The organism is Companilactobacillus allii (assembly GCF_001971585.1).
Taxonomy (GTDB): domain Bacteria; phylum Bacillota; class Bacilli; order Lactobacillales; family Lactobacillaceae; genus Companilactobacillus; species Companilactobacillus allii.
Map to the genome: position 1 here is coordinate 1,211,104 of NZ_CP019323.1, position 57,671 is coordinate 1,268,774.

Here is a 57,671-nt window from a genome sequence, read left to right on the forward strand (position 1 = left end):
CACACGTTTTCACTGCAAGTTTGAGTAGAAAAATTGTTCTGTCGCACTCTCTTTTTATTTATTAATTTTACTTTGAACCTGTTTATCAAAGGCATACATGAAAAAGTAATTAGATTTATATTTGCTCTTGTTTACGATTTTTAATGCGTCAGTCCAGTCAGCGTAACTGATGGGCTTAACTGGATTATCTTTGTGTATTATATAATAAGCTTTAAACATCGGATCATTAGAAGTGTCATTAGACCAGATATAATCAGTGTTTTTATACGAAGGTATGTAATACGTCTTACGATTTGCGGTTGTCTGAAATCCGGAATAGTTTATAGCAATATTGAAGGTATTGCCGTAATCATTTGCAATATAATCAAATTTTAATCCGACGGCGATCAAGGCAATGGTGATAATAGGGAAGAGATATTTTTGATAGGCATCTAGTAAGATATCCAGATTGATTGCTACTAGTGCAGTACCAAAAGCGTAGGCTGCAAAGATACATCTTGAACCAAATGGAGAGATGACTATAAAGGGAACAACAGAAACTACACCAGATAGGATCAATCCAATATTTGTGATGGCTTGTTTTTTATTGCTTAAGCGATATGAGAAAAATGCTGCCACTAATGCTGCAATAATAATTATTCCAAAGCCGATAATGATATGAGAAGCTGAAAAATAGTTCTGGAAATAAGTTAAAAGGGTATCTTCCGTACCATTGACGTGTCGATAAGCGTCACTACCAATTAGGATTTTTAGGTAGGCTCCATTGATGAACATTAAGATAGCGCCTAAAAAGTTACCACCCATAATCACATAAATGATTTTTTTGAATGAAGCACTGAATCTTTTTCTGAATAATAACCAAACGAGTAAGATATTGAAGCAATTTAGTAAGGTAATATGTTCGGCAAAAAATTGAGCAAATAGTGCAGCAAAGAAAATCAGAAGTGTCGATGTTCTTAGGTATTTGCTATTTTTATTATCGATATTTTTAACGACTAAATATAATAGAAATAATGGGAAAACCACACTAGGTACGTAGTTAGCAAATCCTGAGTGCCAACCCCAAATTTGTCTGAAGATCAACTTTGGTGCTAGTAGGAACATTAATGTTGTGATTCCGGCTGAAATCAATCCAATATTATTAGTAGGACGGATCTCTTCACGTATTTTTTGAATTAAATAAATAATCAATGTTGGGAAAGTTCCGTAAGCTAGAAACGCGATGAACTTGAATTTCATCATGGAGATTATCAATAGATCTCCCAGGTATCTACCATCGTAATATGTGAAATTACCACTCTGGAAGTATTGTCTACCCCAGCCACTCCACCAGTTTAAGTCATCTCCAACCATAGGCATCCAATAACCAATCAAGGCAAAAATCAAGAAAATAATAACATAAAAGCTCAATCTAACAGTTCTTTTCATAGTGTCCATCCTTGCATATTTTAACTAAATACTATTATCAACATCATAGCTGTTAATTTGAACTCAAGCAATAATTGTTTTATTGATATGCATCATATTAATAATTGAATAATTTTATTCGTATGTTAGAATACTATTGCAAACGATTACAGAAAAAGGTGAAGATTTCATGAAAAAAACAAGAGTTATTAATTCAGATATATCACGCGTCATTTCTCAAATGGGACATTTTGACACAATCGGTATTGGGGATGCAGGAATGCCTGTACCTTCAGATACTGAAAAGATCGACTTGGCACTAGAGGCCGGAATTCCTAGTTTCATGCAAGTTCTTGAAAATGTCTTGAGTGAACTACAAGTTCAAAAAGTCTATCTAGCTGAAGAAATCAAAGTTCAAAATCCAGAACAATTGGCCGCAGTTAAAAAAGTTGTTGGGGATATTCCTATTGAATACATGCCTCATGAACAAATGAAGAAGGACTTAAGCGACACTAAGGCATTCATTCGTACTGGAGAGGAAACTCCATATTCTAATATTTTGCTTGAGAGTGGAGTAGTTTTTTAGATTAATTTAAGAGAAGGAAAAACATTATTTATGAAGAAAATTGTAGTTCTTGGGTCAATTAACGTTGATACAATACTAAACATTGCTAGACTACCACTTCCTGGTGAAACGATGGCTATGAGAGACCGTTCTGTTGCAGGTGGTGGTAAAGGTGCCAACCAAGCGATTGCTGCTGTTAGAGCTGGTGCAGAGACTTCATTCATCAGTAAAGTTGGTAAGGATCATGCATCTGACTTTATGATGGATACATTCAAAAATGATAATTTAAATGTTGATCATGTTACAGAGGATGAAAAAGCTGGAACTGGTAAAGCATATATTTTATTAGATGAAAAAGGCCAAAATAGTATCTTGGTTTATGGTGGTGCCAATCAAACGATTACTGCTGAAGATATTCATGAAGCTGAGGAATCAATTAGTGCAGCAGATTGTGTTATTGCACAGTTTGAAACACCAATACCTGCAACCATTGAAATGTTCAAGATTGCTAGGAAAAATGGTGTAACAACTATTTTGAATCCAGCGCCAGCCAATGGTGATATTCCTAAGGAATTATTGGAGAATACTGATATTATTACTCCTAACGAAATAGAGGCTGAAGCAATAACTGGAGTTAAAGTTACTGATGTCGATTCTATGAAGGCAGCCTCTGAAGAATTTCATAAGTTGGGTGTTAAAACAGTAATTATTACGGTTGGATCCAAAGGATCATTTTACTCATTAGTTGACAATAAGTATGGCTTTGTAAATGCATTCAAAGTCAAAGCTGTTGATACAACTGCAGCAGGGGACACGTTTATCGGATACCTTGCCGCAAACTTGAATAAGGATTTGAGCAACTTGGAAGAAGCAATGACTATCGCAAGTAAAGCGTCTTCATTCACTGTTCAGGTACAAGGAGCTCAGAATTCTATACCTTATAAAAAACAAGTTAAATTGTAATTTTTTATAGAAATTTACTTAAACAGATTTAGTTGGACAATTTGAAATGATGACGGATACATGTTAATATAGGTATGTATTTTTGAATGGTAAGTGGTTCGATTGGTTTTATTTAATAAAGGCTTTCTTCCATGATGTACCACGAGATAATGCACAAATATTAGTTATCAGGAGGAACAGTCTGATGGAACATGGAACAGTAAAATGGTTTAACGCAGAAAAGGGTTATGGTTTTATTACTCGTGAAGATGGTAGTGATGTATTCGTACATTTCTCAGCCATCCAAGGTGACGGTTATAAGACACTTGAAGAAGGTCAAGCCGTAACATTCGATATCGAAGATAGCGATCGTGGACCACAAGCTTCAAACGTTGTTAAGAACTAATAACATTTAAAGTCAGAAGCCAACTCGAAAAGAGTTGGCTTTTTTAGTACAATTTTTTTGACTATACAAAAAATTTACAATAAAGAAACATAAAATTTACATTGATTCGATACAATTAATATTTAGTTAAAGGAGTGTTGAAGTGATGCAGCAAAATACTGTCAATTGGAGAAAAAATTTTAAAATAGTATGGTTTGGCAGTATGATTACTGATCTTGGAAATGCTATGACTCTGCCTTTTATTGTTTTGTATATTGATACATTAGGCAATTTTACTAATTCTGAATTGAATATTTTGGGAGCCTTAGCATTTTCACTTACATATTTTGCCAAAGCAATCGTATCTCCATTATGGGGAAGATTGGCTGATCAAAAGGGACGAAAGTTGATGTGTCTTCGAGCTTCTGGAATAATGACGATTACGATATTTTTGGTAGGACTTTCACCTAATATTTGGTTTTTGTTATTTTTTAGAACACTTCAGGGGGCGTTTTCTGGATATATAAATAACGCCAATGCGCTTATATCAGTGGAAGCTCCTGTTGATAAACGTGGCAAAGTAATGAGCAAATTGATAACTGGTAGTATAACTGGGACACTAATGGGACCGCTTCTGGGTGGAATTTTAGCAAGCACAGTTGGTTATAGGGGATCTTTTTTTGTAACTAGTTTATTGATGGCAGTAGTATTTGTAACTACATTATTCGGAGTAAATGAAGAGTTTGTTCCTATAAAAAGGGATGATTTGAAGCCCGTAATTCCAATTATGAAAAAAATAGGTAGCGGATTTTTTATCTCTTTATTTGTTTCACTACTGACGATTCAAGCTACAACTAATGCAATTACACCAATGATAAGTTTGTTTGTGAAGGAGATAGCTCCTAATAGTCATAATTTGAATATCTTAACTGGTATTGTTTCGTCTGCACCGGGATTTGCCACTATAATAATGGCAGGATCAGTGGGTGGTTTGATTGATAAATTCGGTGCTCAGAGTATATTGATGACATTTTTGATCCTAGCAATATTTACTTTGTTTTTAACAAGCTTTATACAAAATGTTTGGCAATTTGCGACGTTACGATTTGTTCTCGGCATTGCTGACGCGGCACTACTTCCGGCCATTCAGATCTTGACTGTCCAAAATGTCCCACAAGATATTTTCGGGCGGATATTTAGTTATAACCAATCAGCACAAGCTATGGGAAGTGTTATTGGACCAATAATAGCAGCAACGATCGCCAATGGTTTGGGATATCGTAGCATCTTCTTATTTACTGGTGGATTGGAAATTATCGCTTTGTTATGTTGGCTAAGATATTATCGTGGTAAGAAGCAATTACAAAGAAAAGATTAAGTAAGGTCCCTTCGTCATATTTTTTTCAAATATATCAGCTATAATAGAAAATAATGACAAAAAAGGGATATTAAACAATTGCCGCAAAAAAGAAGATCCACTAGCCGTAAGAATTATCGGCGCCGAAAGAAAAATAATAATACATCTGTAATTACTGTGTTAATAATAGTTGCTGTAATTCTTGTGGGATTTTTTGGTTATCGTCGTTATACACAATATCGAGAAGAAACTAGAGTAGAAGAGGTTCATCAAGAACGTAATACTTTTGTAAAAAAAATCTCACCTTACGCAGTCACTTTAGGTAATGAATATGGCGTATTACCAAGTATTACTATTGCACAAGCTATATTAGAGAGTGATTGGGGCAACAGCACCTTAGCAAAGGATTATAATAATTACTATGGTGTAAAGGGAGATGATCCCAGCAATACCAAGGTATTACAAACAAAAGAGTATACAAATGGACAATGGATCACAATAAATGGACGTTTTAGAGTGTATGCGAATTTTAGAGAATCAATGAAGGATCATGCGGAGCTATTAGTAAATGGAACCACTTGGAATTCCGAACAATATAAACAAGTCATACAATCAAAGGATTATATTGATGCTGCTGTGGCACTTCAAACAGATGGATATGCGACTGATCCGGGTTACACAAGTAAAATTATTCGGATTATACAAAAATATAATCTAAAAAAGTACGATGAAGGTATCAAGTGAAAAACAAAATATGATAGACTCTAATTATTCTATAAATGGGGGATAACGTAGTGAAAGAATTAGAAGAAAGAATTAAAAAAGATGGTCGTGTGATTGGTAAAGATGTTCTGAAAGTAGATAGTTTTTTAAACCATCAAGTTGATCCAATGTTAATGGAAAAAATGGGTGAAGAGTTTTACAAGCGTTTTAAAGACTCTGGGATCAATAAAATTCTGACTGTAGAATCATCAGGAATTGCTCCAGCAGTTATGACAGGATTGAAATTTGGTGTACCAGTAGTCTTTGCTAGAAAGCACAAATCTGTTACATTGAGTGACGATTTATATACTTCTGAGGTTTATTCTTTTACTAAAAAGACATCTAACCACATCAGCATTGCTAAAAAGTATCTATCAAGTGATGATAAAGTTTTGATTATTGATGACTTCTTAGCAAATGGTCAAGCGGTTAATGGTTTGAACACAATTATAGATGATGCTGGAGCAACTCTTGCCGGTATTGGTATAGTTATCGAGAAGTCTTTCCAAAAGGGAAGACAGATGATCGACAAGGCAGGAACACCTATTTACTCATTAGCTAGAATTAAGGCTTTTGAAAATGGCCAAGTTGTTTTTGAACCTGAAAACGACTAAAGGTACAAGCGCTACTTCATAGGAAGGTGGATTTATGACTTTTATTGCGCCTGGTAAAACGCTAGGAATAATTGGCGGTGGCAGTGAAACTTATTTATTTGAATTGGAGGCCAAAAGAATGGGGTTTAGAACCATGCTTTTGACTTTTGAAGATGATGATATAGCTACACAAGCCGCGGATAATTACATAGTTGGTGAATTAGAAAACATCGAGAATTTAAGTGAATTAGGCCATAGAAGTGACCTTCTTTTGTATATGGATGAGAATTTCAACAGTGACTTATTAAAGCAACTAGAAGTTGAGTTCAATGTTGCTCAAGGTTCAGAGCTATTGTCCATTGCACAAGATAGGTACATTGAACGCACATTCTTAAATGATTTGAATATTAATGTACCGCCCTTTTTCTCAATTGTAACGACTGAGGATATTAAAAAGGCGGTAAAAGAAATTGGATTTCCTTGTATTTTGAAACCAATTCAAAAGAATCAAACGATTCTTAAACGACATGTCATTTACAATTATGAAGATGTGGATAAACTTACTAAGTTATTGGCAAATGGGACATATATTCTAGAAGCTTGGATTGACACCAAGACAGAATATTCTGTTATGGTTAGCAAGAGTAAGAATGAAAAAATTCATACTTTCCCAATGATCAAAGAAATTTATGATGGATCAAATCTTATGAGTTCTTATTTATTCAAGAAGAATGATCCTGATATTGAAGCAGAAATGCAAAGAGTGGCGTTAAAAGTTGCTAATAAATTAAGCTACGTTGGAATTTTTGGAATTGGCTTCTTGGTATCTCAATCAGGGGTATTGTACGTTAAAAGGATTTTTCCAGGAATTAATTATTCAGCTAATGTTTATCAAGAGGCTGCTAGAGTTTCGCAATTTGAGCTACACATTCGAGCAATATGTGATTGGCCGATCCCAGAGATCTATCCTATGGTAAATGCTTCAACGCTTAAGATTGTTGAGGGTAACTTGCCACAAAGTTTAGATTTATTACAGGAAAAGGCACAATGGAAATTCAATTACTACACGGGTTTTAAAGCTAAGAATGAAGCTAACCGTGATGTTGGATATATATCAGTAATTTCAGATGATGCAGATGAATTAAAAGAAGATATCTTATCAACTAATATTTGGAGAGTAGAATAACTTATGATTGACAGATATGTAACTAAAAAAATGAGCCCCATTTGGACAGACCAAAATAGATTTCAAGCATGGCTAGAAGTCGAAATTGCTGCGACACAAGCATGGAGCAAATTAGGTGAAGTTCCTGTTGCAGATGCAGAGTTGGTTGCTAAGAATGCTAAATTTAATGTTGAAGAAATCAAAGAAATAGAAAAAGAAACAAAACATGATGTAGTTGCTTTTACAAGAGATGTATCGAGATATCTAGGACCAGAGAAAAAGTGGGTTCATTTTGGACTTACTTCAACAGATGTTGTTGATACAGCTTATGGTTACTTAATGAAACAAGCCAATGACATTATTAGAGAAGATTTGGATACTTTCTTAGAAGTAGTTAAAGAAAAGGCACTCGAATATAAAGACACTGTCATGATTGGACGTACCCATGGTGTACATGCAGAACCTACAACCTTTGGTTTGGTATTAGCTAATTGGTATTCAGAAATCAAACGTGATATAGAGCGTTTCGATCATGCAGCTAAGGGTGTTGAAGCAGGTAAAATCAGTGGTGCTGTTGGTAGTTTTGCCAATGTTCCACCTAAGGTTGAAGAATTAGTATGTGCTAAGTTGGGTATTCGTGCTCAAGAGATTTCTACACAAGTTCTTCCACGTGATTTACATGCTGAATATATTCAAACTATGGCGCTGATTGCTACTTCAATTGAGCGATTTGCTTTGGAAGTAAGACATTTACAAAGAACCGAGGTTCGTGAAGCCGAGGAGTATTTTGCAGCTGGTCAAAAAGGATCATCAGCAATGCCTCATAAACGTAATCCTATTGGATCTGAAAATGTTACTGGATTGGCACGTGTCATCAGAGGACATGCGTTCACTGCACTGGAAGATGTTCCATTGTGGCATGAAAGAGATATTTCACATAGTTCCGCAGAACGTATAATAATTCCTGATACAACTGAGTTATTGGATTATATTTTGACTCGTTTTACTAAGATAACTAAGGATCTAACCGTATTCCCAGATAAAATGATGGAAGATATGAATATTACACATGGATTGATCTTCTCACAACGTGTAATGCTCAAACTTGTTGAAAGTGGTCTTAGCCGTGAACAAGCTTATGACATCGTTCAACCCAAGACAGCTATGGTTTGGGATGAGAAAAAGGATTTCCGTACATTACTAGAAGCCGATAGTCGTGTTACTGATAAACTTTCAAAAGATGATATCGACGATGCATTTGATTATCATTGGCATTTAAAACATGTTGATGATATTTTCAAACGTGTAGGATTAGAATAATAATTTCGTTAAGAGATATTTGCATATGCAGATATCTTTTTTTGCATCTTTTTGAGGTACTCTAAATAGTATTATTGTTATTAAAAATTTGCTACAATGTAAAATAGATGTTTTTTGATAAATGTTGATAGATTAAGGATTTGAGGGATTAAAAAATTGGAAGATGCAATGTTAAAAAGTATGAATACAGAACAACAAGAGGCAGTTATTGCAACACAAGGCCCATTGCTTATCATGGCTGGTGCTGGAAGTGGAAAAACACGTGTATTAACACATCGTGTTGCATATTTGATTGAAAACAAAAACGTAATGCCTTGGCATGTTTTGGCCATCACTTTCACTAATAAAGCTGCCAAAGAGATGAAAGAAAGAATAAGTAAACTACTTGGCGAGTCTGCAAATGATGTCTGGGTCTCAACCTTTCATTCACTTTGTGTACGTATATTAAGACGTGACATTGATAAGATGGGCAAGTCCAGATCATTTACAATCTCAGATCCTTCAGAGCAACGTACTTTGATGAAGCAGATTGTTCAAAGAATGAACTTAGATCCAAAGCAATATGATCCAAGGGCAATTCTTGGGGCAATAAGTAATGCCAAAAATGACTTACTTACGCCAGCAGATTTTGCTCAAAATGCAAAATCTCCATTCGAACAAATCGTCGCTAATTGTTATGATGCATATGCCAAAGAAATGGAAAAGAATCAGGCTATGGATTTTGACGATTTGATTATGCAGACAAATATCTTGTTCGAGCAATGTCCTGATGTATTAGATTATTATCAAACAAAATTTCAGTATATTCACGTCGATGAATATCAGGATACCAATGAAGCTCAATATAAATTGGTTCAACAATTGGGTGCCAAGTATCGTAATGTTTGTGTTGTTGGTGATGCTGATCAGAGTATTTATGGTTGGCGTGGAGCTAATGTGAAGAATATTATGAACTTCGAGAAGGATTATCCTGAAGCGATAACTATTAAGTTGGAACAAAATTATCGTTCAACTAAGACAATTCTTGATGCAGCTAATGAAGTTATAAATAATAACTCTGAAAGAAAACCTAAGAACCTATGGACTGATAATGCAAAGGGTGACGATATTAACTTTTATCGTGGACAAAATGAGTCTGATGAAGCACTGTATGTGGTATCACAAATTAGAGACTTACTATTACAGAATTATAATTATGGTGATTTTGCAATATTGTATCGAACAAATGCTCAATCACGTGCTTTTGAAGAGAAATTCTTACAAGCCAATATTCCATATAAGATCATTGGTGGACACAAGTTCTATGATCGTAAAGAAATCAAAGATATTATGGCTTATTTGAGACTTGTTGCTAACCGCGATGACTCTATGAGTTTTCAGAGAATAATAAATAGTCCTAAACGTGGTATTGGACCAGGTACGATTGAAAAACTGCAAAGATATGCAGATGAACATGGTTGGTCATTACTTGAAGCATCTGAAAATATTGAATTATCATCCCTTCCTGCTAAACCAAGGAAGACCTTTGCTGCATTTGCAAAGTTGATCGATGATCTAGCTAAAGAGGCTAAGACGATTTCAATGACAGACTTGATGGATCATTTACTTGATAAGTCAGATTATGTTGATGAATTGAAACAACAAAACAACCTTGAATCACAAACTAGAATTGAGAATATCGAAGAACTCTTGACTGTTACAACTCAATTCGATCAATCATATGAACCAGATCCTGATATTGATGAAACTAGATTAGATTCATTTTTAACTGAATTATCACTAGTAAGTGATCAAGATGATTTAGAAGAAGATCAACAAGAAGTTACTTTAATGACACTACATGCTGCTAAGGGATTGGAATTTCCAGTTGTCTTCTTAGTAGGTATGGAAGAAGGAATCTTCCCATTAGGTCGTTCATTAATGAAACAAGAGGATCTAGAAGAAGAGCGAAGATTGGCATATGTTGGTATTACTCGTGCCGAAAAGAAATTGTATTTAACAAATGCCTACAGCCGTATGCTTTATGGCCGCCTTCAAACAAATCAAGTATCGCGATTTGTTGAAGAAATCGACGATAAACATATTAATTGGGTCAATAAAAATGCTGGTGGTATTTCGACAAGTACTACAAAGAATGAATCGAGTCTTCCATTTTCAAAACGTCGTCGTGCTTCAGCTTATCATTCAAGTTACAAGGTTGATGAAGCCCAAAAGGCGAGTGGTGCTCAAGGTGCTGAAAATGTCAGTTGGAATATTGGTGACAAGGTCGATCATAAGAAGTGGGGACAAGGAACTGTTGTCAAAGTTAATGGTAAGGGCAAAGATGCTGAGTTAGACGTTGCATTTGATAATGAAGGTATCAAGCGTCTGTTAGCCGAATTCGCTCCTATCAAGAAATCTGAATAATTTGTAAACCTAAGAGGTGAAAAATATGGCAGAAATCACAAAATCACAAGCTAATGAAGAACTAGCATCTCTAAGAAATCAGTTAAATGAATATCGAGATGCGTATTATACTAAGGATGCTCCATTAGTTGAAGATAATGTTTATGATCAACAATATAACCGCTTATTAGAACTAGAACAGCAATTTCCTGAATTGATAATGCCGGACTCTCCATCCCAATTAGTTGGAGATGTAACTTTACCAGACTTTAATAAGGTGACACATGATATTCCTATGCTTTCTATGGGGGATGTTTTCTCTGAAGAAGAGCTAGCTGAATATAATGGAAGAATTGAAAAAAGTGTCGGCGAAGAAATTGATTATAATGTTGAATTAAAAATTGATGGATTGGCTATTTCACTGGTTTATGAAAACGGAATACTAGTGCAGGGTTCAACGCGTGGTAATGGAACGATTGGTGAAAATGTTACTGAGAATTTGAAGACGATTGAAACGATTCCACAGAAGTTAAGTGAACCACTGACTTTTGAGGTTCGTGGTGAGTGTTTCATGTCCAAAAAAGAGTTTTTACGTTTGAATGAAGAACGAGAAAAAGAAGGATTACAGGTCTTTGCTAATCCGAGAAATGCTGCTGCTGGAAGTCTTCGTCAACTGGATCCAAAAGTGACTGCTTCAAGAAAACTAGATACATTCATGTATACTATAGTAACTTTTGATAATTTGAATATAACTACTCAAAGTCAGGCTCTAAAAAAACTCAGTGAATTAGGCTTTCACGTAAATCCAAGTGCTGAAGTCACAAAGGGATTGAATGGTGTCAAAGAGTACATTGAACGCTACGGTAAAATTCGTGATGACTTAGATTATGGGATCGATGGTGTCGTCCTTAAAGTAAATGACTTGGCGACTCAACGTGGACTGGGTAATACCGTCAAGGTTCCTCGTTGGGAAATTGCCTACAAGTTCCCGCCAGAACAAGCTGAATCAATCGTTAGAGAAATAACGTGGACTATTGGTAGGACTGGTGTTTTGACACCTACTGCTGTCATGGATCCAGTGCAACTTGCTGGTACGACAGTTGCTAGAGCCACACTCCACAATGAAGATATGATTAAGCAAAAGGATATCCGAGTGGGAGATACTGTGATGTTACACAAAGCAGGAGATATTATCCCAGAAGTTTCACAGGTTGTTTTAAGTAAACGTCCAAAAGATTCTGTGGAAGCACTGATTCCTACTAACTGTCCATATTGTGATTCAAAGTTGATACATTTGGAAGACGAAGTGGCACTACGTTGTATCAATCCAAAGTGTCCAGCTCAAGTAAAAGAACAATTGACACATTTTGCTTCACGAAATGCGATGAATATTGATGGTTTAGGTCCCAAAATCATAGAACAGTTGTATACTAAAAGCTTGATTAAAGATGTTGCTGATTTATATAAATTGACAGCCAATGATTTAGCAACATTGGATGGTTTTAAAGAGAAGTCCATCAATAATCTGTTGAGTGCCATTGATAATTCCAAGGCAAACTCTGTCGAGAGATTAATATTTGGTTTAGGAATTCGTCATGTTGGTGCAAAAGCTGGTAGAATTCTTGCTGAGAACTTTTTGAACTTAGATAATTTAATGAATGCAACTAAAGAAGAGATTCTAGAGGTTAATACTATGGGCGGAATTATTGCTGATAGTATTATCATGTATTTTGCAAATGATGATGTTAAAAAACTGATCAATGAGTTGAAATTAGTTAATCTCAATATGGAATTTATTGGTAGTTCCAATTCTAATGAAACAAATCAGCATTTTACTGATAAAATAGTTGTTATAACCGGAACATTACAGAATTATAAACGCTCAGAATTATCTGACTTATTAGAAAGTTTGGGTGCCAAGGTTACAGGTTCAGTCACAAAGAAAACTGATATCTTAATTGCTGGTGAGAAATCTGGTAGTAAGTTGACTAAGGCCCAACAATTAGGAACGCAGATTATTGATGAAGCAACATTATCTGATTATTTGGATAATGCGGAGGATTAGGAGAAAAGTTTTGAAAAAATTCATAAAAGCTACAGCGCTAGTAATAATGTGCTCACTTCTTTTAACTGCTTGTGGTAATTTACAAGATTCAGGATTGTCATCTGGAGGCAGTGATAGCAGCAGTAAGAGTACTGTTCAAACAGCAAGTTCATCGGATACAAGTTCTTATGATGTCTTGATGAGCAATGGTAAGTATAAAACAAGTGCAATTTCTGGAATAACAGCTTCTGATAACAGCAACACTTTCAATAGTCGTAGTTTTGAAAGCGGACTTTTGAATTTGTCGAAGCAACAATTCTCAACTAATTCATATGTTTTCCAAGAAGGACAGGTCTTGTCTGCAGCTACTGTTACTGATTGGTTAGGACGTAAGTCTAAGAAGAATCCAACTGGATTGAACCCTGCTTCAAATGGTTCAAAGAGTGAGACAAAGAGAGCACCTATGTATTTCCAACAAATGCTTGAAGAAGACTATCTTCAAAAACAAGATGGTAAGTACAAGTTAGCTGGTATATCAATCGGTATTGCTATGAATAAGATTGATTATTATCAAAAGAAGCAATATGGTGCAACTTATCAAACAACTATTACCAGAGAAGAACAAAAGACTGAAGGCCAACGTGTTGCTAAAGAAGTAGTTAAACGACTACGTAAGAGAAGTAATGTTGGAAATATCCCAATTACCGTTGGACTTTATTCAGTAGCACCTGAAGATACTTTGGTTGGTGGAACGTATTTCCAATACTCAGTAAGTAAGAGTGGAGATCTTGGTAATTTTAAGGATCTAGGCTATAAGAATCAAGTATTGCCAGTGGTAAACGATGAAACTGCGATCAATAGTGGAGATTCGGATTCATTTAGTAATTTCAAGGATAATATCCAAGATTACTTCCCTAACTTGTCTGGTGTTACAGCACAAGCTCATTATGATGGGACAACTTTGAAGTCAATGGATATTACGATCAATACTCAATTTGATGGATTAGCACAAGTAACTAGTTTTACGCAGTTTGTACAACAAAGTGCTTCTAAATACTTACCAACCAATGTAGATTTGGATATCAATATTCAAACTGTAGATAGCCAACAAGCCGTTGTTACACGTACTAATAATAAATTTTATACACATGTTTTAGATGCGGATTAATAAGCCTTAAAGGAGAATTTTAATGATTTCAAAAAGTGAAACGCTACACGTAGCTGAATTAGCAAACCTGAAATTAAAAGATGACGAAGTTGATAGTTTTGTAAGTCAACTTGGTAAGATCGTTGATATGGAAAGTAACTTGGCTTCTGTTGATACAGAAGGTGTGAAACCTACTTATAACATGGGAGACACAAGCACGACATTCCGTGAAGATAAGGGAATTCGTACCCAAACTAGAGAGCAAATGTTTGAGAATGTTCCTGAATCAGAAGATAACTTGATCAAAGTACCTACAATTGTTGAAAAGGAGGAAGATGAATAGTGAATTATTTAAATGAAACTATTGATTCTTTGCACAAGAAGTTAGCTAATAAAGAATTAACTTCCAAAGAATTAACGGATCAAACAATAGATGGAATCAAAGATAAAGAAAAAGATATCGCAGCCTTTATTACAGTCAATGATTCAGCTAGTAAAATTGCTGAAGGAATTGATAAGGATGGCATCAAGAATTCTTTGTCAGGTATCCCAATTGCAATTAAGGATAATATTGTAAGTAATGGTATTAAGACCACTGCAGCAAGTAAGATTCTCTATAACTTCATGCCTGTATATAGTGCAACAGTTCTAGAAAAACTAGAAGCTAGTGGTGCCATCAATATTGGTAAAACAAACATGGATGAATTCGCTATGGGTTCATCAACTGAGACATCTTTCTTTGGTGATACACATAATCCTTGGAATTTAGATAAAGTACCTGGTGGTTCGTCAGGTGGTTCTGCAGCCGCAGTTGCTTCAGGTGAAGTCATTGCTGCACTTGGAACAGATACTGGTGGTTCAATCAGACAACCTGCATCATTTAATGGTATTTTCGGAATCAAGCCAACATATGGTCGTGTATCTCGCTGGGGTGTTATCGCCTTTGCATCAAGTCTTGATCAAGTAGGTGTTATGTCTAAGCGTGTTGAAGATTCAGCAGAAGTTTTATCAACGATTGCTGGTCATGATGAACACGATAGTACTAGTTCTGAAAAAGAAGTTCCTGATTACCGTGCTGATCTAAACAAAGATATGACTGGTGTAAGAATTGCTGTTCCTAAGGAATTCTGGCATGAAGGAACAAATCCTGAAGTTATCAAAAAAGTTAATGAAGCAATTGAAACATATAAAAAACTCGGTGCAAGTGTTGATGAAGTGAGTCTTCCAGCATTGAAACACGCCGTTGAAGTTTATTATGTTTTGGCTTCAAGTGAGGCATCATCTAACCTACAAAGATACGATGGTGTTCGTTATGGATTCCGTGCTAAAGATGTTAAAAATATCAAAGACTTGTTTGTTAATTCAAGATCTGAAGGATTTGGTACTGAAGTTAAACGTCGTATTATGTTAGGTACATTCTCACTTTCTGCAGGAGCATATGATGCTTACTTTAAGAAGGCTGCTCAAGTAAGAACACTCTTCATTGAAGAAATGAGTAAAGTACTAGAAGACCACGACTTGATCATGGGACCTTCAACTACATCGACTGCTTTCAAGATCGGTGATAAGATCGATGATCCTCTAGCAATGTACATGAATGATATTTTGACTATTCCTGCTAACTTAGCTGGATTACCAGCTGCATCAGTACCAGCCGGATTAGCTGAAGGTATGCCAGTTGGACTACAAATAATGGCCAAACCATTCAATGAACAAGCTATTTTTAACGCTGCATATGCATTACAAGAAGAAAATAAATTCTATGAACAAATACCAACTGCATTAAAGGGGGAAGACTAATGAATTTTGAAACTACTATCGGTCTGGAAGTTCACGTTGAGCTTAAGACAAAGTCAAAAATGTTTAGTCCTTCGCCAGTTGCTTATGGTGCTGAATCAAATATTAATACCAATGTTATTGATTTTGGTTTTCCAGGAACATTACCAACTGTAAATAAAGAAGGATATAGATTAGGTATTATGGTTGCTTTAGCTTTGAATGCACAAGTTGAAAACCATACACACTTTGATCGTAAAAACTATTTCTACCCAGATAATCCTAAGGCATATCAATTAACTCAAAGTGATAAGCCACTTGCACATGATGGATATATTGAAATAAATGTTGACGGCAAGAAGAAAAAAATCGGAATTGCGGAACTTCATGTTGAAGAAGATGCTGGTAAAAATACTCACGGAACAGACGGCTATTCATATGTCGATCTTAACCGTCAAGGAACACCACTTATCGAAATCGTTTCAAGAGCTGACATGCATTCACCTGAGGAAGCATATCAATATCTAGAAAAGCTTCGTCAAATCGTTCAATTTACTGGTGCTTCTGACGTTAAGATGGAAGAAGGTTCAATGCGTGTTGATACTAATATTTCTATCACACCAGTTGGATCAGATACATATGGTACTAAAGTTGAGTTGAAGAACTTGAACTCATTTAATTATGTAAAACTAGGTTTAGCATACGAAGAAAAACGTCAAGCTGCTGTATTAAAAAACGGTGGAAAAATTGAACAAGAAACAAGACGTTTTGATGAGAAGTCTGGAGAAACAGTCTTGATGCGTGTTAAATCTGGTGCTGATGACTATCGTTATTTCCCAGAACCAGATCTACCTGATTTTGAAATCAAACCAGAATGGGTCGAAGAAATTGAGGCTACATTACCAGAACCTGCTCAAGAACGTAGAGAACGTTATATTAAGGATCTTGGAATTCCTGAATATGATGCTGGTGTTATAACAGATACTAAGGAAATGTCAGATTTCTTTGATGACGCCGTAAGTTTCGGCGCAAATCCAAAATTAATTTCTAACTGGTTAATGGGCGAAGTGAACGCTTATTTGAACGAAAAGAGAGTTGGATTGCTTGATACTAAGTTGACACCAGAGCACTTATCAACGATGATTAAGTTAATTTCTGATGGAACTATTTCTTCTAAGATTGCTAAAAAAGTCTTCCAAGAAACTATTAGTAATGGAACAGAGCCTGAAGGATGGGTTAAAGAAAAGGGAATGGTTCAAGAATCAGACCCAGCAGTATTGAAGCCAATGATTATGGGTATTTTAGATAATAACCAACAATCGATCGATGACTTTAAGAATGGTAAGGATCGTGCCGTCGGTTTCTTAATTGGACAAATTATGAAGCAAACACATGGTCAAGCTAACCCTAAAGTTGTTAATAAGATCCTAATGGCCGAGCTAAACAATCGTTAGTGAGGAGAACTTTATGCGTGCAAGGTTGATATATAATCCTAGCTCAGGACATGAAACGCTGAGAAATAATGTAGGGGATATTTTAAATATCATTGAGAAAGCCGGCTATGAAGCCAGTGCTTTTCGTACTACTCCAAAAGATAATTCTGCTCAGGATGAAGCTAACCGTGTGGCCAAGGAAGGCTTTGATTTGATCATTGCTGCTGGTGGTGACGGAACCATTAATGAGGTTGTTAATGGAATATCTGGATTAGAGAAACGTCCAGAATTAGCAATAATCCCTGCTGGTACAACAAATGACTATGCTCGTGCATTAAAGATTCCACGTGATGATGTTGTTGAGGCCGCTAAGGTTATCTTGAAGGGTCAAAAAATGCCGATTGATGTCGGTAAAGCTGGTAAGAATTATTTTATAAATATCGCCGGTGGTGGTTCGATGACCGAATTAACTTATGAAGTACCATCAGCTTATAAGTCAATTCTTGGTTACTTAGCTTATCTAGTTAAGGGGGCAGAGATGCTTCCTAGAATCAGTCCTATCGATATGCATATCGAATATGACGAAGGTGTATTTGATGGTAAAGCCACTATGTTCTTAATTGGATTAACTAATTCAATTGGTGGTATGGAACAGATTGCTCCTAACTCAGTTATTGGTGATGGAACTTTTTCACTGATCATTGTCAAGGAGACCAATCTACGAGACTTGGTACATTTGATTGCTTTGGTTTTAAATGGTGGACGTCACGTTTATAACCCTAAGATCATTTATACTAAGACTAAGAATCTCAGTGTCAAAGCCAATGATGATAATCGCATCATGGTTAATCTTGATGGTGAATATGGTGGGGATGCACCTATGGAATTTACTAACTTACATAGACATTTGAATGTTTATGCAAACGTTGATTCAATTCCACTAAAGGCATTAGATATTCCAACCCTTGCCGAAAAAGATGCCGGTGAAAAGATTATTGAAGAAGAAAAAAAATTAGACGAATAATTGCTAAAAGGGCGGCTTAAAATTATTGACAGCTACCCTTTTTTGGCGTAAAGGATGAAATATGGAAAAACCAAATATTAATAAGAACGACAGACTAGAATTAACTATTCAAGACTTATCATACGAGGGTAAGGGTGTTGCTAAAGTTGATGATTTTACCTTGTTTGTTGATAATGCATTACCAGGCGAAGTTGTTAACGCCGTTATTTTAAAGGTCGGTAAGAGCTATGGATTTGCCAAGGCACTTGATATTATCAAGAAGTCTCCAAACCGTGTAGAAGATATTGATAATGTCTATGTAAGAACTGGAATCGCCCCTTTGAGCCATTTGAAGTATTCAGAACAATTGAAATTCAAGCAAAAACAAATCCAAGTAGACTTTGAAAAAGCCGGATTAGATATTGATGTTAACGAAACACTTGGCATGGATGATCCATTCCATTATCGTAATAAAGCACAAGTACCAGTACGCCAAATTGACGGACAATTAACATCAGGCTTTTATCGTAGGCACTCACATGATTTGATTCCTATGGATAACTTCTTGATTCAGGATGAAAAAATCGATGCTGAAATCACGCGTGTTCGTGATATTTTACGTAAGTACAAAGTTAGAGGATTTGATGAAGCAAAGAACAAGGGGCAAATTCGTACAATTATGGTTCGTCGTGCATATTACACAAATGAAATGATGGTTGTTCTAGTTTCACGTGTTCGCGATGTGTCACATTATAAGGCTATTGCAGAAGAGATAATGGCAAACAAAGAAGTTAAGTCATTGTACTTAAATATCAACTCAAAGGTAACTAATGTAATCTTGGGTAGAGATATGTTGCTTCTTGCTGGTAGTCCTTATATTGACGATGAGATTCTTGGTCATACATACAGAATCTCACCACGCTCTTTCTACCAAGTTAACCCTACACAGACACAACGTTTGTACAAGTTAGCAGTTGATAAGGCTGAATTAACTGGCAAAGAGATTGTTGTGGATGCTTACTCTGGTATCGGAACGATCGGATTGTCACTAGCTGATAAGGCAAAGCAAGTTACAGGTATTGAAATGGTAGCTGACGCTGTTAAAGATGCTAAACAAAATGCTGAAATCAATGATATTAAGAATGCTGACTTCATTGTTGGTAAGACTGAATCAGTCTTGAATGATTGGGCTAAGGATAAGAAGAAAGTTGATGTATTGATGGTCGATCCACCTCGTAAGGGATTGGACAATTCATTGATTGAATCAATCAATAATATTAAACCAAAGAAAATTGTCTATATTAGTTGTAACCCTGCTACTTTAGCAAGAGACTTGAAGTTGTTGAGTGATACATACGAAATTGGGGATGCTACTCCAGTTGATATGTTCCCAATGACAAATCATATAGAATCTGTAACAAAATTAACTAGAAAATGATCAATAGTGAGATTAAGGCGATATGTCCTTGACCTCACTATTTTTTTACGTCAAAATGTAGTTATGAGTTAATCCTGAGGGGGGTTACTATTTTGGGTCGTACGTTTATAGCAGTAGGAATGTTGATTATTGCATTCTGGCAATTATTTGCTTCGATTGGGTATTTTACTGTACCTAAGAAAAGCGTTTCCACAAAAATATCTATATTTGATGTTCTAGCATCTTGGTTCGGATTTGTTGGCGGATCAATGTTTGTTGGTGCCATTTTGATGCTCATGGAAGTATTTTGATTTGCGTTTGATGTAAGCGCTTAACTAAAAGGCAAATAAAAAAGGAAGCCTAAACTTCCTGATTTTGTAGCACGATAAGAGTCATCATAATGTAGTTGTTGACTATTTTGGTATCCATAAATAAATTAGATGAATTATCAGTAATATTTGAGACATTAGCTAGACCGTATCCTTGATGGTCACTTTTAGTTGAATATCCAGTTTTGAATATCTGATTAATATTGATTGCATCAGCCAATTGATTAGCAATAGTTATTTCAATAGTCTCTGAAGATTTCATGAAGGCACAGGTGAAGTCTTTTTTGTCGATAGTTTGTACGTATTCGATAGCATTATCAATGAGTATACCAACAATACGAATGATAGAAAGGTCATTTTCCTTAATTTCATAATCAGAATCGTTTAACTCAAAGTGGATATTGATTCCTTTGGACTTAGCAATGAAAAACTTTTGCGTTAAAAGACTTTGTAGCGGTTTGCTTTTGATGCTTTGTAATTCTCGCAATTTACTAGTTTGGACTATTTTAAAATTGGACTGTTGATTCATTAATTCATGGTAATATCGTTTTATTTCCTCTGAACTTTGACCATCGACAACTTGTCCCAATGAAAGTAGGATGTTTTGGAAGTCATGTTTGAACTTTCTTAGTTCTTCATACTGTTGTTGAGATCCAGTTAAATAATCATCTAATTCTTTGATTCTTTCGGTAGCCTCAACTGCTTCTTTTCGCATTGTATATGATTGGATCGCAATGATGGTTTGCAAATAGGTGAACATTGTCATAAAGGTGAATGACAAGATCATGCTCATTTTAATTAAGGGGGTTACCTTTTGAATATCACTGATAATAAGGATAGTCATGAATATCAACAATAATATAAATAACGATATAAAGATTCTTTTGCCCAATTGATAACGTAAGATATCATTTTGTATCTGCATTATTTGTCGATCCAAGATATTGACGATTGAAACTAGTATGAATACAAGGATCAGATTTATAACTAAGACTAACGGCAAGGTGGTATTTTGAAATTGACCTAAGTATATATCCCAATATCTGATGTGGAAGTAAACGATGAGGCTGATAATGTAGTTACTTAGATTGAATAATATCAGTTGAATATTCATTGCTAATACAATGATGATTCCCTCGTTATAATTAAGACTATGTGGCTTATTTCTAAATATGTGAATAGCAATTAGAAATAATACAAATAATAATAAGAACAAAGCATTCACGTAAAGCCCCAATAAAGCAAAGGCAAATGATAGGAAAAAGTCGTTAATTAAATAATAGTATTTGAACTTTTTAATGAAAAAATGGAGTAATTGTAACGTTACAAACAAAATGAAAAAGTTCTCTATTAGTTCTAAGTTGGTTTTGATATATGGCATAAGATTTAAATGCTAGACCTATTTCTTTCCTATGATTTTAGTAAATAGTTCGAACGTAACTAAATTATTGTAGGGATATTTTACAACTAAAACAAGATATTAATAATTTTTGTCTAAGATCGTTACGTTTATAGGCTATAATTTTACGTTTATAAATTTTTCTCGCAGAGGGAAATAGTTATGAAATAATATAGGTATACGTTTTAATTAGAAGAATAGAATTGAGGTATTTCATGTGTGAGGATATCCGTATTGGTGGAAACCTACAATTAGGAGACAATTTGAGAATTCTTCGTAAAGAGCGAAATCTTTCAGAACGTGAAGTTTCAAATATGCTGCATGTTGATATAACAACAATTTCAAAGTATGAACATAATACAAGAACGCCAGATATTTACACGATGATTAAATTCGCTGATGTTTACGATGTCAGTTTGGACAAACTAGTAGGTAGAAAACCTAAAACAAAATAAATAAAATAGGAAATCGCTTAATTGTGCGGTTTCCTATTTTATTTTAATTTTTTCTCTAGCGAGTTCATCAACTCACGACTCTTTCTAAATGAAACTTTACAAGTGGAGTGATCTATAAAGGTCAAGATTCGACTTTTACTGTCGTAAGCTTTGGCGTTGTCTAAATTGACTAGGTAACTACGATCACAACGAAACAGATTTGGGTACTTAGTTTCTAGTGAATTAAGAGATTCCATGAATGATCCACGTTGATTCTTTGTAATAAACGTTACTCGACCAGGGGAGGTCGTTTCGGTGAACAACATGATCACATCGTCCATTAGGACTGAAAAGAAGCGACTACCAATTTTGTAATTCAAAAGATTACGAGAATGATGTACGAAGTTTTCAAAGTAATGTTGGGCTAGAGCAATGTCATTGTTGATACTTTTCTTGATAGAATCCATCCCCTTGTTCTTGATGATATAATCCAGTGGCGCAATTCTTCTTTCAAGAGTTATCAAAGTTAGTTCATCATGAGTGGTGATAAAGACTATCTGTGCTAAAGGCATAGCTTGTTTTATCTTTTCAGCAGCCTCTAGACCAGCAATTTCATTAGCGGCTATTTCCATATCAAGAAAGAATAGTCCCTTTGTTTCATTTTTGCAGGAATTAAATAATTCTTCAGTTGTATCAGTGGCCAATTTCAACTCCATGTCAGAAGCGTTAATCATTATACTGTTATTTATAAATTCAGAGTAATTGTTTCTTTGGACCTCATCATCTTCCAACAAATAGATCGGTAACATTCTGGCACCTCCTGCTTAAGGCATATCTATAATAGACAATTGTATTCAAGCATAGAATTAAAAACAAGTTTGAATGCCATATACAGCAGGGAAAGTCAGCTATTTAAGGTATAAAATAACTCTTTTCAACTTGACAAAATCAGTTATCTAGTATCTTCTTGCGACTTCTTATTTGACTTATCATTGGTATTATTAAGCTTATTTCCAATAATGTACTGGTGAAAAATCGAAATAAACTGATTATTAGCAATCATATCGGAGTGCTGAGCCTTACTACCAGTAAGAGTTATGAGGGTGTAACGCTTGATTACTCCTTCATAAATATACTTACCTGCATCCACACTACCAATAGGGACGATACCGTCATCGGTATAGAGCTGTGTTCCAGCAATTGAGTAATATGTTAAGTTACTTGGCAATTTGGCCTTACTCTTAATAAAGTCGTTCAACATTTGGGTACGGTTGGAACTATTCTTCTCTTCAAAGTTATATGGAGAGCCGACTGTCAGTAGAGAATCAATGTTGATAGAGGTGTCGTCAAAGTAATGTTCAAGAAAATAAGTCCAGATCAAACCCCCATTAGAATGTCCAAAGGCATTGAAGGTGTTGAATCTGTAGCGTTCCTTTAGTTGATCAAAGGCAGTGTTGAACCATTTGGCTTGTTTCTTGATATTATCGTATCCATCTTTGTTATTAATGAATCCAACTACGATAAAGGGACTGTCGTCATTAGCACGAATAGAGCCCTTGTAAGTGATTTTACCGTTAGTTTGAACAGTTAGCTTCAATAGGCTGTGATGTTCCCCATATCGCTTGTTGATTGTTTTAACGAGATCGTCGAAGCGGTCTGCCGAAGCACTACTTCCTGGGATCATAATAATAGGTGCCATTGGTGAATTATATCTACCTGCTAAGGTCGATACATTCTTCTTAGTCCAAATATATGAAGGTATTCCTAAGATAATCAAGATAAGTGAAAGGATGATTAGATATTTCAAAGATTTTTTTTGAATTGTTTTTTTATTTACACGTTTAGCTCTTTTCATCATGGTCGCCACCTTGATCTAAGGCCAAGTTATCAATAGTCTTTAGTTTTTCAGCAATTCTTACGAATGGAATATAAATGTAAACTGATACGATCAGGCTAACAAATGAAAAAATCAATGCCTGAAAACTACCATTGGTACCAATGAATGATTCCAATAATCCCGGAGTTCCCATCGGGACGGGATAAACACTAGGTGGCATCAAGTGAAGCTGAAGTGTAATAGCCGCCAGTATCATGCAGGCCAGTGGTGCCAGAATAAATGGGATGATAAAGATAATGTTAAAGAAGACTGGTATCCCAGACATTGCACTACTGCCGATATCGAAGATACTAGGAAGCATTGACCAACGAGCGACTATTTGAAAATCAGGGTCTCTGGATACTAGAAATATAGCAATGATCAAGGCCAAGATCGAACCAGTTCCACCAAAAGTTGCAAAAGGGTGATAAAGCGTGTTACTAGTGAATAAATGAGGAGCACCCCAAGCAGTATGGTGATTAAGCGCATAATTCAAGTTTTCAACTACTGAAGCCGTGCTGTCGGGTTTTTCGATCTCTATAGGAGAATAGATACCTGACCAGCCAAAAAAAGATGCAATGATCGTATATAGTGAGAATCCCAAGGTACTTAATAGCTGAATGAATTGATTATTACTATGGTAATTACTTGCCAGTGAATACATGATATTGTTCGGCAAATCTGAGTAATAAGTTATATTGACTAAAAAACTGACAGCAACTGATAGTAACAAAATCAAAGCAATGGCTTTCAGTGAAATAAAGGTACGTTCCAAAATATTGCTAGATAAATGTTTGGCACGATGATTTGGTGCTGTTGGACTGGTTACCTTAAAGATCCAACCGACTAACATACCTAAAAGAATGGCAAATAATAAGCCACGTATCCCTAGTAGTTCACCGTGAAAGGATATAGGTTGAACCCTTGAATAGGTAAAAGAGATTATTAATAGTGAGCTGATACTTGTCAATCCAGCAAGCTGATCATCTCTATTGAAGTATTTGGCAGTGTATTTTGCCGCGCAAAAAGTTGCCATTACTGCAACAAAACCAAGAGTCAGACTATATAATGCCGTGGCGATGTCATTTATTTGATTAAATATGAAGTCATTATTCAATTTGGGGATGACATTGGTGAGAAAACTATCCTTGCCAAGCAGGGTTATTTGTATTATTTTAATGTAGCCACCAAATAATACAAAGGGAAATATCATCATGACAGTTCTTTGTATTATTCGATAAAATAATAATTTTTGTAATTTCAAAGTTATCTGAGCTAGTTTTTGTTCAAATTTATTTTTAAATAAATTATCCATTTTTAACACCTACGATACTTTCGGGGTTTATGAAATCAAATAGATTATAACGTTAAAAAAAAGAAGTCGCCATTATAGCGACCTCTTTTTTTTGTTATATTGATGTAGATAATAAATCGGTAATCCCAGAAGTGTTATAACGATACCGGTTACCGCCAAAACAGGCTGTCTGAATAAAGTTGATATAACAATATAAGTACCACCGATGATTGCAATTATTGGCGGTATTGGATAGAAGTTGATCTTATAAGGTCGTTTTAATTCTGGCTCTTTCTTCCTAAGAATAAATACTCCCACAAACATCATCAATGAGAAGATCCACATGACAAATACCAACATATCGGTTAAAAAATCAAAACTCCCCATGAATACCATGATGATTGCGATGATAGTTTGCACCAATCCAGCGTTTGCAGGGATGCTAGTGTGTTTGGTTAATTTAGCGAAGAAATTACTAAAGATGATCTGATCATCAGCACCTAGTACATAACCTACACGAGGTCCAGTCATCGTATATCCATTAACTGCACCAAAGACAGAGACCAAGATACCGATCGTGACGATTTTGCCACCGATATTACCAAAAATATTAATCGCAGCTTCAGAAGCAGCGTTTTGATTTCCGGGGATCAAATGGAATGGTAATTCTTTGATAAAGACAAAGCTTATCGTTACATAAATAAGTGTGATCAAGAATAATCCAATAATTATAGACCGTGATAAGTCCTTTTCCGGCTTCTTCATCTCACCGGCAAGATTTCCAACGTTCATCCAGCCATCAAAAGCAAACATGGTTGCAAGAAGTCCACCACCTAGTGAAGACCAAAAATCTGGATGACTACCACTTGTTATCGGGAAGAGTGAAATATTATTGCTTGAATGTGTGAATAGGCCGACTACGACTATTAGGACAATGGGGATGAGCTTGGCAATCAGTGAGATTGATTGAATAGATCCTCCAACTCTTGCTCCAAGTAAATTTACTAAGTATAAGAAGACTACTAACGTTATAGCAATCGGTATCTGTAGACTTGCCGATAGGTTACATAGGTTGATGACTTGGGTGGCAAATATAATTGATAAGGCCGATATTCCAGCAGGGTAGTAAATAACTGATTGTGCCCAAGCCAGCAAGAAGGCTGGGATTTTGCCATAAATATATTCGATATATTTGTAAATACCACCGGCAATTGGTAGTGCGGCTGCGAGTTCAGCGATTGATAGTCCAGCGTTAATAGTGATGAAACCACTTAACAGCCAAACAAAGATCGTTAAACTAGCAGAACCCGTGGCGGCTGTTACACTTGATATTTTGAAGAATACACCACCACCGATAACTAGTCCCATCACAGTGGATAAAGCTGGGAAAAAACCTAGTTCTCGCTTTAATTTTTCTGCTTCATTTTCCATAATAAAAACTCCTAAATTTTACCGTAAGATAATATTTTACAACAATTTAGGAACGCTGTAATGTTTTTGGTAGCAATTATTTAGTTATATAAGTAGAATTATACATAGAGAGTGAAAAAGTCTCTAATTTTCACTAAATTAAATGAGGTGTTTTTATGAGAAATTTAGGTATAATTGGAACAAACTGGATCACACAACAGTTTATTGAAGCTGCAGAAGAGACTAAGTCGTTCAAATTAACACAAGTCTATTCTCGCACTGAAGAAAAAGCCCAAGCATTCGTTGAAAAACTTGGTAAGTCAAATATCAACTTAAGTGATAGTCTTGAAAGCTTCTTTGCAAGTGATGATTTTGACACAGTATATATTGCATCCCCAAATGCTTTACACTTTGGCCAAGCAAGACTTGCCATTGAGAATGGTAAGAATGTAATCGTTGAAAAGCCAAGTACATCAAATGTACGTGAATTTGCCATCTTAGATACATTGGCACATGCAAAAGGCGTGTATTTGTTTGAAGCTGCTAGACAGATACATGAACCGATCTTTAAGAAGGCTCAAGAGTTTGTAAAGGATAATCAAGATGAGTTAAGTGGAGCCACACTTTCTTATATCAAGTATTCAAGTCGTTATGATGACTTTTTGGCCGGTAATCTACCAAATATCTTCAATCCCAAATTTTCTGGTGGTGCATTGTATGATTTAGGTGTATATACGGTCTATGATGCTGTAGTATTGTTTGGAGCACCAAATTCTGTTGACTATGAAGCAGAGATATTGAATTCTGGTATCGATGGTTCAGGTAGCTTGACTTTGAAATATGATAAGTTTGATGTCAATATCTTAATTGGTAAGACTAAGAACTCATATATGCCTTCAGAAATCTACTTTGGTAAGAAGACATTGTTATTGGATAGTGCTGGCGATATTAATCGTTTAACAGAGGCAAATGAAGAGAAAAAATTAACTGAATTACCAACAACTAAGAGTGATAATCCAATGGATTCAGAGGCAATTGAGTTTGCTAGAATTATGAACGAAAAAGATACTACCTCGTATGAAAAATTATTCGATTATGCTAGAAAAGTGAATCGAGTGCTAGAACAGGCCAGAACCAGTGCTGGACTTGTTTTTGAAGCAGATAAGGAAGAATAAAGTGGAAATACCAAAATTATATCAAGATTATTTCAAAGAAAATAAATTTGAGGCACTAACTAAGATACAAGAATCAGTCTATATGCCATTTAAAGAAGGCAAAGACATGATTGCTATGGCACCGACAGGCTCAGGTAAAACCTTAGCTTTTGCAATGCCGATGATCGAAACTCTCGTACCAAGAGATGGATTACAAGTGTTGATCCTTGAACCATCCCAAGAATTAGCCATTCAAGTTAGAAAAGTATTACAACCATTAGCCCAAAATGTTGGATGTAGTGTACAAGCCGTAACTGGTGGCGCAAATCCGCAACGTCAATTAAAGAAGTTGCGAGAAAAACCTGAAGTATTGGTTGCCACTTTGGGTCGACTGAACGAACTTGTTGAAGCTCGTAAAGTTAAACTAGGCAAAATCCAAACAGTTATTGTCGATGAAGCAGATGAAATGTTAAATGAGTCTAAGCTTGAACCAGTTAGAGATACGATCTCTCAAATGCCTCCTGATGTTCAAATGACATTTTTCTCAGCCACAGGTAATGAGATATTCAAAGACATGCGTAAGTGGTTTGGACAAGACTTTTTGACGATCGACCAAAGAAGTGATAGCTCATATACTGCAGGTATCAAGCACTTCTTCATCAACGCTGCCACTGATAATACTAAGAATGCCTTGATTAGAGAAATGGCACATGATAGAAAATTTAAGGGAATAGTTTTCTTCAATAATTCTCGTTCACTTCACAAGATCGTTAGTGATTTGCATTATAATAAGACGAATTTCGTTGCTTTGGACAGCAAAATGTCTTCACAACAACGTAAATCTGCATTACAATCCTTTGCCAGTAAAAAGGTCAACTTACTGTTGACCACTGATGTTGCTGCCCGTGGTATGGATATTGACGATATTACTACGATCATTAACTACATGATTCCACGTGATAATAGTGAATATGTTCACCGTGGTGGACGTACTGGTAGAATGGGTAAGGCTGGTAATGTTGTTACATTTGGTAATAGTCATGACTTTAGAAACTTGCAAGGATTCACGGATGAAGAAGTCAAAAAAGTGTTCTTGAATCGTGATGGAACATTCTCTGACAAACAGACTTATCGCAAAGAAAAGAAAGAAGCACAAAAGCAACAACCTAAAGCAAAACCTAAAAAGCGTCTCCGTGACCAAAAGAATAAGGGTAAGAGACGTGTACCTACAAAGGATAGACAAGCTAAATAGTCTTTACATTGTAATAAATTGGTGGCACTATTAATAGTAGTGTCATTTTGGTCCCTTGGCTCAGTAGGATAGAGCAACTGCCTCCTAAGCAGTAGGTCCTCGGTTCGATTCCGAGAGGGATCATTGAGTTATTTAAATAGTTTATGAAAAACCGTAATTCCTGATAAATGTGGATTACGGTTTTTGTGTATTCATATATTTGAAGATCTGTATAAATAAAATGAATAAGAGAGTATGATGAAATTAGTTAGTAGTAATAATTTCATTGAGTGTTTTTTCTTTATTAGGAATGAAAATTGTATGCGTGTAAATAAAACATATGACAGAGGATATTAATGAAAAAATCAATTAATCTCAAAGCAAAATGCTATATTTTACTTTCACTGCTTTCACTGCTTTTTCTCATAAGCTGTTCAAAAAATTCGTCAAATAGAATTAAGTCCAGTGACTCAAATAGCTATTATACTGACTCAAGATTAAGAAAAATAAAATCAAATCAAGTTACATGGAATAAAAATGTTTCTGCTGCTGAAAAGGTTCAATCACTCAAATATACTGAGAAACTACCTTCAGTAGATACTGCACCAAAATCGATAAAATCATTTCAAAAGAAAAATACTATTTTAATACAAGGAACGGTAATGAATCTTGAGCAAGGAAATCAGTCAATAATACCAACGACTAAAATAATCATTCATGTTGATAAAGTATTATCCGGTAATAAAAATCTATTAGATCGTAATGTGAAATATTTTACTGAGGGTGGATTGATTCCTAAAAATAATTACGCTAGTCCAGATGCTCAAGATACTGCAAATGATGGACAAATGATATATGTAAAAAAGATGAAGTATCCCTTACCAAGGATTGGTGGGAAGATTATTATTTCATTGAAAAAAGGAAAAATTGATTATGGTGGAAAAAAAGATCATATAAAGCAATATGATCCGGTAAATGTTGAGGAAGAATATTGGGTTTATAATACTAAGAGAGAAGAATATGTAGTAAATAATAAATTGATTCAGGATTTAAAGGGTACTGAAAAAAATGAATTTAATTCCTTATTTAAATTGACCAATGATGTAAATAAGTCAATTTAAATAATTATTCAAAAGAAGTGGACCTCTAATTTAGAGATCCACTTCTTTTACTATATTTCTAACCAACTTAGTTTCACTAGTCCATATATTTACACCCTAGTATTCCGATTTATTTTAGATAACAAGTATAACTCATAGTTCTGTAGCCTTTTTTCAATTTTTAGTCGATATAACAAGTAAAGCCAAGTTACCAATGACAGAGCTGCACTAAAGTATATCAAATTATCTTTCTCATAAGTTATCTTAAAGACGGGATGTTTTATTTTATGTTTCATTTTTACTTGAACGGTTCCGTTATTACTAGTTTTAAAATGGGTGTTCTTTCCATTCAGACTTAACTTAGTATTTTTGTAACGAATGATGGGGAGTGCTACAACGCTATTTTTTTGAATTTCACCGGTTTTGATAACTATAGATTCTTTCTTTGATTTGGGGTGGAAGACAACAGGGTGATTATTTATCTTACCAATATTCCAAGTTGTGTCGGCAATATGTTTGCCAGCAGAAGCAGGTGAATATTGTTCGTAATAGTCCTCATAGAACTTATGTGACTTTATTTGTTTTTCAGTGAGTATATTGTATTTGCTATTAATAAATGGTTTGCTCTGTGCTATTTGTGCTGATGAAATCCAAAATCCACACAATAATATAGCAAGTAGTGTTGTGATAACCACCTGATATTTCTGGAGATTGAACTCAGTTATAAACATCTCGACTAACTTAGCAGCAATAATCGATGTCAACAAAGTAGCAATCATTAAGAATCTAAAGGGAAACTGGATAACTTTTATTGGTGTATTTTGGAATATATACCAAGGGAAAATATCCGTTGCCATAAAGAAGGATAGGAATGCTAGAGTATAGATTCGTTGATATAATGTTGGCAATTTGAAATAAAAAATCAACCCCAATATCAAAGCAGCCATCAAGAAAACACCGATGTTGTAAGTATTACCGTCATAACTTTGGACGCTACTATTTAGAAAGCTAGATTGAATCATCTTGATAAGTACTTTTCCCTTAAGGATGTAAGGGGATGGTTGAGAGTAAGGCTGATAAGTTATTTCGCTTATAAATGGGAATAAGAAAACTGCACTAGCACAAACTGTGGCAACTATAGCCTTGAGTAGGGATTTTAACCTTGATATGAAGTGATTTGACTTAATAATATACAATATCAAAATGAATATGAAAAAGAATGCACAGATGACGGTGGATAAAAGGTGTGTCAGTAATAAAGCCGACATGCCAATTGCTAAGAAGCTCCATTTTCTAAAATCGCCAAAGAATACATTGTAGAATCCCAAAAAGCAGATCGGCAATATCATCATAGCAATGAATTCCGCAATATCAGCTCTCGGAAGGATCTCTATCAACATATATGTCGATAAATTATAGAATAACGAGAAAATAACTGAATTAAGAGTTGATTGTGAGAACTTCTTCATAACAAAATGGCTGATCAAAAAGGAAATGAATAAGTAAATACCCATTCCAGTGTAAAAAGCTGTGATGGGATTGTTGAAAAGTATGAATAATAAAGCAATAGGGGCAATTGTCACGTAAGGATAGAATAGGTTAATGGCATAACCAATCAGCCTAAAATTAGAAGTAGAAATAGTGGGTATTAAATTACCATCTTGAAAGGAATGACTAACTGAAACTAGTCTACCAATATGAAAAGTTGCGTCATCACTTCCCCAAATAATCCCTTTGCTATTGAGTGTCAATGTCATAATGAGAGCTAGTATCGCGTATAAAAGTATTGTTAAAAATAGCGTTAATGGTTTCTTTTTCTTGTCAAAAATTTGCATAATTTCCCCTTGTCCTAAATATTATACCGAATTAATCACTCAGTTGATATTCAGGGGAGTGATTAATTCGGTATAATAAAGGTAATTAATTCTACTACGAGGTAAAATCATGGAATCATTAAATGTTTCGCAAACCTTATCTATCAGTAATCATCGAGTATTTTCTTCTGACTTGAATGAACACGATACTGTCTTTGGCGGTAAGATTCTTTCTACTATAGATGATAATTCGTCAATCCCAGCTTCTCGAGTGGCCAGGATTGAAACAGTCACTGCATCCATTGATCAAGTCAATTTCATTTTGCCATTCAAATTACAAGATTCGATGTGTACAGAATCATACGTCTCAGGTGTCGGTAGTCGTTCAATTGAAGTGTTCACCAAAATAATTGGTGAACATTTGAAAACTGGCGAGAGATTTTTGGGCTTGACGTGTTTTTCATCATTTGTCGTAGTTGAGCGTGGAATACAGTTACCAAAGATAGTCCCTGATACTAGTGAATATAAGTTTGTTTGTCAGGGGTATGAGCAAAGACAAACTGAACGAATGAGAAAATTGAAGAAACAACGAGAATTTAATAATAATATTAGTTTGGAATTTCCTTGGTCAAATTAAAAAAGTTGATTTCTTAACTGAAATCAATTTTTTTGTTTTAAAATATTAGTAAGTCGTATAAATCTGAGAGGGAACTACAATGACTTTTTATTCGTATGAGCATCTGTATGCTCAAAACCAAGAACCTAATTTTTTGTTTATTTTTGTATTATCTGCTTTATCCATTTCGTTAATAATTACAGGGGCACTTTATTTTAGAAATCGTAAGGATAATAAGTATCGTGATCTGGCCGTTATTTTTGGCTTTGGTATAGCTTTGTTTATTGGAATCAACTATAACAATTATGAAAAACAGATCGACGTCAATAATCAGACCAATCAAACATTAACGCTGATGAATTCGATTGCTAAAGAGAAGAAAATATCTAAGAAAAAGCTATATTCAAACAGTTCTAGTTTGAGTGAAGGAATGTTGATCAAGAATGGGAAGAATTATTATCGTGTAAGTTTTGATAATACTACTAATAGTTACACTTTGAGTAAGGCTAGTATTGTTGACTCCAGTCAAATCAATTTGGTGAAATAGGAGATAAGTTATGGATCTATCGTATGGTAATTTAGCTTTAAAACTAACCATTGGGTTTCTTTTCATGGTTATTCAAATCAATCTTTTTGGTAAGAGCAATATTGCACCAACTAGTGCAATTGACCAATTACAGAATTATGTACTGGGTGGTATTGTCGGAGGGATGATTTACAATTCTAGTATTACAACTTTTCAATTTACTTTAGTATTGATAATTTGGACGTTGATAGTCTTCATTGCCAAGTTCTTATCCAATCACAATGTCTACTTTAGAAGAATGATTATTGGTTCTCCTAAGATGATCGTCAAAAATGGCAAGATAGATGTTGATCTAGCCTTACGCAATGGCTTATCGGCATCTGATCTGTCATTTAAGTTGCGTACAGCCGGTGTCACTGATATTAGTAATGTTAAACGTGCTGTGTTTGAGCAAAATGGCCAGTTGACTATTATTATGAATGATGAAGAGAATATCAAATATCCCGTTGTATTAGATGGGAAGATCAATACTGATGAACTAGAGATGATTGGTCGTGATCCACAATGGGTCAGCCAAAAGCTTAAAGAGCAGAGTCTAGATGTTTCAGATATTTACTTGGCGAATTATGTTAATGGCAAGATAATCGCCTATACTTATTAATAATTAGATATCTATTTTAATACTTATGATTAAAGTATTAAAATATAGATGATAAATCTTTTTGTATTATAAAAAGAGAATGGAAGGCGAATAAATTGAGTGAAAAGAAAGTTTACAATGATTATTTCTTTGATGAACCGATATTTGATTTGCATGATGCAGGGTATATTCCTCTTGAAACACACGAGGAGGTACCAGATAAGCCGTTGAATATTCCAGAATTATTGAAGCCTGAAAAAATTGATGGTAACGATGTCTATTACACATTGACTGCTCAAGAAGGTGAAACACAGATTCTTCCCGGTAAGAAGACTAAGACTTGGGGATACAGTACTAGTCTGTTGGGGAAGACGATCGTCTATAAAAAAGGTGTTCATTATCATGTTCATCTTGTTAATAAACTACCAGAAGTAACGACTTTTCATTGGCATGGATTAAACGTTACAGGGCCTATTGTTGATGGTGGTCCACATGCACCAGTATATCCAGGTGGCAGTCGAGATATTGACTTTACGTTGGATCAACAAGCCCAAACTGACTGGCTACATCCACATCCCTGCCCAAATACAGCCCGCCAAGTCTATCGCGGATTAGCTGCTGCAGTTGTTGTGACTGATGAAGAGGAGTCTAAGTTACCATTCCCAAGAAATTACGGTGTTGATGATATTCCTTTGATTCTTCAAGATAGGAATTATCACGACAATCAACTAGACTATGATGCTGACTATGATATGGATGGGACATTAGGTACATATGCCTTGGTCAACGGTACTGTTAATGGTGTGTTTGATGTGTCAACACAACGAGTTAGATTACGTATATTAAACGGTGCCAATCGTCGTGAATGGCGTTTACACTTTGATGATGAACATGAATTTACACAAATCGCCTCAGATGGTGGAACACTACCAGAGCCGGTACAGTTTACAAGGTTGATGTTAACCTGTGCTGAACGTGCTGAGGTGATCGTGGACTTTGGTGATAAGAAGCCAGGAGACATTGTTACTTTAATGTCAGACAATATTCCAATCATGAAGTTTAGAATCGGTGAATACAAACGTAGTGACGTTGAATTGCCAGAACACTTAACAACAATTCCAACACCGATCCCCACAAAGGGAACACAAATAGTTCATACTGTTATGTCAGGTATGGATGATCAAGTTAGACTTGATGGTAAGTTGTTTGATATGCAAAGAATTGATAAGAGGCAAAAGATTGGTGATACGGTCCTTTGGGATGTTACCAATACAAATGACATGCACCAAGGAATGATTCATCCTTTCCACATGCATGGTAACCAATTCCTTGTTTTAAGTAGGAATGGCAAAGAAGTCTATCCTAATGAACATGGCTGGAAAGATGTAGTCGGTGTGAATGCCGGTGAAACAGTTCGTTTGGCCGTTAAATTCACCAAGTTTGGTGTTTATATGTATCATTGTCATATTCTTGAACATGAAGATACCGGAATGATGGCTCAAATTGAAGCATATGATCCAAACAAAGAACACAAGTATCATTTGATTTCTATGGAAGAAATGCATCATCCCAAAAAGGAATAGAATGTACTGTAATTTCATATTTTAGAATTAGAGGTTGAATCTGTGGGTGATAATAGTTTTAAAAAGCGAATGGGATTCTTGATTTTTGCCATTGTACTAGATGCGGCAGCAAACGCCTTGATGATCGATAGCAACGTCGGTAGTGCTGTTTGGATGGCATCAGGTGTAAATATATCGCACTTGATAAATGTACCGTATGGAACGACGCTTTTCGTTTACGCTGTCCTAGTAACTGTCGCTAATCAAATGTTGATCGGTAAATTCGATGGTCATATTTTCATTTCCAATTTACTATTCTCATTGCCCTTTAGTTATCTAGTTGGATTCTTCTCTAGTTTATATTTACCATTACAGTTAGACCATTTGAATATTTTCTTTCGGATAATTTTGGATATTTTAGGGTTAATAGGAGTCTCAGTTGGAACCTCGATATATCAACGCTGTAACCTTATCCAACATCCCAATGATGAATTAGCATATTTGTTAAGATTCAAATATCTACATGGATCAGCAGGGTGGGGCCAGTTGATCAGTTATACTCCACCAGTTACCATCATGATTATTTGTTTTGCTACTACAGGTAGACTATTGTCAGTGGGGATCGGAACGATATTAGCAATATTTATTCAAGGTATAATTATTGGTATATCAGACAAATTAATATTCCCTTCATTGAAGCATCATTATGTACTTTAATAACTCATTAAATAAATATTAAAAAGAGTTAACATAATTTGTTCAATAGCTATTGCGTCCAAAGTTCATATGTTGTACTATTTCAAGTAGGGACTACCAGATACAAAAAGACTGATTCCTTCCCGGAGATAAGACTTATGTCTTATCTTTTTTTTTGCCTTTTTTGTGTAAACGTCGATTCTCTCCCATTAGCTAACTGCAAACAAATAATATAAGATTTTGGATTTAGTATGTACTAAAGAGTACAATGTACATACATTGAATGGCGGGGTGACATATGATTAATCCAGAAGAACTAAACAAAGATGTAAAAATGTTTAAAAACGGGAACTCCTTTGCATTTCGCGTCTCTAAAAAGGATCGTGATTTTTTGGGGGCAGACGAAAGTACTGAATTTGAGAAGGTCGTATCTCCAGACGGAAAAGCAATTACCTTTAGAAAAGTAGAGAATGTTCGTCCAGAAATTATGGATATAGCGGATAAATTAATGGATAAACACGCTGATCTCATGCAAAGATTAGAACGACTATGATTTTTCTGAAAAAGGAAGAACTAATAGCCATAAATAAGAGAGCTTTGACGCGTTCTCACAGTAATTTGATTGGTGTACAGTATCCACAAGGTTTAGATATAGTAATTGAGCAGCCACAACAGGGCGTTTTTGGCCGTGAGTTGTATCCCAACATTTGGATTAAGGCTGCTTTTATTATTCAAAAAATCACTAAAAAGCATCCATTTATGGATGGAAATAAAAGGACTGCAATATTAGCTGGTTTAATTTTTTTAGATATAAATGGTTATGAATTGGAATTCACAGCTGATGAAGGTGAAAAAATAATATTGGGTGTAACTAACAGTGCTGACTCTGAAGAAACGATGGTATCTCTTGCTGAATGGTTAAAAATAAAAGCAGTCAAGAAAGCCTAATAAATAGATTTTCATACATTCTGTAGTAAACATAAAAAATAAAAACAGGTTCAGTTTTCAAGTAATGTGAAAACCGAACCTGTTTTTGATTGTTATTGAAATTCAACCGTATCACCCTCAACAGTGAACCTATTCCTACCAGATTTCTTAGACTTATACAGATAAGTATCAACTCGTTTGAATAAGTCCTTGAAGTTACGATCTGATGGGGATAATTGTGATACACCAAAGGAAATACGTATGTCTAATTTGTTTCCGTTGTAATACAGTGGATTGTTTACTAATTCATCTCGGATGCTTTGAACTATTTTCATGGCATCTTTGGAATTAATTCCACGGAAGATTATGACGAACTCTTCGCCACCATATCGGAACAATTGACCACGTGTTGTTCGTTTGAATAGTTGACTGTGGAATATCTCGGCAACGTGGCTCAAGACTCGGTCTCCTGCCAAATGTCCGAAGGTATCGTTAAAGTTTTTGAAGTGGTCAATATCAAACATGACCATTGTCAGTGGGATGTCTTTTTCTTCACTGTATACTTTGAATATAGCATTGGATACTTCGTCAAAATTACCACGATTTCTGATACCAGTTAATTCATCGTAATTAACTTTTTCAGACATATTATTGTAGTTGTTAAATGAGTTCCTGATCCATTTGGCAACGAATCTAATTACCCACATATAAATGACGAATACTAATAACATATTGATCGTATATAGTAGTGTGAACTTGTAGATTGACCAAATGATCATCCACCAGATACCACCATAAATAACTTGTAATAAGATGTATTTCCATTCCTGATTTATTAAGCTATTCTTATTTCTAGCGATATAAATAACGGTTAGTGCCAACGCAATGAACGCTGTAATAAATATGGTATTTAAAGTAGTCGATCCATTGGCCAAGTGATGTCCAAAAATATAAACTGGCGCTATGATATTGACCAGATCTATAAAGTGGTTTTGCATGGTATACAGCGAATATAACAACAAGGTCATCTGCGTTGTAGCATAGAACCAATTGGCGGAACTACCAGCATTGATAGTCTTAAAGATATGTTGAACAACGACCATACTTAAAATAAGCACTGAGGCCTCTATTAGACCTAGTGCGATATCGTAGTACCATTTTTTGTACTTCCTTGAAATTTCTTCGAAACTATACGACGTGACGGTCAGAATAGTTATCAATCCAATAGTTATCAAACCAATGATGATGGCGTTGATATTTGCGTCGACATCTAAGAGTCTTTGAAAAATTCCAGCTTCCAGCTGTATTGGCATTGTACACCTCTAATCTTGAATCTAAATATTATAAAAGTTAATAGTTTTATTTTCAGATGTTAATCTATCTCTTCCGGAATCCTTAGATTTGTAAAGATAGTCATCAACTCGTTCAAACAAATCCTTAAACGAAGTATCAGTATCTTTGATCTCAGTTATTCCAAAGGAAATACGGATATTCAATTCTTGACCATTGTAATTAAGTGGGTCATTGATTAACTTGTTACGAATATCCTCGACAGTTTGCACACTTTGGTCAGCCGTTAAGCCTCTAAAAATGATGACAAACTCCTCACCACCGTATCTGAATAACTGACCACCGGTGGTTTCCTTAAACAATTGGCGTTCAAAAAGAGTAGCAACATGTGTTAAGACTTTGTCTCCAGCCAAATGTCCATAAGTATCATTGAATCTCTTGAAGTTATCAATATCAAACATCGCAATGGATAATGGTACACCAGAATTCTTATGGTAGACCTTGAATACTTCTTGTGATACTTCGTCAAAACTGGCACGATTCCTGATACCGGTTAATTCATCGTAATTGACTTGTTTAGAAAGATTACTGTATCTATTAAATGAATCACGAATCCTTTTTGCTAGATAACGTATCAATGACATATAAATGATGAATCCGATAACCATAAGGACCGTATAGTAAAGTGCAAACTTACGAAATGGCCAGATGATTATCCACCAAAGGCTACCATATATTGCTTGAACGATGATAAACTTCTTCTGAGAAGAAAGTATTTTTTCCATATTATGATATATATAGATGACCGTTAAAGCAAGTAGAATTATTGAAATTGAAAATAGTACTAAGTAATCATTATAACCGGTCACAGCACGATATCCAAAAATAGATATCGGCGCGACCATGTTGATCAGCTCAATGATATGATTTTGCATCGTATAAAGGCTGAACAATAAGATAGTAAGTTCTGTCGCGGTATAAAACCAACTGTGCATATCTCCAGAACTTAACGTCGCAAAGATACGCTGTATCAGGATCAAACTTATTGTTAAAACGAGACCTTCGATTAATTGTAAGATAAATTTTTGGATCGGCTTGTTGTTATGTCGTACGATACTTTCAAACGAATAAGCCATCAGAGTAATAATGGTGATTATTCCGATCGTTACTAAGCCAATGATAATTACATTGATACTATTATTGATCAAAAGTGATTGGAAACGGTTAAAGCCATAATTCATTGGCATCCTTCACCTCTAAGTAGTGACTTGAAAATCCAAAATTAAAAATTCTTTGGTTATTGGATAATCTTCAATAAGTATAACGCTAATAATACATATTTTGCCTTATACTAGGTAATTCAACAAATATAATAATTTATTTATGAATTTATGTTTATAAGTCGAAATATTGTTTATAAATTTTGTAATTGTTGTATCATTTACAATGAAAGTATTTTTTATATTGGAGGAATTTTTATGAAAGTTATTGTAGTAGGTTGTACTCATGCGGGAACAGCTGCTGTTGATCAGATTTTACAAGATCATCCTGGTACAGAAGTAACAGTATATGAACGTGATGATAATATATCTTTTTTGTCATGCGGAATTGCCTTGTATTTAGGACACAGAGTAAAGCGTCTTGAGGATATGTTCTATGCCGATCCAGATGATTTGGAGAAGCTTGGTGCAAAGGTCTTTATGAAGCATGATGTATTGAAGATCGATGCTAAGAATAAGAAGTTGATGATCGAGGATATTAAGTCAGGTAATGTCTTTGAAGATACTTATGACAAGTTGATCATGACAACTGGTTCTTATGTTCAAGTTCCACCAATTATGGGAATCGATAATTCTAAGATTCTTATGTGCAAGAGTTATGCACAAGCTCAAGAGATCTATGATTCAGCTAAGGAAAACAAACACATCACTATAGTTGGTGGTGGATATATTGGTGTTGAATTGGCTGAAAGTTACGCTAATACAGATCACGAAGTAACATTGATCCAGTCAGGGGATCAAATCTTGAACCATTATATCGATAAGTCAATGTCAGAAAACGTTGAGAAGTTGTTGGTAGATAATGGTGTAAAGGTATTCTTGAATGAACGTGTCAGTGGATTTTCAGGTGATGACCAAGTAGTTATCGAAACTGATGTAGGTGAGCACAAGGCTGATCTTGTTATTGTATGTACTGGCTTCATTGCTAATACAGACTTATTACGTGGCCAAGTTGAGATGGATCGTCGTGGTGCAATCGTCATCAATGATTACGTTCAAACATCTGATCCTGATATTTATGCCGCTGGGGATGCTTGTACAGTTAACTTCAACCCAACTGGTAAACCAGCCTATATGCCACTAGCAACAAACGCAATTCGTCAAGGTGCATTAGCCGGTATGAATGTGTTTGGAAATGTACAAAAGTATATGGGAACACAAGCAACTTCAGGGATGGAATTGTTCGAACATACTGTAGCTTCAACTGGTTTGACTTTGAAGAATGCACTTGCTTTGGACTTTGATGCTGATGCAGTTGTTTATCACGACTACTACAGACCATCATATATGCCAACTACTGAGATGCTAACAATTCGCCTTGTTTATGATAAGGGAAATCGTAAGATTCTGGGTGCTCAATTCTTCAGTAAGCATGAAGTAGCCCAATCAGCCAATACGATCTCAGTTATGATTCAAAATAAGAATACGATCGATGATTTGGCCTTTATAGATATGTTATTCCAACCAAATTACGACAATCCATTCAACTACTTGAACCTTGTTGGTCAAATGGCTGTGGCTAAAGAACGTGATGAGAAGTTGTCAAAAACGGAAAAATAAAAAATTATTAGGTTGCTCTTCTATCGTGAATCAGATATAATTTGCTTAACAATTTAATGTTTTCATGAGGGAGTAACTAGCAGCTTTGGCTGTAGCAATATCACCAACCCGGACGGATTATTCTGGTATTGCTATAAATAGTGAGACTTATGTGTGTTTTTACATGCGTAGGTCTATTTTTTTACCCAAATAGACCGCGTCAGAAAGGGAGAAACTATATTGTCAGAACAAAAGAAGCAATTGTCTCAAGCATTCTACTCGCAGGAAAAATCTGAGGTATTAAACAAATTAGATGCGACTAGGGATGGATTGACCACCCAACAAGTGGATAGTCGACTCAATGAGTATGGAGCTAATAAACTAGACGATGGTAAGAAAAAGTCCATCGTTCAAAGATTCTTGGAACAATTCAAGGATCTGATGATCTTGGTGTTACTTGCAGCAGCGGTAATCTCGGCTGTAGTATCTCATGATGTGATCGACTCAGTCATAATCTTGGCCGTGGTAATTATAAATGCCGTGCTTGGTGTCTTCCAAGAATCAAAGGCTGAAGCTGCACTAGATGCACTGAAGAATATGTCTACACCACACGCTAATGTACTTCGAAATGGCGACACTATAACAATTAAGAGTACCGAATTAGTACCAGGAGATATCGTATTACTAGAAGCTGGTGATGTCGTGCCAGCTGATCTTAGATTACTAGAATCAAATTCGTTAAAAATTGAAGAATCGGCATTGACTGGTGAATCAGTCTCTGTCGAAAAAGAAGTTGGTGTAATAACAGGGGAACAAGTTGGTATTGGAGATCGACTTAATATGGCTTTTTCCAACAGCAATGTGACTTATGGTCGTGGAGTTGGTGTTGTAGTTAATACTGGTATGTCCACAGAAGTAGGTAAAATCGCCGGTATGTTGGCCAATGCAGATGAAACAACGACACCATTAAAGAACAGCTTGAATCACTTAGGTAAGTTCTTGACTATTGCTATTGTGATCATTGCAGTAGTTATGTATGTTGTGGGAACTTTCTTGAATGGAATGGATCCAATCAAGATGATGTTAACGTCGATCTCTCTAGCTGTAGCAGCAATTCCAGAAGGATTACCAGCTATCGTTACTATCATATTGGCACTTGGTACACAAGTAATGGCGAAGAGAAATGCTGTTATACGTAAGCTCCCAGCCGTTGAAACCTTGGGATCAACTGATATTATTGCATCAGATAAGACAGGTACATTGACTCTGAATCAGATGACCGTCGAGAAAGTCTATACATTTGGTGCACAGCAGTCAGCTGACGCTACCTTGCCAGATGATAATATGACCTTGAAGATTATGAACTTCGCAAATGATACGAAGATTTCAAAAGATGGTACGATGATAGGAGATCCAACTGAAACAGCACTGATTACTTTTGGTGAGAAGCACAATTTCAACTTGGATGAAAAACTAAAGCAACAACCACGAGTAGCAGAACTACCATTTGACTCTGATCGTAAGTTAATGTCCACTGTTCATAAGAATCCTGATGGTAAGTTCTTGGTTGCCGTCAAAGGTGCGCCTGATATTTTATTGGAACGTATAACTAAAATCCAAACAGAAAATGGAATCAGGGATATTACTGACGAAGATAAGGAACAGATCCTCCAAAATAACAATGATATGGCAAAACAAGCCCTACGTGTTTTGGAGATGGCCTATAAGTATATTGATAAAGTCCCTGATGAACCTAGTTCTGAACAACTTGAGAGTGATTTGATATTTGCAGGACTGATTGGGATGATTGATCCTGAAAGAAGTGAAGCCGCACAGGCTGTTCGTGTAGCTAAGTCTGCTGGAATTCGACCATTAATGATTACAGGGGACCATAGTGTAACTGCAGAAGCAATCGCAGTTAGGTTAGGTATTATTGAAAAGGGTGATGACGAGGCTGTTCTAACTGGTGCACAGTTAGATAAAATGTCGACTAAAGAATTCGATAAAAAAGTTAAGAATTATTCAGTCTATGCTCGTGTTTCACCAGAACACAAAGTAAGAATCGTTAAAGCATGGCAAAAGGCTGGTAAAGTTGTCGCCATGACAGGGGACGGAGTTAATGATGCACCAGCTTTGAAACAAGCAGATATTGGTGTCGGAATGGGTATTACAGGTACTGAAGTTTCAAAAGGTGCTTCCGACATGGTATTGGCCGATGATAACTTTGCAACAATCGTTGTAGCGGTCGAAGAAGGTAGAAAAGTCTTCTCTAATATTCAAAAGGCCATCCAGTATTTACTGGCAGCCAATTTGGGTGAGGTATTAACATTGTTCATTGCCACATTGTTGGCATGGGATACGATGCTTCCGATTCACTTATTGTGGATCAACTTGGTAACTGATACTTTCCCAGCGATTGCACTTGGTATGGAACCGGCTGAATCGAACTTAATGGATCATAAACCAAGAGGTAAGAAGTCTAACTTCTTCTCGGGTGGAGTATTGAGTAGTGTGGTATATCAAGGTATCCTTGAAGCCGCAACAGTATTACTTGTTTATGCCACAGCTATTTTTTGGCCAGTTCATTCAGGATATGACGCAATTCACGCTGATGCTTTGACGATGTCGTTTGCAACATTAGGCTTGATCCAATTGTTCCATGCCTTCAACGTTAAGTCAGTTCATCAGTCAATTTTCAAAGTTGGATTGTTTAAGAATAAGACCTTCAATTGGTCGATTCTCTTATCCCTTGTTATGATGATGGTCATCATAGTTGTACCTGGATTAAATGATGCCTTTAAAGTTGCACATTTGGATATTCACCAATGGTTGATAGTACTTGGATCATCATTTGCGATTATTCCAATTGTTGAAATAGTTAAGTTTGTTCAACGAAAATTCGGTAAAGCATAAAATATTTAATATTATGTAACAGAAATGTAATAAATAAGTCCACTAATTGTAATGATTAGTGGGCTTGTTTTGGTGTTAGGCTGTAATAGGTAATTAGAAAGTGGGGGGATTATTATTAGGAAAAGAAATATAGTTTTATTGGGGCTATTGATGGGCTTTTTTGCCTTTTTGTTCAATGGATATACGGTTGAAGCTGCGTCTTCAATCAACAATGATATCATCAACGGAAAAATTCAGCCGGCAACTATTCAATATAGAGAAGGTACTTTCAGCCATTGGAACGCATATGAAAATGGTGTTGGTAAGCCTGAAGGTGTAGTTGTTCATGAAACAGCAGATCCACATACTACAGCTAATGCTGAAAACGAGGCTTCTTATTTTAATAATAATTGGTCTACCATATATACATATGTTCATGCATTTGTAGATGATAAGGAAACAATCAATATTCATGATACAGATTATGGTGTTTGGGGAGCCGGACAAACAGCTAATGCTAAGTACGTGCAAGTTGAATTGTGTGAAGTTCACTCATATGCTGCATTCACTAAGTCATTATCAAATGATGCCTTCTATGTGGCTTCTAAATTGATTCAATATAATTTGCCTGATGTTCCAGGACAAACTGTAGTGTCACATGATCAAGTAAGTAAGATGTATAAAGAAACTGATCATACAGATCCAACTGGATACTTTGCTACTTGGGGTTATAGTATGGATCAATTCAATGAGTTGATCAGCTATTACTATAATAATCTCAAGAGCTCTGGCTCTGTTTATGGTGGTAATGGATCAAGTACAAATACTAATACTAATACTAATACTAATACTAATACCAATACTAACAAGAATGTTATTAATGTTAATAACTCAAATGGCTATTATGTACCTATCGTTGCATTCCAAAGTGACGGTTCTATTAAGACAGTAAGAAACCGTGCCTTGATGAATAATACTCCTTGGGTAACTGACAAGACTAAGGATTATAATGGAGTGACATATCATAGAGTCGCTACTAACGAATGGGTAAGCAGTGAATATATTGTATAAATTAGTTTGAAAAAAATAGACTCAACAAAATCTTAATTGATTTTGTTGAGTCTATTTTTCCTAATTATTATTTTTCATCAAAGACATCATCATCGTCTTCTATTTTCAACAAATGAGGTTTGCCATAATAATATCCTTGGCGAAGATCAATCTGTAATGAATCAGCTAACTTGTCATCTTCTGCGTTCTCAATTCCTTCAAGAATCAAGCGAAGATTATGTTCTTTAGCATAGTCACGCCAAAAAACAACTTTACTTTCAATGTCAGGATCTCTGAATTTTTCTTTGAAATTCTGTAAGGCAAACTTGATTTCTTTTGCCATAGGAACAAGTGGTTTGATGTGGTCTAACTTATTCTCTCCAGTGCCGACATCGTCTAGACTAAAGTCCATTCCATAATCGATGAATTGATTGATCAATGGAATCATCTCTTCGTTAGTCCATTTCTCATCACCAGGTTCCTCGGTTAACTCGACTACTAACTTGAGTGGACGTAGTTGAAGTTGAGACTTTATAATGGCCTTTCTTACTTCAGGATTCATTAGTTGTGTTCTGTTGATATTGACAGAAACAGAACCGATCTTAAGTGAAAGTCTCAAAGTAGTTGCCATTAACACTTCAGCCATTATGTGAGAAGGTATGTCTGAGAAGTGAAGTGGAGGACGCCAACCTTCTGGTGTTTTCTTCTTCATCAACAATTCATACCCGATAAGTGTATTTGTATATTTATTTAACTGTGGTTGGATGAAATATCTGTACATATGTTCCCCCTAAAATAATATCTATCATATATTATACAATAATGATCAATAATTATCGCCTAATGTAAGTTTCATGTCGTGATGCAGGATACCAGCTTCGGTATACTGATCACCAATGACTTTAAATCCAAGCTTTATATAGAACTCTTGGGCATGATCTTGAGCACCAAGAATAATATATTTATAATTATTGGAATTCTTTTTTATTTTTGTAATCATATCAGTTAATAAGTTTGTTGCCAAGTTTTTGTGCCTGTACTCTTTTAGAACGGCAACTCTTTGAATGTGTATACCATTGTCATCAGTCACAAAAAAACGCGCTGTGGCCACTGCTAAGCCATCACTATAAAGTGTTACATGCTCGCACTTATCTTCATCACTGATCTCAAGAGATTCGCTTACACCTTGTTCTTTAATGAAGACTTGTTTACGAATGTTTAAGCCATCTTGATAAGATTTTGAATTCAAATCAGTGGTATATTTAATTTCTTGCATAAATTGGCCAACTTTCAATATCGAATTATTGCTATTTTACTATTAATTAGATGATTTTTGTAGAATCATTTGAAATTCTGCCATATAATAATGGAATAATTTCAAAATTCCAAAAACGTATCCAGATTATGATAAATGAATTTATCTATTCTGATGGTCACTACCAATTGAATTAAATTATAATTCTCCATGAAAGTGAATACATTGAATGGACAATCTAGTAAACTTATATAGGTAAGTGTGATATTTTAATATCATAGGCTTTGGATAGATTTGGGTAAAAGTTATTACGATGTCCTATAGGGAGGCACATATTGAAAGTTATTATTGTCGGTTGTACACACGCCGGAACCGCTGCTGTTGAGCAGATTTTGAAGGATCATCCTGATACAGATGTCACTGTATATGAGCGTGAGGATAATATTTCATTCTTATCATGTGGGATTGCGTTGTATCTTGGTCGTATTGTAGATAATCTTGAGGAGATGTTCTATGCTGACCCAGATACTTTGGAGTCACTCGGAGCTAGCGTTAAGATGCAACATAGTGTTGAGAGTATTGATGCTAAAAGTAAATCAATGGTTATTAAAGATCTTACTACTGGTAAGGAATTCACTGACAGTTACGATAAGCTTATCATGACGACTGGTTCTGTTGTAAGTACTCCAAATATGCAAGGAATCAACAATCCTCGTATTTTGTTCTGCAAGAATTATGAACAAGCTAAGACTATTTATGAATCAGCTAAGAATTTCCAAAGTATCGCTATTGTTGGTGGTGGATATGTTGGTGTTGAATTGGCTGAAAGCTACGCTAATACCGTACATGAAGTTACGCTTATTCAATCAGGTGGCCAGATTCTAAAGAATTATGTCGATAAGCCATTGTCTGATAAGATCATTGGTTTATTAAAGGAGCACTATGTTAACGTTTATCTAAATGAACGTGTACAAAGTTTTGAAGATGGTAAGGAACTTACTATTAATACAGACAAGGGTACACATAAGGCTGACTTAGTTATCATGTGTACAGGATTTGATGCTAATACTGGTCTATTAAAGGGACAAGTTGATATGGATGATCGCAATGCTTTGATCATTAATGACTATGTTCAAACATCAGATCCAGATATTTACTCAGCTGGGGATGCTTGTGCTGTTAACTTTAATCCAACACAAAAGCCACTATATATTCCTCTAGCATCTAATGCAGTTCGTCAAGGTGCTTTAGCAGGTAAGAATGTCTTTGGCGATATCCAAAAGTACATGGGAACACAAGGTTCAACAGGTATGGAGCTATTTGAACATACTTTGGCTTCAACAGGTATCACGTTACATAATGCCTTAAGTGCTGGACTCAACGCTGATCAAGTTGAGTATCATGCTAATTATCGTCCAGACTTTATGCCAACCAACGCCTTGATCCAGATATTCTTAGTTTATGATAAGGATTCTCGTAAGATATTGGGTGCTCAATTATTCAGTAAGCATGAAGTAGCTCAATCCGCTAATGCAGTCTCGATAGCAATTCAAAATAACAATACAATTGATGATCTAGCTTTTGTTGATATGTTGTTCCAACCAAACTATGATAATCCTTGGAATTATCTTAATTTGGTAGCTCAAATGGCAATTGATAAACTTGATTATGAAGTTGCAAAATAAAAATAAGTACAAAAAAACCTCCTGGAATGGCAAAATTTCAGGAGGTTTTTTACATAGGGGATAATTCTTAAAACTGTGGGGGATATTTCAATAAATTGTACCGTTATCCACGTTTGTTAGGGAGGAGCCTTTCGACGGAAAGTAAATCCAACGTGAATAACATTGTTGAGTATACCAATATTATTTAAGGACCTCCTTTTTTTCGAGAATGTTCTCTCTTTATGCCATGATTATATCAGGAATATACTCATTTCACAATATGTAAATGGCCGTGAAAATATTATTCACAACTAGTAACAACTAATATGACTGATACAACAATGAATATGTGAATAAAAAAACTGAAAAATACTCTTTTTTAACTTCACAAGAGAATATTTTTCAGTAAATATAATTATTAACCATACCAATTCGACTCATCGAGCTCTAAAGCATCTTCAATGGACCACCATCGATACCCTTAGTAAGTGTCATTTCGGTCTTTGGATCAATGTTAGTTTCAGAAGTTAATATGTAAAAGAGGTGACGTTTCAAATCGTCTTCTTCCATTTTTGACTTTAAGTGCCAAGCGTCATGTAGACCGTTGCTTGAAATTGTACCTAATTTGTCTATGCCTTTTAAGTTCTTAGGATCAATTAAGTTCTCAGGGGATGTCTTTATCTCAATGAAGTAGTTAGTGTACCAATCAAAAAATTTCAAAAATTCTTGCATGGGTTCCTCCATAAATGCTTTGATACTACTATCATAGGTTACTTTGAGTCATTTTGATATATTTTTGGGCAAAATAAAAAGTCGAAAGCGAAAGCTTTCGACTTTTAAATTATCAATCAGACTAGATTGAAGGTGTACCGAACCATTGGATACGTTCTTTAGTTGTATCTGTAATAGCTTTTGTACCAGGTGCAAGTAACTTACGAGGATCGTAACCTTTAGCATCGATATCTTGATCATGACCAGCTTCGATATATTCACGTGTTGCTTTGGCAAATGATAATTGTAATTCAGTATTAACATTAACCTTTGAAATACCCATTGAGATAGCCTTAATGATTTGTTCCTTAGGGATACCTGAACCACCATGAAGAACAAGTGGTGTTGAGATTTCAGCAGCAAGTTCTTGTAGACGGTCAAAGCTTAAGCCTTTCCAGTTGTCAGGGTAAACACCGTGAATGTTACCAATACCAACAGCAAGGTAGTCAACGCCAGTAGCGTTAAGTGTCTTAGCTTCTTCAACATCAGCTAATTCACCAAGACCAGTAATACCATCTTCAGTACCACCAATTGAGCCAACTTCGGCTTCAACAGAAATACCTTTAGCATGTGCTAATTTAACGATTTCCTTTGTCTTTTCAAGGTTTTCGTCAAATGGCAAGTCATGGCCATCAAACATAACAGAGTTGTAACCAACTTCGATACATTCCTTGGCAGCTTCATAGTTACCATGATCCAAGTGCATAATAACTGGAACTGTGATACCCATAGCTTTGATTGTGTCTTGTACTAGGTGTAAGCAAAGTTCGTAGCCACCCATGTACTTAGCAGCACCCATTGATGTTTGAACCAAGACAGGTGTGTTTGTTTCTTGAGCTGCAGCTAAAATAGCGCGAGTCCATTCCAAGTCGTTGATGTTAAATGCACCAACAGCGTATTTGCCTTTACGGGCGTTGTTGAAAATTTCGTTACCGTTTGTTAAAACCATCGATAATCCTCCAATAAATTCATCTTTGAATACAATAGTCATTTTAACTCAAAACGTGGGTAATTAATATGTTTTTTGCAAAAGTATTTACATGAACGGAACTTGATCGGTACTAAAATAGACCAGAAAAGCTATTACATAAAGGATTACCAGCCCTAAAAGAATAAACCACCAATATTTCTTGGTGTCAGATTTCATGAACGTATTGTAAATTGCCATTACAAGAAAAAAGGCGAGTAGGGTTGTGAGAATGCTGATTAGTATAAGTAAAGGTATGTTTATCATCATGAAACCCATTATAGCAAGTTTTTCAGAAAATTATTCATAATAATCGTAATTAATGTTTACTATATAAAATTGCGTTATTCTGATATAATTTAGAGGTTATTGAGGTGATTAATTTGAAAAAAATCAAAGTTATGACAGTCTTTGGCACAAGACCAGAGGCGATAAAAATGGCACCATTGGTTTTGAAGTTAAAACAAAATAGTGATCGTTTTGAGACAATCACAGTAGTTACGGCCCAACACCGTGAGATGTTGGACTCTGTTCTTGAGATATTCAAAATCACACCAGATTATGATTTGAATATTATGAAAGAACGCCAAACACTTAGTGGAATCACTGGTTTGGTATTAAAGGAACTAGATGGTATTATCGAAAAGGAAAAGCCTGATATCGTGTTGGTACATGGCGATACAACAACGACATTCAGTGCAGCTCTTTCAGCATTTTACCATCAGACAAGTATCGGCCACGTTGAAGCTGGACTTAGAACTTGGAATAAATATTCTCCATGGCCAGAAGAGATGAATCGTCAAATGACAGATGATTTGGCTGATTTGTACTTCGCTCCAACAAGTGAGAGCAAGGCTAACTTATTAAAAGAAAACCATAAAGAAGACAATATTTTCGTTACTGGTAATACAGCAATCGATGCATTACGTAGTACAGTTCATCAAGATTACCATCATGATATCTTAGATATTATTGATCCTAATAAGAAGATGATACTAATCACAATGCATCGTCGTGAGAATCAAGGCGAACCAATGAAACAAGTCTTCCATGCTATGAAGCGAGTTGTTGAAAAGCATGATGACATTGAATTGATCTATCCAGTTCATTTGAATCCAGTTGTTCAAAAAACTGCCAAAGATATTCTTGGCGATGTAGAACGTGTTCATTTGATCGATCCATTAGACGTCGTTGACTTCCACAATCTAGCTTCAAAGAGTTACTTCATCATGACCGATTCCGGTGGTGTTCAAGAAGAAGCACCATCTCTTGGTAAACCAGTATTGGTATTACGTGATACCACAGAACGCCCAGAAGGCGTAGAGGCTGGTACTTTGAAGTTAGTCGGTACCGATTCTGATGTAGTTGAACGTGAAATGAGTCGTTTGATCGAAGATAAGGCCGAGTATGATTGCATGGCAAATGCCAAGAACCCTTACGGTGATGGTAAAGCATCTGATAGAATTCTAGATTCTATTAGCTATCATTTTGGACAAACTAAAGATGTACCGGAAGAATTCGAATAGAGCGAGACAAAACACGGGAATTTCCGAGCATTAACCTAAATAATTTCGGTATTCACGAAAGTGAATATCGGAATTATTTTTGTTAAGCGGAAGAAATTGTGTTTTGTCTCGCGTTTCAGCAAGTTTGAGGGATAAGAAAGACAATCTCGAACTTACTAAAGAGTTAAATAAAGTTAAGCGGAAGAAATTGCATTTTGGCACACGTTCAGCAAGTTTGAATTTTTTACTATATGAAGTAATAATATGTTTTAGGAGGAGTTATATATGATTTGGTTATGGACACATTTGATTACATGGCTGGTAATGGCCACTTTAGTTTTACTAGTATTATTCACTGATTCTAATACCAAAATCTACGAAATGATTACTAGAGTTTTGTATATAGTAGCCATTGTAAGTGGAATATTCTTGTTTGGTCATGCGTGGTCGAACAACCCTGTTTTGTTAATAGTAAAAGTTATTATTGCGATTGCGTTCATTGCAGCAATCGAGATTTCATTTGCTAAAAAGAATCAAGGAAAGCTGAATATGACTATGGTTACAGTAGTGATATTGTTGTGTCTTGTTGTAGGAATATTAGGAATTATTTTAGCTGGTGGAGTTCCAACGATTCACTAGTACACTAAGTTAGATAGATAAAAAAAGAGGCTGAAAAATTATTTCAGTCTCTTTTTGTGCGATATTTTTTGAAACGTTCAAGTAGGTGACGGTTCTTATAATTAAATATCCATTTGGATGAAAAGTAGTTGAATAATCCTACTAATAATTGATCAATAGCTTTGATTATTAAATTATTAACTGGAAGGAAGAATACGGCTACTATCATAAAGAAGTTATCAAATAATAGTGAAAGTATTCTGGAGACCATAAAGACAGAGCCCTCTTTGATCAGCTTTTTATAGCTACTTACTTCTGTTTTAAATACATAGAACTTGGTCATAAAAAATGAGAATACGTTTGATATGAACCAAGCGATAGTATTAGCTATCCACAAAGTAATATTGAAGTTATTGTGTGATAGGTTAAATATTGCAATATTTAGGAGTGACGCTAGGAAACCAAATAAACAATACACCAAAAAGTCGCGATGCTTTCTGAGAAAATCCATAATTAGTCATCCATTTCTTTAGCTTTGGCTACCAATTCTTCAGCGAATTTATCAAGGTGATCGATGTCATCTTGTTCTGGATCCAATTCAACTCTCACTGGTTCGGCTCCTTTGGTTGCACCAACTTGTTCAAAGATAGTTGAGAATTCATCGACTGCGCGACAAAAATCCTCGTAGAAATGATCCCCTGAGCCACAAGTTCCATAAACTTTACCATTCAAGTCAAGATCTTGCATATCATCATAAAAATCGAGTGCTTCCTCAGGCACGACTCCTTGATCATATGTGTAACTAGCAACTACACAGATATCAGTGTCCTCAAAGTCGGAGGCGTCAGTTTGTGAGACCTCACTCATATCTACATCCATCCCCAAGTCCTCAAACTTTTCTGTTAGAACGTATGCGATATCCTCATCATTACCTGTGATACTTGCGTAAACGATTTTTACTTTTGTCATTTGACTGCCTCTCATTTTTCAATCTTGAGATATTATAGCAAAAATAGACAACTATCTAAATGGATAACCGTGACAATGTTATAATATTAATGACTTTATTTTTTTGAAGGGATATGCAAAAGTTGATTACATTAAAATCTGCACGAGAAATAGAAGGTATGAGAAAGTCGGGAGAACTATTAGCCAACGTTCATATCGGATTACGAGATATTATCAAACCAGGAATTTCTTCAATGGAGATTGAAGACTTTGCTGATAAATATATAACTGAACATGGTGGGAGACCATCTGAAAAGGGCTTTGAGGGATATAAGTATGCAACTTGTGTCTGTGTTAACGACGAAGTTGCCCATGGTATTCCAAGAAAAGGCTTGATCTTGAAGAGTGGGGATGTCTTAAAAGTAGACATGACCGTTAACTTAGATGGATATGAGAGTGATTCTTGCTGGACATATGCTGTTGGTGAATTATCCGAGGAAGATAAGCACTTGATGGATGTTACACACAAGGCATTGTACTTAGGTATTGACCAAGCTGTAATTGGCAATCGTTTGGGAGATATTGGTTACGCTATTCAACATTATGTTGAAGATGAACAACACATGGGAGATGTTCGTGACTTAATAGGCCATGGTATTCAGCCTACAATGCACGAAGCTCCAAATGTTCCACACTATGGTGAACCAGGTCAAGGACTTCGTTTACGTGAAGGTATGACAATCACTATTGAACCAATGGTCAACCTTGGAACATGGGAGATCTCAGACAAGTTTGTTAAAGCAGACGGCTGGGAATACTTTGTTTCAGCTGATGGATCTGATTCAGCACAATATGAACATACAATTGCTATTACAAAAGACGGCCCTAAGATTTTGACATCACAAGATCCAGAGTTCGACGCTAAATATCTATTGAAATAATGGTGGGGTAAATGGACGAAAATAAGAACAAATCAATACCCATATTTAAACAACCCATTTCCCGAACCCAAAAATTGATTGGGTTTATAAAATGTGTTGCTCAAGCTGTGGGTGATGCTAATATTCCAATGGCTTCAAAGGCCGTTACTTATTATCTTTTGTTGTCTTTGTTTCCGGCCTTCATTATTGTTGGAAATTTAATTCCATTATTACGCTTAGATAGGCCAACTGTGGTTTCTTACATTGAATTTATCTTACCGGAGAATTTGCACGAGTATTTCATACCAGTAATTGAGAAGGTTATAACTAGCTCTAACACGGGGATTTTGTCAGCTGGTATTGTTGTTGCCTTATGGGCCATTTCTCGAGGCCTTAATACGGCACAATTGTCGATGAATCAAGCCTATGGATTAGACATCAATAGTTTATTTGCAAATCAGACTTTTTTGAACTATATAATAAGACGTGCCTTGGCATTTATCATGACGTTTTTCTTGATCGTGATTGCTGTGGTAGTTATTATAGCGTTCACTTTTGGTCAGATATTCTTGAATTGGTTAATAAGTTTAATTGAACTTCAGGCACTACAAACCGTCTTGGATGAATTTATGAGATGGAAATGGCCGTTAGCTATTGTTATAATATTCTTGATTGTTTTTGCTTTATTTTATTTTTTACCTAATGTCCATCTGAAGCTTCACTATATACTTTTGGGCTCGATTATCGCTACAACAGGCATGCTCGCGTTATCTCAAATTTTTTCTTACTACTTAAAGTATTTTGGATCAGCTTGGGATAATTATGGAACTATTGGAGCCATCATTATTTTCCTTTTATGGATTAATATGTCGGTGACAATATTTTTGTTTGGGAATGCTGTGAACGTTGGATTTGCGGAAGCTAGTCAGGGTCCATATTTGCGTAAAAACACTGGGCGTTTGAGTACGTACTTGAAGTTGCATGAAATAAATAAAGGATAGGGGATGCCTTATCTGTATATTAAAGGAGATCAGTAATGAAAGTAAGAAAAGCTATTATTCCAGCAGCAGGATTGGGTACAAGATTTTTACCAGCTACAAAGGCACTTGCCAAAGAGATGTTACCAATTGTTGATAAGCCAACAATTCAATTCATCGTTGAAGAGGCTAAGGCATCAGGTATCGAAGATATCTTGATTATCACTGGTAAGAATAAGCGTTCCATCGAAGACCATTTTGATGCCGCACCTGAGCTAGAACAAAACTTGGAATCAAAGAACAAGACAGATCTACTAAAAATAGTTCAAGGAACAACTGACTTAGGTGTCAATTTGTACTATAGTAGACAAGCTCATCCAAATGGCTTGGGTGATGCTGTTGAACAAGCACAATCATTTATTTCAGGTGAACCATTCGTTGTCATGCTGGGTGATGATCTGATGACTGACAAGATCCCATTGACTAAGCAATTGATCAATGATTATGAGAAGACACATGCTTCAACAATCGCTGTTATGAAAGTTCCTGAAAAAGATGTTTCAAAATATGGTGTAATCGAACCAGATGGAGAACATGCTCCAGGACTATACAATGTTAAGAACTTTGTTGAAAAGCCAAGTGTTGAGGAAGCACCAAGTAATCTAGCTATTATTGGTCGTTATCTATTAACTCCTGAGATTTTTGATCTATTAAGAACTCAAAAACCAGGTGCTGGTAACGAAATCCAACTAACTGATGCAATTGATCGTATGAATAAGATCCAACGTGTATTTGCACATGAATTCAAAGGTCAAAGATACGATGTCGGTAATAAATTTGGATATGTTAAGACAAATATTGAATACGGATTAACTCATCCAGAAGTTAAGGATGAACTTAAAAAATATATTTTAGATTTAAGCAAGAAACTTCAAGCCGAAGATAATAAAGGCAAGAAGCCTACTAAGTAGTTAACCTAATAAAATACGATCATCGCTGACTCTGAATCCAAAGAGTTGGTGATGATCTTTTTTTGTGTCAAAAAATATGGGCAGTTCATAATATTCTTTTTTATTAATAAGTAAAAGAAATTCCCAGTTTTTAATACCGTTTAATTTACTTGAAGTCTTCAAATAAACACCGCTTGATTCTATCTCAAGATCTACGACGGAGTAGTTTTGTTTGTTATCTTCAATAAATATTCGATTATTTCTGTTAAAATCATTTAACAATAAGATTAAATCAATGATTCGCATAAGTTAAACTCCATAGTTTTTGATTGTAATTATTTATCAGTTAAATTACTATTAAGTCTTAGAGTAATTCTACCAAATATGAGAGGGTACTAAAAAATGAATCCAGTTGTAATTATAGATGCAAAAAGAACTGCAATTGGCAAGTTCCGTGGTGAATTTGCTGACGTTTCAGCAGTTGAATTAGGAACGCAGTTAGTAAAAAAAATGCTAAAGAAAAATAAGATCGATCCAAAATCTGTCGATCAGTTCATTTTTGGTAATGTATACCAAGCAGGAGCTGGGCAAAACCCCGCTAGACAAGTCGCACTCAACGCTTTGGGTAGTGTTGAATCCACAGCAATGACGATCAACCAAGTCTGCGGTTCAGGCTTGAAGGCTATCCATGAAGCTACAAACGCATTACTTTTGGGTGATGCAGAGATCATCGTGGCAGGTGGTATTGAAAGCATGTCAAATGCTCCCTTTTACGCCAAACGTGTTGGTAAATTGGAAGCCAGTGAGAATAAGGGTGATACTTTATTCCGCGATGGTTTATGGGATGCCTTTAATAATCAACATATGGGTATTACAGCCGAAAATGTAGCCCAAAAATATGCGGTAACTAGACAGCAACAAGATCAATTCGCCTATGCTTCACAACAAAAGGCCGCTTCATCAATTGATGAATTATCAAAAGAAATTATCCCTATTGATGTAGATGGTGAAGAGATCACTAAAGATGAGTCAATCAGGCCCAATACCACTTTGAAGAAAATGTCAGAATTAAAACCAGCTTTTGAGGAGAATGGAACTGTCACAGCAGGTAATTCATCTCCACTAAACGATGGTGCCGCTGCTTTGATCATGATGAGAAAAGACTTGGCCGATAGTTTAGGATTAGATTATATTGCTGAGATCACTGGCTATACCGAAGTAGGAATCAATCCTAACTTCATGGGATATGCACCATATTTTGCAATTAAGAAGTATGCTGAAAAGTTCAAGGTAGACTTAGATGATATTGATTTATATGAAATAAATGAAGCTTTTGCATCACAGGCCTTTGCTGTGACTCGTGACCTCAATCTTCCAGCTAAAAAAGTGAATATCTATGGTGGCGGAATTGCTTTGGGTCATCCACTTGGTGCAACCGGTGCTAGATTAATTGTCTCACTGATCAATGCATTACAAAATACTAATCAACAAACAGGTATCGCTTCGTTGTGCATTGGTGGCGGAATGGGTATGGCACTAGGAATAAAATTGCCATGAAATTATACGAAATGTCCGATGACCAACGCATCCAATATCTAGTTAATAATAACTATATCGACTTGGAGCAAGCACTTTTATTAAAGTCACGAAATCCCTTATCTAGAGATTTATCTGATAGCTTGAGTGAGAATCAAGTTGGTCTATTTGGTTTGCCTTATGGATTTGCGAGTGATTTTTTGATCAACGGCAAGGACTATCTGGTACCTATGTCTATTGAAGAGCCTTCAGTTATCGCTGCGGCTTCAAATGGAGCGAAACGAATCAAAAATAGTGGCGGATTTACGGTCACATCAAGTCAACACATTGTGTATGGCCAAATTGTCTTGGAGAATACGTCAAATACGCTAGATATTCTGGAGAGCAAACGGGATGAAATACTACAAATAATTGATAATGCTCATCCCAGTTTAATAAAACGTGGTGGCGGTAGTCGTTCACTAGAATTCATTGATTATGGAGATATGCTAGAAATAGAAATAGGCATTGATACAGTGGATGCAATGGGAGCTAATCTAGTTAATACTATTCTTGAAGTAACGAGCTCTGAGGTATCCAAAATGACCTCGTGTGACGTATTATGTAGTATCTTGTCCAATAGTGGAGCTGGTCAAGTAGTTGAAGTACAAGCTGATGTATCATTTGACCAATTAGCTACTAAACAAATGTCTGGTAGTGAAGTTGCTGACAGGATCATACGGTTGAATAAATTTGCCAAAAGATCGATCAAACGTGCTGTCACTCACAATAAAGGCATTATGAACGGAATCGATGCTGTC

Annotated in this window: 56 protein-coding genes and 1 tRNA gene (1 of these 57 running past the window's edge); 41 read left to right on the forward strand and 16 right to left on the reverse strand. The window is 35.6% G+C overall.

Annotated elements, in window-relative coordinates; genetic code table 11:
* Positions 1–54: 54 nt before the first annotated feature.
* Positions 55–1,428 carry a hypothetical protein gene (locus BTM29_RS05895; RefSeq protein ID WP_076614622.1) on the reverse strand — a complete coding sequence of 458 codons (1,374 nt, stop codon included), beginning with the start codon at positions 1,426–1,428 and terminating at the stop codon, positions 55–57.
* Positions 1,429–1,597: 169 nt separating this feature from the next.
* Between BTM29_RS05895 and rbsD the strand changes: the two genes are divergently transcribed.
* The 17 genes from rbsD (at position 1,598) to BTM29_RS05980 (ending at position 20,012) form a co-directional block, all read left to right on the forward strand.
* Positions 1,598–1,993 (forward strand): D-ribose pyranase, encoded by a 396-nt coding sequence (rbsD, locus tag BTM29_RS05900; RefSeq protein WP_076614623.1) that lies wholly within the window; start codon positions 1,598–1,600, stop codon positions 1,991–1,993.
* Between the two features lie 30 nt (positions 1,994–2,023).
* Positions 2,024–2,935 (forward strand): ribokinase, encoded by a 912-nt coding sequence (rbsK, locus tag BTM29_RS05905; RefSeq protein ID WP_076614624.1) that lies wholly within the window; start codon positions 2,024–2,026, stop codon positions 2,933–2,935.
* Positions 2,936–3,119: 184 nt separating this feature from the next.
* Positions 3,120–3,320: a cold-shock protein gene (locus BTM29_RS05910; RefSeq protein WP_076614625.1), complete on the forward strand. Its 201-nt coding sequence runs from the start codon at positions 3,120–3,122 to the stop codon at positions 3,318–3,320.
* Positions 3,321–3,465: 145 nt separating this feature from the next.
* Positions 3,466–4,677, forward strand: coding sequence for an MFS transporter (locus BTM29_RS05915; RefSeq protein WP_076614626.1), 1,212 nt, complete (start codon positions 3,466–3,468; stop codon positions 4,675–4,677).
* Positions 4,678–4,827: 150 nt separating this feature from the next.
* On the forward strand, positions 4,828–5,400 hold the full coding sequence (locus BTM29_RS05920) for a glycoside hydrolase family 73 protein (protein ID WP_418236013.1): 573 nt from the start codon (positions 4,828–4,830) through the stop codon (positions 5,398–5,400).
* 50 nt (positions 5,401–5,450) lie between these two features.
* Positions 5,451–6,032 (forward strand): xanthine phosphoribosyltransferase, encoded by a 582-nt coding sequence (locus BTM29_RS05925; protein WP_076614628.1) that lies wholly within the window; start codon positions 5,451–5,453, stop codon positions 6,030–6,032.
* A 34-nt stretch (positions 6,033–6,066) separates the two neighbouring features.
* Positions 6,067–7,197, forward strand: coding sequence for an ATP-grasp domain-containing protein (locus BTM29_RS05930; RefSeq protein WP_076614629.1), 1,131 nt, complete (start codon positions 6,067–6,069; stop codon positions 7,195–7,197).
* Positions 7,198–7,200: 3 nt separating this feature from the next.
* Positions 7,201–8,496 (forward strand): adenylosuccinate lyase, encoded by a 1,296-nt coding sequence (purB, locus tag BTM29_RS05935; RefSeq protein ID WP_076614630.1) that lies wholly within the window; start codon positions 7,201–7,203, stop codon positions 8,494–8,496.
* Between the two features lie 180 nt (positions 8,497–8,676).
* The gene (pcrA, locus tag BTM29_RS05940) at positions 8,677–10,902 is read left to right on the forward strand and encodes a DNA helicase PcrA (RefSeq protein ID WP_083686021.1); all 2,226 of its coding nucleotides are present in this window, start codon (positions 8,677–8,679) and stop codon (positions 10,900–10,902) included.
* A gap of 25 nt (positions 10,903–10,927) precedes the next feature.
* Entirely contained in the window at positions 10,928–12,946 is a 2,019-nt protein-coding gene (ligA, locus tag BTM29_RS05945) for an NAD-dependent DNA ligase LigA (protein WP_076614631.1), read from the forward strand.
* A 10-nt stretch (positions 12,947–12,956) separates the two neighbouring features.
* Positions 12,957–14,093: a CamS family sex pheromone protein gene (locus BTM29_RS05950; RefSeq protein WP_083685939.1), complete on the forward strand. Its 1,137-nt coding sequence runs from the start codon at positions 12,957–12,959 to the stop codon at positions 14,091–14,093.
* 22 nt (positions 14,094–14,115) lie between these two features.
* Positions 14,116–14,415, forward strand: coding sequence for an Asp-tRNA(Asn)/Glu-tRNA(Gln) amidotransferase subunit GatC (gene gatC / locus BTM29_RS05955; RefSeq protein ID WP_076614632.1), 300 nt, complete (start codon positions 14,116–14,118; stop codon positions 14,413–14,415).
* Complete coding sequence (gatA, locus tag BTM29_RS05960) at positions 14,415–15,872, forward strand: Asp-tRNA(Asn)/Glu-tRNA(Gln) amidotransferase subunit GatA (RefSeq protein ID WP_076614633.1); 1,458 nt, start codon at positions 14,415–14,417, stop codon at positions 15,870–15,872. The genes gatC and gatA overlap by 1 nt, the downstream gene beginning before the upstream one ends.
* Complete coding sequence (gene gatB, locus BTM29_RS05965) at positions 15,872–17,302, forward strand: Asp-tRNA(Asn)/Glu-tRNA(Gln) amidotransferase subunit GatB (protein ID WP_076614634.1); 1,431 nt, start codon at positions 15,872–15,874, stop codon at positions 17,300–17,302. Before gatA ends, gatB begins: the two co-directional genes overlap by 1 nt.
* Positions 17,303–17,315: 13 nt before the next feature.
* The gene (locus BTM29_RS05970; protein WP_076614635.1) at positions 17,316–18,305 is read left to right on the forward strand and encodes a diacylglycerol kinase; all 990 of its coding nucleotides are present in this window, start codon (positions 17,316–17,318) and stop codon (positions 18,303–18,305) included.
* Between the two features lie 61 nt (positions 18,306–18,366).
* A complete protein-coding gene (gene rlmD, locus BTM29_RS05975) occupies positions 18,367–19,722 on the forward strand; it encodes a 23S rRNA (uracil(1939)-C(5))-methyltransferase RlmD (RefSeq protein ID WP_076614636.1) in 1,356 nt (451 codons plus the stop codon).
* Between the two features lie 92 nt (positions 19,723–19,814).
* Positions 19,815–20,012 carry a hypothetical protein gene (locus BTM29_RS05980; protein ID WP_076614637.1) on the forward strand — a complete coding sequence of 66 codons (198 nt, stop codon included), beginning with the start codon at positions 19,815–19,817 and terminating at the stop codon, positions 20,010–20,012.
* 49 nt (positions 20,013–20,061) lie between these two features.
* On the opposite strand, the gene BTM29_RS05985 is transcribed toward BTM29_RS05980, so the two are convergent.
* Positions 20,062–21,411 carry a sensor histidine kinase gene (locus tag BTM29_RS05985; RefSeq protein ID WP_083685940.1) on the reverse strand — a complete coding sequence of 450 codons (1,350 nt, stop codon included), beginning with the start codon at positions 21,409–21,411 and terminating at the stop codon, positions 20,062–20,064.
* A 233-nt stretch (positions 21,412–21,644) separates the two neighbouring features.
* On the opposite strand from BTM29_RS05985, the gene BTM29_RS05990 reads away from it, so the two are divergent.
* On the forward strand, positions 21,645–21,884 hold the full coding sequence (locus BTM29_RS05990) for a helix-turn-helix domain-containing protein (RefSeq protein WP_076614639.1): 240 nt from the start codon (positions 21,645–21,647) through the stop codon (positions 21,882–21,884).
* Between the two features lie 38 nt (positions 21,885–21,922).
* On the opposite strand, the gene BTM29_RS05995 is transcribed toward BTM29_RS05990, so the two are convergent.
* From BTM29_RS05995 to BTM29_RS06010, 4 genes are all read right to left on the reverse strand, one after another.
* Positions 21,923–22,672, reverse strand: coding sequence for a response regulator transcription factor (locus BTM29_RS05995; RefSeq protein WP_076614640.1), 750 nt, complete (start codon positions 22,670–22,672; stop codon positions 21,923–21,925).
* A gap of 143 nt (positions 22,673–22,815) precedes the next feature.
* Entirely contained in the window at positions 22,816–23,721 is a 906-nt protein-coding gene (locus BTM29_RS06000; RefSeq protein WP_335582996.1) for an alpha/beta hydrolase, read from the reverse strand.
* Positions 23,705–25,054, reverse strand: coding sequence for a PTS transporter subunit EIIC (locus BTM29_RS06005; protein ID WP_076614642.1), 1,350 nt, complete (start codon positions 25,052–25,054; stop codon positions 23,705–23,707). Before BTM29_RS06005 ends, BTM29_RS06000 begins: the two co-directional genes overlap by 17 nt.
* A 72-nt stretch (positions 25,055–25,126) precedes the next feature.
* Positions 25,127–26,464, reverse strand: a complete 1,338-nt coding sequence (locus BTM29_RS06010; protein WP_076614643.1) for an APC family permease — start codon at positions 26,462–26,464, stop codon at positions 25,127–25,129.
* Between the two features lie 155 nt (positions 26,465–26,619).
* Here BTM29_RS06010 and BTM29_RS06015 point away from each other — a divergent pair, with 155 nt between their 5' ends.
* The 4 genes from BTM29_RS06015 to BTM29_RS06030 all read left to right on the forward strand — a co-directional run bounded on the left by BTM29_RS06015 (position 26,620) and on the right by BTM29_RS06030 (position 29,949).
* On the forward strand, positions 26,620–27,618 hold the full coding sequence (locus tag BTM29_RS06015; protein ID WP_076614644.1) for a Gfo/Idh/MocA family protein: 999 nt from the start codon (positions 26,620–26,622) through the stop codon (positions 27,616–27,618).
* Position 27,619: 1 nt separating this feature from the next.
* Positions 27,620–28,849, forward strand: a complete 1,230-nt coding sequence (locus BTM29_RS06020) for a DEAD/DEAH box helicase (protein WP_076614645.1) — start codon at positions 27,620–27,622, stop codon at positions 28,847–28,849.
* A gap of 49 nt (positions 28,850–28,898) precedes the next feature.
* Positions 28,899–28,972, forward strand: a tRNA-Arg gene (locus tag BTM29_RS06025).
* Positions 28,973–29,184: 212 nt separating this feature from the next.
* A complete protein-coding gene (locus BTM29_RS06030; protein WP_076614646.1) occupies positions 29,185–29,949 on the forward strand; it encodes a hypothetical protein in 765 nt (254 codons plus the stop codon).
* Positions 29,950–30,038: 89 nt separating this feature from the next.
* Here the strand turns inward: BTM29_RS06030 and BTM29_RS06035 are convergent, their stop codons facing one another.
* Complete coding sequence (locus BTM29_RS06035; protein ID WP_076614647.1) at positions 30,039–31,763, reverse strand: hypothetical protein; 1,725 nt, start codon at positions 31,761–31,763, stop codon at positions 30,039–30,041.
* A gap of 109 nt (positions 31,764–31,872) precedes the next feature.
* Here BTM29_RS06035 and BTM29_RS06040 point away from each other — a divergent pair, with 109 nt between their 5' ends.
* From BTM29_RS06040 to BTM29_RS06070, 7 genes are all read left to right on the forward strand, one after another.
* Complete coding sequence (locus tag BTM29_RS06040) at positions 31,873–32,379, forward strand: acyl-CoA thioesterase (RefSeq protein ID WP_076614648.1); 507 nt, start codon at positions 31,873–31,875, stop codon at positions 32,377–32,379.
* 79 nt (positions 32,380–32,458) lie between these two features.
* On the forward strand, positions 32,459–32,905 hold the full coding sequence (locus tag BTM29_RS06045) for a DUF3290 family protein (protein WP_076614649.1): 447 nt from the start codon (positions 32,459–32,461) through the stop codon (positions 32,903–32,905).
* Between the two features lie 10 nt (positions 32,906–32,915).
* On the forward strand, positions 32,916–33,545 hold the full coding sequence (locus BTM29_RS06050) for a DUF421 domain-containing protein (RefSeq protein WP_076614650.1): 630 nt from the start codon (positions 32,916–32,918) through the stop codon (positions 33,543–33,545).
* Between the two features lie 95 nt (positions 33,546–33,640).
* Complete coding sequence (locus BTM29_RS06055; RefSeq protein ID WP_076614652.1) at positions 33,641–35,107, forward strand: multicopper oxidase family protein; 1,467 nt, start codon at positions 33,641–33,643, stop codon at positions 35,105–35,107.
* A 69-nt stretch (positions 35,108–35,176) separates the two neighbouring features.
* Positions 35,177–35,803 carry a DUF6198 family protein gene (locus tag BTM29_RS06060; RefSeq protein ID WP_076618740.1) on the forward strand — a complete coding sequence of 209 codons (627 nt, stop codon included), beginning with the start codon at positions 35,177–35,179 and terminating at the stop codon, positions 35,801–35,803.
* A gap of 277 nt (positions 35,804–36,080) precedes the next feature.
* On the forward strand, positions 36,081–36,335 hold the full coding sequence (locus BTM29_RS06065) for an AbrB family transcriptional regulator (RefSeq protein ID WP_076614654.1): 255 nt from the start codon (positions 36,081–36,083) through the stop codon (positions 36,333–36,335).
* Complete coding sequence (locus tag BTM29_RS06070) at positions 36,332–36,730, forward strand: type II toxin-antitoxin system death-on-curing family toxin (RefSeq protein ID WP_076614657.1); 399 nt, start codon at positions 36,332–36,334, stop codon at positions 36,728–36,730. Before BTM29_RS06065 ends, BTM29_RS06070 begins: the two co-directional genes overlap by 4 nt.
* Positions 36,731–36,822: 92 nt before the next feature.
* On the opposite strand, the gene BTM29_RS06075 is transcribed toward BTM29_RS06070, so the two are convergent.
* On the reverse strand, positions 36,823–38,022 hold the full coding sequence (locus BTM29_RS06075) for a GGDEF domain-containing protein (protein WP_076614660.1): 1,200 nt from the start codon (positions 38,020–38,022) through the stop codon (positions 36,823–36,825).
* A 21-nt stretch (positions 38,023–38,043) separates the two neighbouring features.
* Positions 38,044–39,246, reverse strand: coding sequence for a GGDEF domain-containing protein (locus BTM29_RS06080; RefSeq protein ID WP_083685941.1), 1,203 nt, complete (start codon positions 39,244–39,246; stop codon positions 38,044–38,046).
* 231 nt (positions 39,247–39,477) lie between these two features.
* Here BTM29_RS06080 and BTM29_RS06085 point away from each other — a divergent pair, with 231 nt between their 5' ends.
* The 3 genes from BTM29_RS06085 to BTM29_RS06095 all read left to right on the forward strand — a co-directional run bounded on the left by BTM29_RS06085 (position 39,478) and on the right by BTM29_RS06095 (position 44,781).
* Positions 39,478–40,839: an FAD-dependent oxidoreductase gene (locus BTM29_RS06085; protein WP_076614663.1), complete on the forward strand. Its 1,362-nt coding sequence runs from the start codon at positions 39,478–39,480 to the stop codon at positions 40,837–40,839.
* 219 nt (positions 40,840–41,058) lie between these two features.
* A complete protein-coding gene (locus BTM29_RS06090) occupies positions 41,059–43,731 on the forward strand; it encodes a cation-translocating P-type ATPase (RefSeq protein ID WP_076614665.1) in 2,673 nt (890 codons plus the stop codon).
* Positions 43,732–43,881: 150 nt separating this feature from the next.
* Positions 43,882–44,781, forward strand: coding sequence for a peptidoglycan recognition protein family protein (locus BTM29_RS06095; RefSeq protein WP_083685942.1), 900 nt, complete (start codon positions 43,882–43,884; stop codon positions 44,779–44,781).
* Positions 44,782–44,848: 67 nt separating this feature from the next.
* Here the strand turns inward: BTM29_RS06095 and BTM29_RS06100 are convergent, their stop codons facing one another.
* Positions 44,849–45,541 carry an EAL domain-containing protein gene (locus tag BTM29_RS06100; RefSeq protein WP_076614670.1) on the reverse strand — a complete coding sequence of 231 codons (693 nt, stop codon included), beginning with the start codon at positions 45,539–45,541 and terminating at the stop codon, positions 44,849–44,851.
* 45 nt (positions 45,542–45,586) lie between these two features.
* Positions 45,587–46,054 carry a GNAT family N-acetyltransferase gene (locus BTM29_RS06105; protein ID WP_225972178.1) on the reverse strand — a complete coding sequence of 156 codons (468 nt, stop codon included), beginning with the start codon at positions 46,052–46,054 and terminating at the stop codon, positions 45,587–45,589.
* 32 nt (positions 46,055–46,086) lie between these two features.
* On the opposite strand from BTM29_RS06105, the gene BTM29_RS13055 reads away from it, so the two are divergent.
* Positions 46,087–46,212, forward strand: coding sequence for a hypothetical protein (locus BTM29_RS13055; protein WP_257787680.1), 126 nt, complete (start codon positions 46,087–46,089; stop codon positions 46,210–46,212).
* Positions 46,213–46,350: 138 nt separating this feature from the next.
* Positions 46,351–47,700: an FAD-dependent oxidoreductase gene (locus BTM29_RS06110; protein WP_076614676.1), complete on the forward strand. Its 1,350-nt coding sequence runs from the start codon at positions 46,351–46,353 to the stop codon at positions 47,698–47,700.
* 426 nt (positions 47,701–48,126) lie between these two features.
* On the opposite strand, the gene BTM29_RS06115 is transcribed toward BTM29_RS06110, so the two are convergent.
* Both BTM29_RS06115 and fba read right to left on the reverse strand, forming a co-directional pair.
* Positions 48,127–48,411 carry a hypothetical protein gene (locus BTM29_RS06115; protein ID WP_076614679.1) on the reverse strand — a complete coding sequence of 95 codons (285 nt, stop codon included), beginning with the start codon at positions 48,409–48,411 and terminating at the stop codon, positions 48,127–48,129.
* Positions 48,412–48,532: 121 nt separating this feature from the next.
* Complete coding sequence (gene fba, locus BTM29_RS06120) at positions 48,533–49,399, reverse strand: class II fructose-1,6-bisphosphate aldolase (RefSeq protein WP_076614682.1); 867 nt, start codon at positions 49,397–49,399, stop codon at positions 48,533–48,535.
* A 401-nt stretch (positions 49,400–49,800) separates the two neighbouring features.
* Here fba and wecB point away from each other — a divergent pair, with 401 nt between their 5' ends.
* Together wecB and BTM29_RS06130 are read left to right on the forward strand one after the other, a co-directional pair.
* A complete protein-coding gene (wecB, locus tag BTM29_RS06125; protein ID WP_076618749.1) occupies positions 49,801–50,943 on the forward strand; it encodes a non-hydrolyzing UDP-N-acetylglucosamine 2-epimerase in 1,143 nt (380 codons plus the stop codon).
* A 264-nt stretch (positions 50,944–51,207) separates the two neighbouring features.
* Positions 51,208–51,561 (forward strand): DUF1516 family protein, encoded by a 354-nt coding sequence (locus BTM29_RS06130; protein WP_076614684.1) that lies wholly within the window; start codon positions 51,208–51,210, stop codon positions 51,559–51,561.
* A gap of 43 nt (positions 51,562–51,604) precedes the next feature.
* Here BTM29_RS06130 and BTM29_RS06135 read toward each other — a convergent pair whose 3' ends face one another.
* The gene (locus BTM29_RS06135) at positions 51,605–52,051 is read right to left on the reverse strand and encodes a GtrA family protein (RefSeq protein ID WP_076614690.1); all 447 of its coding nucleotides are present in this window, start codon (positions 52,049–52,051) and stop codon (positions 51,605–51,607) included.
* 2 nt (positions 52,052–52,053) lie between these two features.
* Positions 52,054–52,509, reverse strand: coding sequence for a flavodoxin (locus BTM29_RS06140; RefSeq protein ID WP_076614693.1), 456 nt, complete (start codon positions 52,507–52,509; stop codon positions 52,054–52,056).
* A gap of 122 nt (positions 52,510–52,631) precedes the next feature.
* On the opposite strand from BTM29_RS06140, the gene map reads away from it, so the two are divergent.
* Genes map through galU form a run of 3 tightly spaced genes read left to right on the forward strand, consistent with a single transcriptional unit; the run spans position 52,632 to position 55,356 of the window.
* Complete coding sequence (map, locus tag BTM29_RS06145; protein WP_076618753.1) at positions 52,632–53,429, forward strand: type I methionyl aminopeptidase; 798 nt, start codon at positions 52,632–52,634, stop codon at positions 53,427–53,429.
* Positions 53,430–53,440: 11 nt separating this feature from the next.
* Positions 53,441–54,409, forward strand: a complete 969-nt coding sequence (locus BTM29_RS06150; protein WP_076614697.1) for a YihY/virulence factor BrkB family protein — start codon at positions 53,441–53,443, stop codon at positions 54,407–54,409.
* Positions 54,410–54,444: 35 nt separating this feature from the next.
* Positions 54,445–55,356 (forward strand): UTP--glucose-1-phosphate uridylyltransferase GalU, encoded by a 912-nt coding sequence (galU, locus tag BTM29_RS06155; RefSeq protein ID WP_076614700.1) that lies wholly within the window; start codon positions 54,445–54,447, stop codon positions 55,354–55,356.
* On the opposite strand, the gene BTM29_RS06160 is transcribed toward galU, so the two are convergent.
* Positions 55,357–55,641 carry a hypothetical protein gene (locus tag BTM29_RS06160; protein ID WP_076614704.1) on the reverse strand — a complete coding sequence of 95 codons (285 nt, stop codon included), beginning with the start codon at positions 55,639–55,641 and terminating at the stop codon, positions 55,357–55,359.
* A gap of 96 nt (positions 55,642–55,737) precedes the next feature.
* Between BTM29_RS06160 and BTM29_RS06165 the strand changes: the two genes are divergently transcribed.
* Together BTM29_RS06165 and BTM29_RS06170 are read left to right on the forward strand one after the other, a co-directional pair.
* Positions 55,738–56,892 carry a thiolase family protein gene (locus BTM29_RS06165; protein ID WP_076614707.1) on the forward strand — a complete coding sequence of 385 codons (1,155 nt, stop codon included), beginning with the start codon at positions 55,738–55,740 and terminating at the stop codon, positions 56,890–56,892.
* On the forward strand, positions 56,889–57,671 hold the 5' portion of the coding sequence (locus BTM29_RS06170) for a hydroxymethylglutaryl-CoA reductase, degradative (protein WP_076614712.1). The gene runs 453 nt beyond the window's last position; 783 of the gene's 1,236 nt are visible here — the first part of the coding sequence; its start codon is at positions 56,889–56,891; its stop codon lies beyond the right edge, outside the window. Before BTM29_RS06165 ends, BTM29_RS06170 begins: the two co-directional genes overlap by 4 nt.

What these genes read in the sequence shown, in the direction of transcription:
- BTM29_RS06080 (WP_083685941.1), bottom strand. Translation starts at nt 39,246, where the DNA reads ATGCCAATGAATTATGGCTTTAACCGTTTCCAATCACTTTTGATCAAT.
- BTM29_RS05915 (WP_076614626.1), top strand. Translation starts at nt 3,466, where the DNA reads ATGCAGCAAAATACTGTCAATTGGAGAAAAAATTTTAAAATAGTATGG.
- BTM29_RS05930 (WP_076614629.1), top strand. Translation starts at nt 6,067, where the DNA reads ATGACTTTTATTGCGCCTGGTAAAACGCTAGGAATAATTGGCGGTGGC.
- BTM29_RS06100 (WP_076614670.1), bottom strand. Translation starts at nt 45,541, where the DNA reads ATGTACAGATATTTCATCCAACCACAGTTAAATAAATATACAAATACA.
- BTM29_RS06035 (WP_076614647.1), bottom strand. Translation starts at nt 31,763, where the DNA reads ATGCAAATTTTTGACAAGAAAAAGAAACCATTAACGCTATTTTTAACA.
- BTM29_RS13055 (WP_257787680.1), top strand. Translation starts at nt 46,087, where the DNA reads ATGATTTTTGTAGAATCATTTGAAATTCTGCCATATAATAATGGAATA.
- fba (WP_076614682.1), bottom strand. Translation starts at nt 49,399, where the DNA reads ATGGTTTTAACAAACGGTAACGAAATTTTCAACAACGCCCGTAAAGGC.
- BTM29_RS05970 (WP_076614635.1), top strand. Translation starts at nt 17,316, where the DNA reads ATGCGTGCAAGGTTGATATATAATCCTAGCTCAGGACATGAAACGCTG.
- BTM29_RS06160 (WP_076614704.1), bottom strand. Translation starts at nt 55,641, where the DNA reads ATGCGAATCATTGATTTAATCTTATTGTTAAATGATTTTAACAGAAAT.
- BTM29_RS06140 (WP_076614693.1), bottom strand. Translation starts at nt 52,509, where the DNA reads ATGACAAAAGTAAAAATCGTTTACGCAAGTATCACAGGTAATGATGAG.
- BTM29_RS06115 (WP_076614679.1), bottom strand. Translation starts at nt 48,411, where the DNA reads ATGCAAGAATTTTTGAAATTTTTTGATTGGTACACTAACTACTTCATT.
- rlmD (WP_076614636.1), top strand. Translation starts at nt 18,367, where the DNA reads ATGGAAAAACCAAATATTAATAAGAACGACAGACTAGAATTAACTATT.
- BTM29_RS05910 (WP_076614625.1), top strand. Translation starts at nt 3,120, where the DNA reads ATGGAACATGGAACAGTAAAATGGTTTAACGCAGAAAAGGGTTATGGT.
- BTM29_RS06135 (WP_076614690.1), bottom strand. Translation starts at nt 52,051, where the DNA reads ATGGATTTTCTCAGAAAGCATCGCGACTTTTTGGTGTATTGTTTATTT.
- BTM29_RS06130 (WP_076614684.1), top strand. Translation starts at nt 51,208, where the DNA reads ATGATTTGGTTATGGACACATTTGATTACATGGCTGGTAATGGCCACT.
- gatC (WP_076614632.1), top strand. Translation starts at nt 14,116, where the DNA reads ATGATTTCAAAAAGTGAAACGCTACACGTAGCTGAATTAGCAAACCTG.
- BTM29_RS05895 (WP_076614622.1), bottom strand. Translation starts at nt 1,428, where the DNA reads ATGAAAAGAACTGTTAGATTGAGCTTTTATGTTATTATTTTCTTGATT.
- BTM29_RS06070 (WP_076614657.1), top strand. Translation starts at nt 36,332, where the DNA reads ATGATTTTTCTGAAAAAGGAAGAACTAATAGCCATAAATAAGAGAGCT.
- BTM29_RS06065 (WP_076614654.1), top strand. Translation starts at nt 36,081, where the DNA reads ATGATTAATCCAGAAGAACTAAACAAAGATGTAAAAATGTTTAAAAAC.
- BTM29_RS06075 (WP_076614660.1), bottom strand. Translation starts at nt 38,022, where the DNA reads ATGCCAATACAGCTGGAAGCTGGAATTTTTCAAAGACTCTTAGATGTC.
- gatB (WP_076614634.1), top strand. Translation starts at nt 15,872, where the DNA reads ATGAATTTTGAAACTACTATCGGTCTGGAAGTTCACGTTGAGCTTAAG.
- BTM29_RS06010 (WP_076614643.1), bottom strand. Translation starts at nt 26,464, where the DNA reads ATGGAAAATGAAGCAGAAAAATTAAAGCGAGAACTAGGTTTTTTCCCA.
- pcrA (WP_083686021.1), top strand. Translation starts at nt 8,677, where the DNA reads ATGAATACAGAACAACAAGAGGCAGTTATTGCAACACAAGGCCCATTG.
- galU (WP_076614700.1), top strand. Translation starts at nt 54,445, where the DNA reads ATGAAAGTAAGAAAAGCTATTATTCCAGCAGCAGGATTGGGTACAAGA.
- rbsK (WP_076614624.1), top strand. Translation starts at nt 2,024, where the DNA reads ATGAAGAAAATTGTAGTTCTTGGGTCAATTAACGTTGATACAATACTA.
- purB (WP_076614630.1), top strand. Translation starts at nt 7,201, where the DNA reads ATGATTGACAGATATGTAACTAAAAAAATGAGCCCCATTTGGACAGAC.
- BTM29_RS06000 (WP_335582996.1), bottom strand. Translation starts at nt 23,721, where the DNA reads ATGATGAAAAGAGCTAAACGTGTAAATAAAAAAACAATTCAAAAAAAA.
- BTM29_RS06005 (WP_076614642.1), bottom strand. Translation starts at nt 25,054, where the DNA reads ATGGATAATTTATTTAAAAATAAATTTGAACAAAAACTAGCTCAGATA.
- BTM29_RS05995 (WP_076614640.1), bottom strand. Translation starts at nt 22,672, where the DNA reads ATGTTACCGATCTATTTGTTGGAAGATGATGAGGTCCAAAGAAACAAT.
- BTM29_RS06060 (WP_076618740.1), top strand. Translation starts at nt 35,177, where the DNA reads ATGGGATTCTTGATTTTTGCCATTGTACTAGATGCGGCAGCAAACGCC.
- BTM29_RS06150 (WP_076614697.1), top strand. Translation starts at nt 53,441, where the DNA reads ATGGACGAAAATAAGAACAAATCAATACCCATATTTAAACAACCCATT.
- ligA (WP_076614631.1), top strand. Translation starts at nt 10,928, where the DNA reads ATGGCAGAAATCACAAAATCACAAGCTAATGAAGAACTAGCATCTCTA.
- rbsD (WP_076614623.1), top strand. Translation starts at nt 1,598, where the DNA reads ATGAAAAAAACAAGAGTTATTAATTCAGATATATCACGCGTCATTTCT.
- BTM29_RS05985 (WP_083685940.1), bottom strand. Translation starts at nt 21,411, where the DNA reads ATGCCATATATCAAAACCAACTTAGAACTAATAGAGAACTTTTTCATT.
- BTM29_RS06045 (WP_076614649.1), top strand. Translation starts at nt 32,459, where the DNA reads ATGACTTTTTATTCGTATGAGCATCTGTATGCTCAAAACCAAGAACCT.
- BTM29_RS06085 (WP_076614663.1), top strand. Translation starts at nt 39,478, where the DNA reads ATGAAAGTTATTGTAGTAGGTTGTACTCATGCGGGAACAGCTGCTGTT.
- BTM29_RS06015 (WP_076614644.1), top strand. Translation starts at nt 26,620, where the DNA reads ATGAGAAATTTAGGTATAATTGGAACAAACTGGATCACACAACAGTTT.
- BTM29_RS06040 (WP_076614648.1), top strand. Translation starts at nt 31,873, where the DNA reads ATGGAATCATTAAATGTTTCGCAAACCTTATCTATCAGTAATCATCGA.
- BTM29_RS05990 (WP_076614639.1), top strand. Translation starts at nt 21,645, where the DNA reads ATGTGTGAGGATATCCGTATTGGTGGAAACCTACAATTAGGAGACAAT.
- BTM29_RS06165 (WP_076614707.1), top strand. Translation starts at nt 55,738, where the DNA reads ATGAATCCAGTTGTAATTATAGATGCAAAAAGAACTGCAATTGGCAAG.
- BTM29_RS06095 (WP_083685942.1), top strand. Translation starts at nt 43,882, where the DNA reads ATGGGCTTTTTTGCCTTTTTGTTCAATGGATATACGGTTGAAGCTGCG.
- BTM29_RS06030 (WP_076614646.1), top strand. Translation starts at nt 29,185, where the DNA reads ATGAAAAAATCAATTAATCTCAAAGCAAAATGCTATATTTTACTTTCA.
- BTM29_RS06050 (WP_076614650.1), top strand. Translation starts at nt 32,916, where the DNA reads ATGGATCTATCGTATGGTAATTTAGCTTTAAAACTAACCATTGGGTTT.